The following is a 57,671-nucleotide window of genomic DNA, read 5'->3' on the forward strand; positions in this document are numbered from 1 at the left end:
TGACGGGCTGAAAGTAAACACACAGAGAGCTATTGATTATATTATTAATTACAAAACGTAGTTTTTTTAAAATATAAAAATATTTATTGTCGTCTGATAAATGCCTTTGGCTGTTGGCTATTGGCTATTAGCCGTTGGCTTGTTTAGGGTACGTGTTGCGTGGTACGTGTTAGTTCTGAGTTCTGTCCCAAAGTTTCGGAGAGTTCTGAGTCTCTAAACTCCTGACTCCTAACTCAAAACTCGAAACTAGCCCATACACCATACACCTTTCACCATACACCTTTCACCATACACCTTTCACCATACACCATACACCATACACCATACACCATTCACCGTAAAACAACATTCTTTTTCAAGGTTTTATAGGATTGTAATGAAAAATAATTTACCTTTGCATGAAATAAATATAAATGATTTATTATGAATAGTTTTACAAAGTTTTTACTTAGTGCTCTTGCCGTTTCACTTCTTATTTTAAGCATCAGTTGCAACAGAGACAAGACTGTTTACCCCAGAATTAAACAAATTTCTGCAAACCCCGATACTATCAACATATATGAAACCTCAACAATTGTCGTTGATATTTTTGATAAGGAAAAATTTGAAGAAGACGATTTAGTATTTTATTATTCTTGCAAGTCGGGCTACATAAGCAATAGAGATGACACTGCTTTTTGGACTGCTCCCGAAAATTACGGAAACTATAAGATAACCGTGTTAATATCTGATTATAAAGGCAATAGTGATATAGATTCGGTGATTGTTCATGTAAAGAAACCCGAAGCTACTTTTGCCATCAACGGGATTGCTGCCTTTGTTTCCGACACTCTATTAGACTTAAGAAACTCTAATGCAATGCTTTACAATAGTATTGAAAATTTTAGAAGAAACATACCTCAATACATGGTACCTTGTCAGGGCATTGGTCCTATTGCTTATTTCCATTTTCCGCTTGTAGCTGCCGGAAAGTATTATTTGGCAGTATGGAAAGACGTTGACGCAAATTCCATAATAAACTTCGGCGATTATTACGGTTGGTACGGCACAGGTGAAATTAACGGTGAAGAACCGCCAAATCCGTACTTAATTAATTTGACCAATGGCAATGCTTACAATAAGAATGTGAGAATGTGGGTTAAGTAATTTTATTTATCCTTTGCAGTATTTTTTAGCATTGGCACAAACCTAAAATAGCCAAACTCTTCTTTATTAATTGTTTTTTCGTCAACACGTATAAGTCGTGTCATTACTTGCTTTTTGTTATCGCCTAAAGGCAAAACCATAATTCCACCAATAGAAAGTTGTTGCAATAATGTTTGCGGGATATCAGGTGCAGCAGCTGTGATAAGAATTCTGTCGAATGGTGCATATTGCGGTAAACCTTGATACCCATCGCCAAAAAACAATTTAATTCTATAACTAAGTGGTTCTCTTAAGTTACGTACTCTTTCGTACAGCAACTCCTGACGCTCGATTGTATACACATCGGCTCCCATTTGTGCCAAAATACTTGCCTGATATCCCGAGCCTGTACCAATTTCCAAAACTTTAATGTTTTCGGTTATGTTGAGCAATTGTGTTTGAAATGCAACTGTGTAGGGCTGCGATATGGTTTGCCCCGAACCTATAGGAAAAGCCTTGTCCATATAGGCATGCTCCAAAAAAGCAGAATCGAAGAAAAAATGACGCGGAACTTCAAGCATTGCTTTAAGAACTTTCTCATCTTTTATGCCTTTTTTTCTGATAGTATCGATGAGTTGTTGTCTTAACCCCTTATGCCTGTACGAATCTTCATATGATATAGCTCCCGACATTGTTCTTATTTGTTATGAATCGTATTCGCTTAAAAATCGTCTTAATTTAGCTACTTCTTTCCATTTAAGTCGGGCTTCAATAGCCGGAGAACCGTAATAAGTTTTTCCTCCTTCTAAAGACTTATCAACTCCGGAAGTGGCAAGAATGACAGCTCCCGAACCTATTACAACATCTTTATTTATGGAAACTCTAGCCCAAATAACAACATCATCTTCAATGGTAGCAACGCCTGCAATAGCCGAATGCGCACCTATCAAGCAGTTTTTACCAATAACGGTATCGTGCCCTATTTGAATATGATTGTCAAGTTTGGTACCGCTTCCAATACGTGTAGTACTGGAAACTCCTCTATCAATGCTGCACAAAGCTCCTATTTCTACATTGTCTTCGATAACAACATTGCCACCCGATAACATTTTTCTGTATTTACCGTCTTTTTTTTGAAAATAATAGGCATCGGCTCCTATAACACTGTTTGCGTGTATTATCACATTGTCGCCAATAACGCAACCATCGTATATAGAAACATTTGAATTAATAAAGCAATTGTCCCCTATTTTTACATTGGCTCCCACAAATACTCCGGGCTGTATAATAGTGTTTTCGCCTATTACGGCTGACTGATGTATCAAATCATCAGATTTTGAAATAATCCTATGCAACGATATAATCTTATTATAAGCCGCAAACGGATCATCACAAACTAAAAGATATTTGTTTTGGGGATTATCGACTTTGTCGGTATTAATAATAACAGCTGATGCGTTGGAGTTTAAGACTTTAGAATAGTATTTATGATGATCTACAAAGGTTACATCACCTTCCTGTACAGAATGGATTTCATTAATTCCTAAAACATCAAAATTGCAATCGCCATCGTACTTAGCATCAATAATTATAGCTAATTCGCATATATTAATAGGATTTGCAAATTTCATGATTGATACTAAGCAATAATTATTTTACTCTTTCGACGTACGAATTATTACGAGTATCAATTTTTATTCTCTCGCCGGTATCAACAAACAGTGGAACGTTGATGGTAGCACCGGTCTCGACAGTAGCAGGTTTAAGGGTATTTGTAGCAGTATCGCCTCTTACTCCGGGCTCGGTATATGTAATTTCCAACTCAACGAAAGGTGGTAACTCACAAGTTAGTGGAGATGCAGTGTCAGCGTGAATAGTTATTTCAACCTCCTGTCCTTCTTTCATTAGTTCGTGTCCTTCAACCATATCTTCGGGTAGAGTTAGTTGGTCGAATGTTTCGGTATTCATGAAATGATATCCTAAATCATCGTTGTACAAATACTGAAACTGACGTCTTTCAACTCGTGCTATTTCAATTCTCTCACCTGCCGGAAATGTATTAGCAAGGACTTTTCCTGTTTTTATACTTTTTAGTTTGGTACGAACAAAGGCTGCTCCTTTGCCAGGTTTAACGTGTTGGAACTCAACTATTTTATACAAATCGTTGTTATATTCTATACATAGTCCGTTCCTAAAATCAGCTGTTGTTGCCATCGGTAAATATTTATTTGATAGTTAATTTATAGTTTGCAAATTTAGTTAATTTTACTGAGAACAGGTATAAAGTCGGTCAATTTTATTAAAAATACAATATAAGATTCATCGAAAGAGTAACCCCAACCATGACTATAGATACCATTGTCATCAGTTTTATAAGAATATTCAAACTTGGACCAGATGCGTCTTTAAATGGATCACCTACCGTATCACCTGTTACTGCGGCTTTGTGAGCCGGACTTTCTTTGCCACCGACATGCCCTTCTTCTATGTATTTTTTAGCGTTATCCCAGGCTCCGCCTGAATTTGCCATAAATACAGCAACAACAAAACCTGTAACAATGCTACCCAAAAGCAATCCCAATACTCCGGGAATGCCAAAAATTACACCAACAATAACCGGAAACAAAATAGCCATAAGCGATGGCAAAATCATTTCGCGTTGTGCAGCTTTAGTCGAAATATGTACGCACTTAGCATATTCGGGAGTTGCCTCACCTGTTAGTATTCCTTTAATCTCTCTAAATTGACGTCTAACTTCTTCAACCATTTTTCCGGCTGCTCTTGCAACCGCATTCATAGTCAGTCCGCTAAACAAAAATGCTGCTACAGCTCCTAAAAACACTCCGCCCAAAAAGCGCGGATTCATAAGTGAAACATCAAAGTAATGAAGCACATCTATAAGCGTACCCGATTTGAGTTGTGCCGTTATTTCATGATTTGGATAAAAGTGTATCATACCTAATCTTGCTTCTTCCAAAAACGATGCAAGCAAAGCCATCGCCGTGAGCGCAGCCGACCCAATTGCAAAACCTTTACCAGTTGCTGCGGTAGTATTTCCTAATGAATCTAAAGCATCTGTTCTTTTTCTGACTTCGGGTGGCAAGTTGCTCATTTGTGCGTTTCCTCCGGCATTGTCGGCAATAGGTCCGTAAGCATCTGTAGATAGTGTAATTCCTAATGTTGACAACATTCCGACAGCCGAAATGGCAACTCCGTACAATCCCATACTAAAGTTTCCTAAATCCCAGGAAGCTGCAAATCCAAACGATAAGATGATAGCTGCAACAACTATTAATACCGGTACCGCTGTTGAAATCATTCCTGTGCCAAGTCCCGAAATAATTACGGTTGCATGACCCGTTTGTGCTGAACTTGCTATTTTTTGAGTGGGTTTAAAAGACGACGAAGTATAATATTCGGTAGAACGACCAATACCTATGCCTGCCAATAAACCTGAAAGCATTGATAGCCAAATACCAACATAATTAGGCAATTTAAGCAGCATTAAAACAAAGAAAGAAAGTATTGCTATTCCTACTGCTGAAACGTTTACTCCAATCGATAATGAATTTAGTAGTTGTTTTTGTGTGGCATTTTCCTTAGTCCTTACCAAAAAGATACCGAAAATCGATAAAAGTATTCCAACTGCAGCGATAACCATAGGTGCAATAACTGCGTTGAATTGTGTTTTTCCGGCTCCCATAAACCCTGCTGCTCCGAGTGCTGCCGTTGAAAGTATGGCTCCGCAGTACGATTCGTACAAATCGGCTCCCATACCTGCAACATCGCCTACGTTGTCGCCTACGTTATCGGCTATAGTAGCCGGATTTCTAGGATCATCTTCGGGAATGTTTTCTTCAACCTTACCAACCAAATCGGCTCCAACATCGGCTGCTTTGGTAAAAATACCGCCACCAACACGTGCAAACAATGCCTGAGTTGAAGCTCCCATTCCGAATGTAAGTGCAGTTGTGGTTATTATGTTAAGGTTTGTTCCGTCGGGTGTGGCTCCTGCCGGATATACCGCATTTAAGATAACAAACCAAATTGCTATATCTAAAAGTCCTAGCCCAACAACCACAAGCCCCATAACTGCACCTGAACGAAAAGCTACTTTTAAACCTTTATCTAACGATTCGCTAGCAGCTTGTGCTGCTCTGTTTGATGCATGAGTTGCAGTTTTCATTCCAAAATAACCTGCTAAAGCAGAAAAAAAACCTCCGGTTATAAAAGCAAAAGGTACAAATGGATTTTGAATTTTTAACCCATACGACAAGAAAGCAAATATTAATGCCATAATGAGAAATACAATTATTACGACTTTATACTGCTGACGCAAGTACGCCATTGCTCCTTCTCTGACGTATGAAGCTATCCTTTTCATCAAATCGTTTCCTTCGCTGTACGAAAGCATATTTTTATAAAAATAATATGCAAATACAAGCGCTATAGTTCCGGCGATTGGAACTAACCAAAATATCAATGGAAATTCAGAAATCATCTTATAATATTTTTAATTTATATATTCTACTTTGTTGCCTCTATAAAAATATCGAAAGCCTTATCGGTATATTCATCGAGATAAAAACTATTTACAGTAATGTTATTAACACTGTTTGTTTCGTTTTTCAACAATTTTCTTCTGTTTAGCCTGTTCAGTATATCGTAAGGCTTTTGCAATAATTTTGCTGGCAGTCTATTTTCCAAATCGAAAATATCAATTTTCTTAATCTTCCTTACAGCTTCCTTGTTTTTCAAATAATACTGATTAACATCATCATTGCCATAAACTCCTTTTATTGAAACAGAACTAAAGTTTTTTTCAAATAACAATTTAAGCTCATCTCCTAAATACTCTCTAACATGCCATGGATTGCGGGTAAGCGACATTTTTTTGTTAGGAGTTGTGATGTATGCTTTCCCTTGCGGCTTTAGTATTCTGTTAATCTGGCTGATAAACATTTTATCATCTTTGATATGTTCAATGACCTGAAAAGATATTGCTATATCAAAAGTATTATCAGGTATAGCCTCAAGGTTTGGAAAAACAATTTGCTTAAAATCGACTTTATCCAACAGTTCTGGATTTAAAGGATATTTATCTAATGCTAAATAGTAGTCGGCATTGGGAGCAAGCAAATTTATTCCGTAACCTTCTCCGCTTCCGAGTTCAACAACCTTGCCCTTAATGCTATCAGCAACACTGTGGTAGGCAAACAAACAGCGATTATATATAACGCTTTCGGAAAGGTCGGTGTGTGAACTACGCTCTGCTGTCTGCATACATCATATTTTAGGTTTCAAATTTTTTGCAAAAATAGTGTAAAAAACATAAAGGGCATTATATTTTTTTATTGTTGTCCGATAAAACCTTGAAGTTGATGTTGCGAGTTGCGAGTTGCGTGGTGCGGGTTACGTGGCTTTTAGCCATTAGCTGTTAGCTTTTAGCTATTTGCTAGGTTTAGCTAACAGCCAACAGCTACTTTCAATTAAACTGTTTAGCAATAAATAAACTTTACTCTTTTCGCATAAATAATCTGCCGTGATAAAAAATTACAATAGCCAAAAGTTTTACTTTAACAAGGACGGCATACATTTCTTCTGAATGAAGTTCGAAATGAATCCTTAGTTAGAACGGGAAGTTCCGAGCTTGCTCGGAAATCACCCGCTCGAACTTAGGATTTATGAGAACGCAATTCAGAAAAGAAATGTCAGCCTTGACTTTTTGGTTCTTTTGTGTCAAGACAAAAGAACGTAAAGAAAAATAGAAACTTTAAAGCTAAATTTTGTTTTAATTGCGTAACTTGGGGACAACCCGTAACTCAGACCACGTAACCCGTAGCCTAACAGCAACTTTGTGATTAAAGATATTCATCGTACGATAATGATATTTTTTACGTAGAAACAATGTTTACAAATTCTTTCTAACACAAATATAATTTTGCCATATTTTCTAAGAGTTTCAAAACAAAATAAAAATACTATATGTTAATATTTTATTAATCTGAACAAAATTTGTTCGGTGAAAAGTATTTTGTGTAAATTTGCAGATAATTATAGAAACAAAATTAAAACAATATAAAATTATGGCAGTATTAGTTGGCAAAAAAGCCCCTTATTTTGAAGCCGATGCCGTTGTTAACGGTGGCGAATTTGTTGAAAAGTTTTCGTTGGCACAATACATAGGAAAAAAGCACGTAGTATTTTTCTTTTATCCAATGGATTTTACATTTGTTTGCCCTACAGAACTTATAGCTTTTCAGGATAAACTAGAAGAATTTGAAAAACGCAATGCAGTTGTTATAGGTTGCTCAACCGACAGTAAATACTCGCATTGGGCATGGTTGAATACCGAAAGAAATCAGGGTGGAATTAAAGGCGTTACCTATCCGTTGGTGTCTGACTTGGCAAAAACGATTTCCGAAAATTTTGATGTTTTGGCAGGCGAATGGGAATACGACGAAGAAGAAGATTACGTCGATTTTGACGGCGAACCTGTTGCATACAGGGGTTTGTTTTTGATAGACAAACAAGGCGTTGTTCGACACCAAGTTGTTAACGATATGCCTTTAGGTCGCAGCGTTGACGAAGCTTTGAGAATGATTGACGCTTTGCAATTTTTTGAAGAGTACGGAGAAGTTTGTCCGGCAAACTGGCACAAGGGCGAAGAAGCTGTTAAGCCTACATCGGAAGGTATAAGCGAGTACTTGTCGAAGAAGTAGGCTCGGCTGCGCGAGCGGTGATTGGTGGCTGGTGATGAGTGATGAGTGATCGGTGGTGGGTGAATTTTAGGTTTTTTCCCAAAGTTTCGGAATGTTGCGTAGTGAAACACTTCGGTCGCTGAGTGCCGTAGGCGTATCGAAGTGCCGAAGTGTTGAAGACAACGAGTCCCAATAATGTCGAACCACGAACCACGCAACACACAACACGCAACAGCCCCGAAATTTCGGGACTAAAAGCTAAAAGCTAAAATTGTTAATTGCACATTGATAATTGTTAATTGGTTTCTTAAAAATCTATACCTATCTTAACATTAAACTGTCGCTGTGTTAATCTGTTGGGTACGGCATATCTTCTGTTATTTACGCGTATCCAGTTGTAAGATGCAATGTTTTTGTTATCAGCTACATTAAGCACTTCTATTCCTACCCACAAGCTTTTTATGTGGCTTAGCCAGCCTTTTTGGGGTTTGTAGCTTTCAAAACCTATGATTTGTTTGGTCAATCCTGCATCTATACGGAAGTACGATGGGATTTTAAATACATGCGTATGAAAAGGTGTATTTGGAGCACCCGTCGGGAAACCAGACCCGAAAGACACAGCAATATTGAATTTTAGCGACGGATCCATGGGCAAATAATCTTGGAAGAAGATGCTGGCAGTAACTCTTTGGTCGCGTGGGCGTCTGAGATAGCCCGGATAAACTATTGTAGAATCAACTATTAACGACTGTTCGGTTGTGTGCGGATTTACCAATTCGCCTTCAGCGTTGAAATATTTGTAATAAAAATCGCCTTGTATGTCTTCTTTTGTGTTCAAAAACGAAACACTTATCCAAGAATCGACTCCTTTGACAAACTCGCCTGTAAGTTTCATATCTAATCCGTAGGCATATCCTTTCGACTGTAGTTCAGGATGATATTTTATACGCACATTGTCGACTTCGTAAGGCGTAAGTTTTGATAATTTCTTGTAAAAAACATCTACCGTGTAAATAAAAGGTCTGTTGGCTGCATTAAAATGCCAATTGGAGCCAAGTATAAAGTGTATAGCCTCCTGAGCCATAACATCTTTCATAAGCAAACCATCTGTTGTAATTAATTCCTTAAAAAATGGCGGTTGATGGTACAAACCTGTGGCAAACCTGAAAACTATATCTTTTTCCCAATTTGGTTTTAAAGAGAATGAAATTCGCGGACTGACAGTTATTTGTTTATTAACCGAAAAATAACTCGAACGAACTCCTACATTGAGAGTCGATTTAGCTTCGGCTATATTAAATTCCCATGTGTTTTGAGCAAAAGCCGTTATTCTTATTGCATTATTATCGTATTTACCTGAATAATAATAGTCTGACTCTAACGGGGTTAAATTTCCGGAACTTCCGGGAATACCAAAATGATTAGGCATTGTATAGCCTGCCGAATCTATCATTTTCCATTCTTTAAGTCTATATTCTACTTGTTCGTTCTGAATTTTTACAGAGAAAAGAGTTCTACTATTATCTCTCAAATACAAAACTCTGTTTTCAAAATTAGCAACAAAAACATCTAACATGTTGCGTGCATGCGACCTGTAAGCTCCTATTCCTTTGGCAAGCGCAATCTCGATAGAGTCGTTTTTGTCGGGTCGGTCTTCTAAAAACGCCATTATATATTCGCCTAAAATATCGTGGCTTTCCATTTCGTTAGACTTATACGCCGAAGCTATCCATTTTACCAATAAGTTTTCATTAGGTTTGTAGGAAAAAGTCAGACCTCCCAATCCGCTGCTATATTTATCAAGCTCTTGTCCTTCGTAGTAAATTTTCAACCTAAGCGGATTTTGAAAAGTACCAAATTGGGCGTCGTCGCTTATGGGTATCATTTTGAACAAATTATCGGAATAGTAACCCAAAAATGACACATCTAATTTTGGCGATATCTGGTATTGGACAAAGCTTTGGATGTCGAAAAAAGTCGGTTGATAACTAACTTTCTTTGACGCATCTCTGAGCAAACGAGCATTGGTTTTATATCTTGCTCCAAAAATGTACGAGAGTTTTTGGTTTTTCGACCTGTTTTCAAAATGCAAATTGGCTCCCAAAAGACTGAAATCGGCTGATGCCTGAAAAGAAACAGGTTTTTTGTAATTGATATCTAAAACGCTGGACATTTTATCTCCGTACTTGGCTTCAAAACCTCCCGCCGAAAAAGATAAACTCGAAACCAAACTGCTATTCAAAAAACTTAGCCCTTCTTGACTTCCGGAACTAATTAAAAAAGGACGATAAATTTCGATATCGTTTACATATACCAAATTTTCGTCGAAACTACCGCCACGAACAGAATATTGGCTACTCAACTCGTTGCTGGATGCAACACCCTGCAAAGTTTTTATTATACTTTCTACTCCGCCCGAAGCTGTTGGGACTTTGTTTATCACGTTGGGGTCAATGACATTCATTCCCGAAACACGAGAATAAGTATCTTTAACAGTAACGCCTGACAGCTCGGTTGTTTGCGGATGTAACATTACATTTAACCTTACCTTCGAACCTTTTTTCACAAAAACTGAAACGGTGTCGCTAGTGTAACCTATGTACGAAAACGCCAACAAATAATGCTTGTCGGCAACAACATTTATTGAAAATTCACCATTAAAATCTGTAGAAGCACCCAAATCGGTATTGACAACTGTTACGTTGACACCTTGCAAGTACATATTGTTTTCGTCTACAACTCTACCATTGACAATACCAACGCTTTGCGAATAAACCGGGTTGGGTTTGTAAACAATTAGTACAACACTAATCGCAAAAATGAGATATAACAAACGATGCTTCAAAACTAATTTATCTTTTGCTGATGCCACCCAAAATACCTCTGACTATTGAACGTCCTATTCTGCTTCCAATTTGGTTTGTAACGGAACGTCTAACCGATTTGGTTATGTCGGTAACAATACTTTTTTCAAGCGATTTTGAACTTGACCTTCTTGACGCAGCACTTCTTTCCTTTTCTTCTTGCTTTTTGAGTTTCTCTTCTTCCTTTCTGAGTTCCTCTTGCTCTCTGAGTTCGACAGCCTTTTCCATGGTTTGCGTTAAAATTTCGTAAGCCGATTCGCGGTCGATTGCTTTATCGTACATTCCAAACAACATCGATCTTTTTATGATTTCATCTCTTTGGCTATCGGAAATCGGACCGATTTGACCTTGCGGTGGCAATATTTTAGCTTGCTCAACCATGTTTGGCACACCTTTTTCGTCTAAAAATGAGACTAACGCCTCGCCTACTCCAAGCTGCGTAATGACTTCAAAAATATCGTATTTAGGGTTTTGTCTGAATGTTTCGGCTGCAACCTTTACGGCTTTTTGGTCTCTTGGAGTGTACGCTCTTAAAGCGTGCTGAATTTTATTACCCAACTGACCTAGCACCGTATCGGGAATATCGATAGGATTTTGTGTAACAAAATATACACCAACGCCTTTACTACGAATGAGTCTGACTACCTGCTCAATTTTTTCCAACAACACTTTAGGTGCTTCATCGAATAAGATGTGAGCTTCGTCGAAGAAAAACACAAGTCGTGGCTTGTCCATATCGCCGACTTCGGGAAGTTGTTCAAACAATTCGGAAAGCAAGTACAACAGCATTGTTGCGTATATGCGTGGCGACATCATTAATCGCTGAGCATCAAGTATATTTAGCATTCCGTAGCCGTTGTGGTCAGTTTTTATAAAGTCGAATATGTTTATTGCAGGTTCGCCAAAAAACAAATTACCACCGTGTTCGCCTAAAGTTATAAGCTCTCTGACAATTGCACCAATGCTTGAAGGTGAAATATTGCCGTACTGTTGCGAATAGTCTTTACGATTTACGCTTATGTATTCGCATAGTTTTTGTAAATCTTTTAGGTCAAGAAGTAATAAACCCTCGTCATCGGCAATTTTAAATACTATCGTGAGCAAACTCGACTGTATATCGTTAAGGTTAAGCAAACGACTCAATAGTACCGGTCCCATTTCGGAAATAGTTGTACGTAGCGGATGACCTTTTTCTCCATAAACATCCCAAAAAGTAACCGGAAAACCTCTATGCTCGAAGTTTTCAAGTCCCATTTTTTCTACACGCTTTGCAACATTGGCATTGCCTTCGCCACTGACCGCCACACCCGACAAATCGCCTTTAATGTCGGTCATAAATACCGGCACACCAATTGAACTAAATGATTCGGCTAATACCTGCAACGAAACAGTTTTACCCGTTCCCGTTGCACCCGTAATCAAACCGTGTCGGTTTGCCATTTTGGGGTTTATACATATTTCAATATCCGATTTGGCTATAAGTAACTGACCGTCTGATTTTTTCATTTTACAAATTATTTATTAAGGTTTATAAATTAACGAAATTTAGGCTAAAATATTTTATCGTTTTACAAAATGCAAATATAGTTAACAATTAGCAATTATCAATGAACTATTTTCAATGGTGGTTTGTGAATGGTGAATGGCGAATGGTGATTGGTGATGAGTGGTGGGTGGTGGGTGATGAGTGATTAATTAGTTCCGAGTTTGGAGTTTGGAGTTTGGAGACTCAGAACTCAGAACTAACCCGAACCACGCAACACGCAACCCGTAACACAATTTATAACTTTATATTACCAACTTAATACTTATAATTTGTAATTTTGTACTTTTGTCGATTACTAAATAGTATTAAATGTCAGTAATAACTTTGTTAAGCGATTGGGGTTTAACCGACCATTATACAGCATCTGTAAAAGGTGTTATACTTTCGCGTTGCAGTAATGCTACAATAGTAGATATTAGTCATAACATAAGTTCGTTCAACGTAAAACAGGCTGCATTTATACTAAAAAACAGTTGGAAAAACTTCCCTTCGGGGACAATTCATATTGTTTGTATTAATTCTATTGAAAACAAAGACGTCTCGCATATATTGGTAAAAGCAGAAGGGCATTATTTTATTTGTGCCGACAACGGATTGCTGTCATTAGTGCTTGAACAAGAGCCTGAATTAATAAAACAAATAACTACAATGCAGAGTTCGCCTTATTTTACTTTCCCTGAACGAGACCGATTGGCTGTTGTTGCGGCAGAAATTGCCAATGGTACCGATATTGATAAAATTGGCGATACAATTGATAAAATTAGAAAATTTACTATCTCCGAACCACACAAAGATAAAAACAACACGGTAACGGCTATTGTTGAGTACATTGACAGTTACGAAAATGTTTTTCTAAACATTACAAAAGAGCAGGTTAATAAGTTTTTTGATAGGCAGGATTTTGTGATTTCATTTCGCAATTTGACTATTAACCGTCTTGTTAAAACTTACGACGAGGTTCAGGAAGGTGAAGCTTGTATGCTTTTTGCTTCAAACGGAAACTTGCAAATTGCCGTATGCAACGGAAAAGCCGCATCTTTGTTGGGTATTAGGATTGACGATAGAATTAGAATTACTCCAAAATCAAAACCTCAATTAAAACAAAATTCATTATTTAATTCAATTTAATATGCTTTATATACTGATAAGTACAATTATAGTTACAGCAGGAGCAATATATATTGCAAGACTGATAATAAACTACAAAAAAGATAACAACCGCCTAAACGAACAAAAAGAATATGCCAAAATGGTTTACCCGCTGAGAGTGTCGGCTTATGAAAGGTTGGTGCTTATGCTAAGTCGTATAGAGATTGGGAATTTGCTCGCCGAATGTAACGACGGAAACCTTACTGTAATAGAATTGCACAGTCGCCTTATTTCAAAAATCAGACAGGAGTTCAACTACAACACATCACAGCAAATTTTTGTTTCGCAAGTAGCTTGGGAAATGGTAAGCAATATAAAAGAAACTGTTTTGCAACAGATAAATGTTATTTCATCTGATATTTCGCCTCGCGAAGATGCAAATATACTTTCGCAAAAATTATTAACCGACGAAAGCTCTGAAAAATTACGCAATTCGTTGCTTAATACAGTTAATTTCCTTAAAAAAGAGTTAGCTGATTTGTATTGGTAGTGGCTGTTGGCTGTTAGCTATTAGCTATTAGCTGTTAGCCGTTGGCTATTGGCAAATTTCAGCTAATGGCTAAAAACTACAATTATTAATTGCACATTGTTCACTTTTTACAAAACTCGTACAACAAAATACCGCAAGCAACCGATACATTTAGCGATTCGGCTAATTGGGTTTTATCTAAATTTGAATAATTGGGTATTTTTATTTTGTGAGTTACAAGTTTGAGTATATTTTCGGATATTCCTTTGGCTTCATTACCTAAAATTAAAATTCCGCTATTGGTTGTAAAAGTGTTTTCGCTTATATCTTTGCCATCAAGCACTGCGGCATAAATACTTACGCCTGATGCTTCTTTGAGCATATCTTGCAGATTGCAGTAATGCACATTAACCTTAGCAAACGAACCCATTGTTGCTTGTATGGTTTTTTGATTGTAAATATCAACACAATCGTGCGAAGCTAATATATTCCTTATTCCAAACCAGTTGGCGGTTCTGACAATAGTACCGAAATTTCCCGGGTCGCGAATTGAGTCTAACATTAAGATTTTCTCTTTTTTCAGAGTCTCTTTTTTAAAGTCGGATTCTTTTATTCCGGCTACTGCAAGCACCTGATTTGGTGTTGACAAGCTACTTATAGATTTTAATTCCTTTTCCGAAACTAATGTATAAGGGACTTTCTTTTTATCAATAAGAGTTTTGTTATCGGTAATCCATTTTTCAACGGCGTATATTTGCTCGATTGGCTTTTTTGCCAAAATTAATTCCAATACGTTTTTATCGCCTTCAACCACGTATGCCGACAATTGAGTGCGGTATTTCTTTAGTTTTAAAGAATTTATTGTTTTTTTTTGTTGAATGGATATTGCCATTTTTTAATCTAAATAAAAAAAACGAAGTAAGCGTCAACGACTTACTCCGTTTCACACAATTTAAAAAACAAATAATTTACTCCGCTACAACTTCAAAAGGTATTTCAACTGAAATATCCTTATAAATTTTGGCAGTAGCAGTGTATTTTCCTAGTTCTTTAATAGCTTCGCCGTCGAGAACAATTTTCTTTCTATCGATTTCAATTTTGTATTGTTCTTTAATAGCTTCAGCTATTTGAATATTATTAACGGAGCCGTATATTTTACCCGACTCGGCAGCTTTTGCTCCAATTTTAAGCATAACATCTTTCAAAGATTCGGCAACCAATTCAGCTTCCTGTCTGGTTTTCTGTTCTTTAAAAGCTCTTTGTCTTTGAGTTTCGGCTGCAATTTTTTTATTGGTTTCGGTAGCCATAACAGCAAGTCCTTTTGGGATTAAGTAGTTATTGGCGTAGCCGTCTTTTACTACAACTATATCATTGGCATAACCTAAACCGTTAACATCTTGTTTTAGAATAATTTCCATAAATAATCTCCTTTTTCATTAATTATTTTAACAAATCAGCTACGTAAGGCATAAGTGCCAAATGGCGTGCTCTTTTAATTGCTTTTGCCACTTTACGTTGGTACTTCAAACTTGTACCTGTTAAGCGACGTGGTAATATTTTACCTTGTTCGTTTACAAATTTAAGCAAAAAGTTTGCATCTTTATAATCGATGTATTTAATGCCACTTTTTTTAAATCTGCAATATTTTTTCTTTTTAACATCAACCGCAATTGGGGTTAAGTATTTTATATCATTTCCTTGTGTTGCCATATTATACCTCCTTAATTTTCTACTTTATTAGTTTCTTTCTTAGCTTGAATATTAGCTCTGCGTTTTTCGGAGTATGCAACAGCGTGTTTATCCATTGCTACCGTTAAGAAACGCATGATTTTTTCATCACGTTTGAGCATCAATTCAAATTCCTGTATCAAGCTACCTTCAGCTTGGTATTCGATAAGGTAATAAAATCCGTTGGATTTTTTTTGTATAGGATAGGCCAATTTACGCAATCCCCAATTGTCTTCGAAGATTATTTTAGCTCCTTTTTCTTTCAGGAACTTAACAATCTTTTGTACCGCTTCCTTCATCTGGTCTTCAGATAAAACGGGAGTTAAAATGAAAACGGTTTCATAATTTCGGTTCATCTTTTTAATTATATTGGTTAAACTTAATTTTTTAGAGTTTGCAAATATACAATTTTTCTGTCATTTTCAAACTTTTACAACATTTTTATTTTTAATGCCTTGCAAAAATAATTTTCGCATCAGCTTTTACAACGATTTTAATTTGTTGTTTACTACGTCGTAAACTTGCTCTACACTTATGTTTCGCATGCACTTAAAATGTTTTTGCGGACAAGCATTATGTCCGTGTTTACCGCAAGGACGGCAACTCAATGTGTTGTCCTCAATTACTATGCTGTTATCGGAATATGGGAAAAATCCTAATTTTTCGACAGTTGGACCATAAATGCCGACAATATACACATTTTCAAAAGCCGAACCAACGTGTATCGGCGAACTGTCGTTGCTTACCAAAATATCGGATTTAGAAACAAGAGCGGCAAATTGCACTAAGTTTATTTTGCCTCTTAGGTCTAAAACGTTGGTTTTATCGTTAATTTTCAAGTCTATTTCCTTTTCTTGCTCGCTGCCTGTAATAGCAATGAGCACATCAGGATGATTGGATAATTTTTCAATAAGTTGAGCGTAATTTTCTGCAAGCCACATTTTTGTAAACCATTTGCTACCCGGAGCTACAACTATCAGTTTTTCAAAATGTTTAACAACTTTTTGTTTTTGCAAAATTTCTTCTACATGATTATTATCATCAGACGAAGGATACAGTCGTGGCATCACGGTTTTGTCCTTATTGTCGAAATCAATCAAACTGAGCAATCTATCGACTTCGTGAATTTTAGCTCCGTATCTGACTTTTTTGGTCAGCATAAAAGCTCCTGTCGATATATCAAAGCCAATGCGATTTTTTATGCCTGCAAATTTTGCAATAGAAATAGACCTTATGTAACGATGCGGAATAATTGCGTGTGTGTAATTCTCGGCTTTTACCGTTTTAACGATATTTAAAAACCATTTAAACCCTTTTTGAGTTTTGTTTTTGTCGTACGTAATTATTTTTTCAACCAATGGATTGTTTGATAATAATATCTTGCAATTTGGCTGTGTTAGGTAATGAATTTCGGCTTCGGGATACCTTATTTTAATTGCCTCAATTAAGGCAGTTGACAAAATAATATCGCCAATAAAAGCAGTATGAATTATCAGTATTTTCATAGCAAATTCTAATCTTCGTCGGCTTGGAATCTGTATCCTAAACGTTTGGCTGTGAGCATTTTTGCGTTCATAAAATCGCTGTTCATTTCGGCTACGCTAACGGTTTTAAAAACATCGTAAGGTGGGATTAGCAAGTCGAAATTAACAGTGTATCTAATCGCCGATTCGCATATTTCTCTGACTTTTTCGGGAGTGATAATACAACTCGAAAAGTTATTGTAAAGCTGTCCTAATTCTCTCTTACCTTCTATGTAGTAATGGTTCTCGCAGTTGATAAAAATACGACCAACCATGTATCCCAAGTCGTTAACACGGTCGTATTTAAACGAATCGGACAAGTAGTTGTAAATCATTATCATACCGCAGTACGAACGCTCCTTCTTTTCGCTTATATATTGTGTACGCATTACCTCATGATTTCTCGAAAACTCAAAAATATTGGTATGCATAAGCAAAATAATTGTATCGCTGCCGAAACTGACCTTTATTTTGAAGTCGTTGTATTCGGTGTAACTAAACTCAACATTAGGCATACCCACCGACCTCTCGTTAAACTCGGCTTCCATTTGCTTAAAGGTGTCTTTAAACATCTGAAAAGTCTTTTTTGTCATTTGATAAATGTCTTGTTTAAAAAGAGCCTTACGCCTCAAACCCATGTATAAATCTTCGTTTGGTAATATGTCCATAATATATTTTTTTTGTAAAATTACACATTTTTTCAATTTAAGCAATTGCGATTTTTTTGTGGTGGGTGATGGGTGGTGAGTGATGGGTGAGTTTCGAGTTATGAGTTATGAGTTATGAGTTATGAGTTATGAGTTACGAGTTACGAGTGGTTCGACATTTTCGGTTGCTGAGCTTCAAAAACTTCGGTCGCTGAGTGCCGTAGGCGTATCGAAGCGCCGAAGTGTTAATCGTTCTCCATTTTCTGCATTTCGATACACCGATATTTCGCTATGCTCAATATCGGCACTCAATGACTCCCGAAACTTCGGGAAACCCGCAACACGTTAGCCATTAGCTAAGAGCTAGAGCCAAAAGCTAACAGCCAATGGCTAATGGCTAAGATATTTACCAAACACCAACATAATCAAATAATAACTACTTTTGTTATCGTTAACTTAGAATATTATTTGTGGATTTTGCACAGTATTTGATATAAAAGTGATTATGACTATGAAAAAACATTATATAAAAATAGCGATTGCATTATTGGTGCTGATATTTGTTTTTGGACGAGCATTTTCGGACAACAATCAGATTGAAAACATGATTTATACCGACTCGGTTTATATTTCCGGAATAAAATCGGTGCAGTTAGAGAAGAATGGATTAATGCTTTCGGAACCTGTTATTACGCTTAATTCAGGCGATTATTTGAATTTAAGTTTTGATGATTTTGATTTGAATATCAACGACTTATACTACACCGTTTTGCACTGCGATTTTAATTGGAAGCAGTCGGAAATATGGCAAAACGAATATTTATATTTGGATATGGAAGACCAAATTACCGACTACGAATATTCTTTCGGGACTTTGCTTCCGTACGTGCATTACAACTTGGTTTTTCCGAACGACAGGATTGTTATCACAAAATCGGGGAATTATATTTTGCAGGTTTACACAAAAACTCCAGATGGTGGTAAACACGTGTATTTCACAAAACGCTTTTACGTTGTTGAGCCGCTGACCGATATTATCGGCTCGGCGAAACGAGCAGCTTCGGCGGAATATTTTGACACAAAGCAAGAAGTCGATTTTACCGTAAACACCGGCGATTTGTACGTTTCGTCTCCATTTCAGGAAATTAAGGTTGCAGTTTTGCAAAATTACCGTTGGGATAATGCTTTGCTTGATTTGAAACCTAAAATGGTGAGAAACAATATTATTGATTACAACTTCGACGACGACAGAAATTTATTTGACGGCGGCAACGAGTTTAGATATCTGAACTTGCGTACATTGCGAAGTGCCATTGACAAAATCGCTCATATTGAATACACCGATACAATACACAAAGTTTACACTCGACCCGAAAGTTTCAGGACTTTTAAAAATTATATTTTTGAAAAAGATGCAAACGGTAAGTATTTTTTGGAAACCGACGACGAAAGGTCTGTAAACACTATGGGAGAGTATGCAGAAGTCCATTTCAGACTTTCGGCTCCGGCTCCAAATGTTGAAGGCGATTTTTATGTTGCAGGCAGATTTAACGATTGGAAATACAATCACGAAAACATAATGACGTACGACTACAGAAATAAGGCGTACACAGCAAACATAATTCTAAAACAGGGTTATTACGATTACGTTTATATGTTTGTCGATAGAAAAAATCTGGTTGGCGATGTTACCGTTGTTGAAGGCAATCATTCCGAAACAGTTAATATTTACACGGTTTTGGTGTACTACAAAGCTATCGGTAGCAGATACGACCGTCTAATAGGATTTCTTGAAATTGAGAGCGGAAAGTAAATTTCAGTTCAAACCGGTTGTAAAATTTTTAGGATATTTTCCCGAAACATCGGTATAATACGACTTTATCTTAATCATATCATCGGTAGGATTGTTGGAAGTGTAGATTAAATCGACGATACCGCCTTTTTTCTTTTTGTAATCCAAATAACCGATTGCAATAGGAATATTAGCCGAATCGGCTATTGTGATGGCTCCCCTCTTCCATTTGGCAGTGCGTTTTCGAGTGCCTTCGGGTGTGATTGCCAAAATAAATTTTTCGTTCTGTTTTATTTCCGAAATTATATCCTTAACAAATCGAGCTGAATTGCTTCTGTCAACAGGTATAGCTCCTAATTTTTTCAATAACAAACCCAATGGAAACCAAAAAAATTCTTTTTTAATGATAATTTTCGGTTTAATACCCAAATTCATAAAGCCAAACCAACCTATAATAAAATCGAAGATGCTTGTGTGTGGAGCTATTACGACAATATATTTTTGCGGTAAATTCAGAACATCGTTGGTAATTTGCCAACCAATCATCCGTAATATTTTTTTTGAAATTTTCTCCGACATTTTATTCCAAAGTTAATTTCAAATTGTCGATTAAATCGGCGATATTGTTATTTTTTTCAATAAGCATTTCAACCTTTTTTTCAGGCGAAACGTAAATACTTTCCTTGTTTTCGTCGGGTTTTACTACGACCTGATAAGAAATTGTGGTATTTTTTAATTTCTTTCTGATATACTCCATCCAATCGTTGCTTGTAGTTTTAAGTTTATCGGCTAAGATATCGTTTTTTACCGTAAAAACAATTTCGGCACCCTCGTTAATAACAGGTTGATAGTCGAAAAAGGCAGATTGCAGCAAAAAGTCCTTTTGAGTTTCTTCGATATATTCATTCAAAGCTGCCGACAATTCGGTTTCGGTAAATGTTTCATTTTCTTGTGGTGTGTTGTCAACTTCGTCAGTATCATCTTCTTGCTTATCGCCGTCTTGGTCTGTTGCAGTGTTAATAACATCTTTCAGCGAAAACGAAAACGCAGGTTTTATAAAATCCTGACTTTTATCGCTTATTTCAGATTTTTTTTCAGCAACCTGTTCCTCTACTTTATTATCAACAATTTCATCGGCAACGGGTTCGCTTTGATAATCGTCCTCGACTTCAGTTGGTTCTAAATCGTCAGAAGTTTCAGGAATATAATTTTGTTCAGGTTCTTCAACTTCGTCAAACGCATCAACTTCATTATCAACAATATTATCGTCGTCATCAAGTTCCTCAGAAACTTCGGCTATCGGTTTGTCATTTTTTTTTTCGTTCAAATTTGAACTTTGCTGATTGGTCGTGGTTTGATTTGTAGCTGCTCCAGCTCTCTGCCTAAGTTGCATAATTTTTATAAAAGCTACTTCTATGCTCAAACGCTTGTTATTAGCGAGTTTATAATCTACATCCAACTGCGAAACAATGGCAAGAGCACGGTACAAAAACATTAAATCTATTGATGCAGATTGTTGTTTGTACTTTTCAACAACGGTTTCGCCTGTTTCTAAAAGCGAAAGTGTTTGTGCATCTTTGCACATGAGCAAGTTTCTCAAATGCTCGGCAAAGCCCGTAATAAAATGACTTCCCTCAAAACCTTTGTTTATAACGTCGTTGAACAAAATAAAAACATCTGCCAATTTGCCATTCCACAGATAATCAACAATTTTAAAATAATAGCTGTAATCTAAAATATTCAAATTGTTGATAACCAACTCCGTACTTATCTTTTTGTTGCCTAAATTCACCATTTGGTCGAACATAGACAAGGCATCTCGCAGAGCTCCGTCAGATTTTAAAGCAATGTAATTCAGTGCTTCCTTAGTAGTTTCGACGCCTTCGCTTTTAGCAACAAATTCAAGATATTTTACAATATCATTAACGCCAATCCTTTTAAAATCAAAGATTTGGCATCGAGAAAGAATTGTAGGAATTATTTTGTGTTTTTCGGTAGTAGCAAGAATAAATTTAGCGTATTTAGGCGGTTCTTCCAAGGTTTTCAAAAAAGCATTAAAAGCAGCAGTACTAAGCATGTGAACCTCGTCGATTATATACACTTTGTACTTCCCCGACTGTGGCGGTATTCTAACCTGATTAACAAGGTCGCGGATATCGTCAACGCTGTTGTTCGATGCAGCATCTAATTCAAAAATATTAAAGGCAGCCGACTCATTGAACGAAACGCAGGATTCGCACTCATTGCATGGCTCGTAGTTTTCGGTAATATTCTGACAATTTATAACCTTAGCCAAAATACGAGCACAAGTCGTTTTGCCTACTCCCCTTGGTCCACAAAACAAAAACGCCTGAGCCAACTGATTGTTTTTCAATGCATTTTTTAAAGTATCTGTAATGGTTTTCTGCCCTACAACACTTTCGAAAGTCGAAGGACGATATTTACGCGCAGATACGACAAAATCATTACTCATAACTGAAACTTGTTTCTATTATTTATTATTCTTCAAAATTACAATAATTCTTCACTTGTCAAAAAAAATTTTTGAGTGGTAAGTGGTTCTACATTTTCGGTCATTTCAACATTTTTGGTTGCTGAACTTCAAAAACTTCGGTCGCTGAGTGCCGAAGGCGTATCGAAGCGCCGAAGTTTTAATCGTTCTCCATTTTCGGCATTTCGATACACCGATATTTCGCTTAGCTCAATATCGGCACTCAATGACCGAAAATGTCGCAACTCGCACAAACCACCATTCACCACTCGAACAATAATAAAAAAATATTTTCAATTGTTACTTTTAACCCAAGTATTTTATTGTTTTAAATATTTTTTAACTTTGTACCAAATATTGTTTATGCTGATAATTACAAATAAAATAACGCACCGCATTAAGTTTATTTTTGAACTTATATTTTCGGATATGCTCAATATAGACATTGATTTTACTACCAATATCGACGATTTTAATTCTTATCAAGGTGCAAAGATAAGCTACGGAGTTGGCTCTACTAACAGCAATTGCTACTTTTACGCTTCTTCCCTTTTATTTGAAAAACATATTTCGCCTAAACTTTTAGATTTCGGCACTTACAAAAACGAACCCATAATTTTCTGCACTTCCGATGAAAATTCGCTGTTGCCTTTCGATATTTTTGCAGCAAGTTTTTATTTAGTCAGTCGGTACGAAGAGTATTTGCCTTTTGAAGCCGATGCTCACGACAGATTTCCAGCGGAAGAAAGTGTCGCCTTAAAAAACAATTTCTTACACAAACCTTTGGTAAATATTTGGGTTGAATGGCTCAGAAATATTTTAAACGAAAAATTTCAATCGCTTAAAATTCAAAAATTGCCTTTCAGATATTTGCCCACAATTGATGTTGATTCTGCCTTTAAGTACAAGCATAAGGGATTTATCAGAAATTTAGGCGGTATTTATTCAGACCTGAAAAATAATTCGTTTAGCGTATTTTTGAAAAAACTTGCCGAACGTAAAGATGTGATTTTAAACAAGTTACCCGACCCTTTCAATACTTTTGATGTTTGCATTGACTTGCACAAAGATTTTGACAAATATCCTTTTTACTTCATATTGTTAGCCGATTTCTCAAAAAACAATCCTAATATTTCCTATTCTAGTTGGAATTTCAGAAATATTATTCAGCAGTTATCCGATTACGGCAATGTGGGTATTCACCCGTCGTATCAAACTTTTGATAATAAGAATTTGATGTTGGAAGAAATAAACCGACTTCAAGACATAATTAGTACGAAAATCAACTCGTCGCGGCAACATTTTTTGCGTTTCAAATTACCCGAAACTTACCATATTTTAATCGACAATAATATCACAAACGATTATTCTATGGGTTATTCGCAACATGTGGGTTACAGAGCTTCCATAGCTTATCCGTTTTATTTCTTCGATTTGTCTCGCGACTACAAAACCAACCTGATGATACATCCGTTTGCCGTTATGGACGGTGCTTTGAAACCGTTTGTAAAAACCAACGAAAGTGTAAATGTTGTAAAACAATTGGTAGATGAGCTTTACGAAGCCGGCGGAGTTTTTACTACCGTGTGGCATAACCACGCACTGACAACAGACGAAGACGGAACCGACTGGCTTAATATTTACAAAGAGATTTTAAATTATTTGAAACAAAAACAACAATGACGGACATTGTTTTTTATAATAGAAACGAAATAGACGTGGAAAAGTGGAACGATTCACTTAAAAAAGCACGCAATTACAATGTATATGCCGATAGTTTCTATTTGGATGTGGTTTCGCCTGGTTGGTCGGCTTTGGTTTCGGAAGATTATAAGCATTTGTTTCCGTTGCCGAACAAGAAAAAGTTTGGGATTAACTACATAATTCAACCTGTTTTGTCGCAACAGTTGGGACTGTATTCGGAAAACGAAATCACGCCTGATATTTTGTTTCAGTTCATTAATAAAATTCCAAAACGCTACGGTTTTGTGAAGTTGTTTTTGAATGAAGGCAACATGTTCAACAATATGAATATGCCCATGCAACGAAATTACACTCTGCAAATTCCTGATAACAGAGACGATATTCGCAATAATTACTCTACAAATTTGAAGCGAAACTTGAAGATTGCAAATGCCGGCGAAATTGAGATAGTTTCGGACTCAAACCCTAACGAAGTTATTAGTCTGTTCAAACACAACAAACAAAAGGAGTTGGAGAATTTTAACAACAGTATTTATATTGCTTTGCAAAAATTGTGCAAGAACACCAACCCTAATTGGCAATGCAAGACGTACAAAGCCGTTAGCGACAACAAAACCGTATCAGGCATGACTGTAATAGAATACGGTTGCAAGTCTGTTTTTTTGTTTTCGGGAAATTCCGAAGCCGGAAAAGAAATAAGAGCTCTACCCTATTTAATTGATTGGTATTTGCACAATTGCGATAAAAAAATAAAAGTTTTTGATTTTGAAGGTTCCAACAACGAAGGCTTAGCTAGGTTTTATTCTTCTTTCGGAGCCGATAAAGTAGATTATGCGTACTATTTTAGGAAGAGTACGTTGTTATTTTTCTTAAAGTAAGGTTTCGTCTAATAAACTTCGCTATATAGTTTTTAAGTCCGAAGTTCTGAGTCAGGAGTTATGAGTTTTGAGTTGAGAATTCTGACACTCAGAACTCTCCCGAAACTTCGGGACAGAACTCGAAACTAAACCGTACCACAAACTTAAAGCCCAATCCAAACAAATTATGTAAAGTCGTTGTTAAGAAAAATCTCACCTCGTAAACTCCGCTCTTTCTCCACGTTTTCTTATCATTAACAATCCCATGAAAGTAAGAAATCCGTTTACTAATAATATTTCAAATCCGAAATTATAACCCCAAAGCAATTGTTCGGAAAATTCATCAAGCAAAATACTGATAATAGGACAGATAACAGCAACAACGGGTACGTATTTATCTTTTAGGTTGAACTTGGTAAACAATCCGAAGGCGTATAAACCTAACAAAGGACCGTAGGTGTATCCGGCTATGGTAAATAGTTTGTCAATAACCGCCTGGTTGTTTATGGCTCTGAACACAACAATAACTATCAGAATAACAGTTGCGAAAGCGAAATGAACTCCGTAACGGATTTTTCGTTTTTCCTTTTCGTTTAGGTCGTCGCGCTTGCTTAGTCCTAAAATATCAATTGTAAAGGAACTTGTAAGCGATGTTAAAGCTCCGTCGGCGCTGGGATAAGCTGCCGAGATAAGACCAATAAAAAACACTATTCCGGCAACAACACCAAGATGTTCAAAAGCTATATGCGGGAAAAGGTCGTCGGAACGCAAAGGCAATGTTATGCTTTTTGAACTAGCGTAAATGTACAACAAAGCACCCAAAATCAAAAACATGAAGTTAACTATGACTAGGATAAAGCTAAACGTAAACATGTTTTTTTGTGCCGATTTAATATTACGGCAACTCAAATTTTTCTGCATCATTTCTTGGTCTAAGCCGGTCATAACAATGGTTATAAACATGCCGCTAAAAAACTGCTTTAAATAATGTCGCGGACTGTGCCAGTCGGTTTCAATTACTTTTGAATATTCGCTGTTAAAAACTTGTGCAAACATTTCATTAGCACTAAAATGCAGTTCCTTACTGATGAAATAAATTGTAAGTCCCACAGCCAAAAGCATAAATGTTGTTTGCAAGGTATCAGTCCAAATTATGGTTTTTACACCGCCTTTAAAAGTGTATAAAATAATCAGTATAATAAAAATTAAAACCGTAACGCCAAAAGGTACATTCCATGCATCGAACATGAATACTTGCAACACGTTTACAACCAAAAACATACGGAATGAAGCACCAATTACTCTGGAAATTATAAAGAAAAACGAACCTGTTTTGTACGACCAAAATCCGAAACGTTTTTCCAAATAAGTGTATATTGAAGTCAGATTCAGTTTATAATAAAGTGGTAGTAAGATAGTGGCTATTACGGCGTATCCGAATAAATATCCCAACACAACCATAAGGTAGGTAAACTGTGTTTCGCCAACCCAACCCGGAACCGACATAAAGGTTACTCCCGAAAGCGATGCTCCAATCATGCCGTAGGCAACAACATACCAAGGCGAAGAACGGTTTCCTATGTAAAAGCCCTCGCTGTCGGCTCTACGAGCGGTTATCCACGTTACTACGAACAATATTGCCGTATATACTACAAAACAAATTAGAATAATATTTGGTGTCAATTTTTTATAATTTTAGTTATTGTTTTTTTATCTGCTTTGCAAAAGCCAGCAAATCCGAGAATTTATGATTGATAAATGTATCGGATTCAGTTATTTTGCTCTGATTGCCTACATACGCAGTAAGCATGCCCAAGCGGTAACCGAAAAGCATATCCGAACACATATCGCCTACCATAACGCTTTTTGTAAAAACCACATCGGGAAAATCGCTGCGAGCTTCAAGAGCCATTCCTACCGATGGCTTACGCATTACACTGTTAGATGTTTTGAGTTCGGGACAGAAATATATTTTATCTATTCTGCCGCCGTTTTTAACAATTCTGTCGGTCATAAAGTTATGAATATCGTTTAATTGCTCGATGGCCATAAGACCTTTACCTATGCCTTGTTGATTGGTAACGACAAAAATTCTGCTGAAAAGTTTAGACAAAATAGCGAAAGCATCCAATACTCCGGCTAAAAATTCAAATTCATCAACCGATTTTACGTAATCACCGACTATACGCTTGTTGATAACTCCGTCTCTATCAATAAAAATTGAATATCCTTCTGTAATTTCAATCATAAGTTCAGGTTTCTAATAAATTCATCGGCTTTGGCGTAGTCGGACGGAATTCCGATATCTAAAAACTCTCCGTCGGATTTAAAAGATTGGAAATGATATTTTTGTGTGTATTTTTTCAAGAAATCATTTTCCATAGAAAAAACTTTGTCTTTGATTTCCAAAAGCACATTTCTGTTCAAAACATAAATGCCACCGTTTATCAATCCGCTTTCGTGGCAATTTGCTTGCTTTTCGACAAATTTTTCAATTCTGCCGGTTTTGTCAGCATCAATGCTACCGTAGCGACTAATATCTTCAACCGTTTTGGTTGCAATTGTAATATCTGCTTGCGTAGTATTATGAACATCAAGCATTTGGGTAAGGTTAACATTAAAAATTGTGTCGCCGTTTAAGACAAAAACCTTATCGTTTTTAGTATGACTTAAAGCGTATTTGATTGCTCCGCCTGTCCCAAGCGGTTCAAGTTCGGAAACAAATTGTATTTGTAAATCAAAATTGTAATTCAAATTATTGATTACGTACTCTCGCAGATATCCAACCGAGATGTACGCCTTACCAACATTGTATTTTTGCAAATATTTTAAAACGAAATACAAAAAAGGCTTTTCATTGACCGGAGCCATGCATTTGGGAATATCGCTCAAAACGCTTTTAAGTCGAGTTCCTTTACCGCCAGCAAGTATAATAGCTTCGTTCATGTTATTTTCTGATATTAGCAAAAAGTTCTTCTTCAACAAGCTGACAAATAATGTGTCCTATAAGAATGTGAGCCTCCTGAATACGTGGTGTATCGCTCGAAGGCACGTTGATAAGGTGCTTGCAATGATTTTTCATTTCGCCGCCGCTTTCGCCTGTAAGAGCCACGCATGTCATTCCTAGCTTGTTGGCTTCTTTAAAAGCATTTACAACATTAGCCGAATTTCCCGAAGTGCTTATTCCTACAATTATATCACCCTTTTTGCCGACTGCTTTAACCATTCGGGAATAGACTTCGTTATACGAATAATCGTTTGCTACAGCCGTCAGATACGAAGTGTTAACGTGCAGAGCTTCGGCTTGCAATGGTGGACGATCAAAGTAAAAGCGTCCCGAAAGTTCAGCTGCCAAATGTTGTGCATCGGCTGCGCTGCCTCCATTTCCACAAAATAAAACCTTACCTCCGTTCTTATAACAATTTATTATTTCGGCAGTAACATCGCTAATGACAGTGGGTAGCTTGTCAGAGCTCAGAATAATGTTTTTAACATCTATACTGCTTTTAATTATATCTTTTACTTTTGATTTCATCTGATAAAAGTAATTATTATTTGTTTTTATAAGTCCAAGTTTCTATTCCTTTCTGAGTAAATCCGAAATTGAGTACTTTTCCACCCATCTTATTAAGAGCGCAAATAACATCGTACTTTACCACTCCCGGACAATAGAAAAAGAAGAAACCTCCACCTCCTGCTCCGCTTATTTTACCGCCTACAGCTCCCGCCTCGATAGCGGTTTGGTACACAGCATCGATAGACGGATTGGTTATCTCGTCAGCCATTTGTTTTTTGTATTGCCAACCCGAATGCAACATATGCCCTATCTTCAACAAGTTGCCGCTAAACAAAGCCGCCTTCATTTCTTTGACTTGCTCTTTTAATTTATGCATCGCTTCAATAGAATCTTTGTTACCGCTCTTAACATTTCTTTGCTGACTTTCGATAATTTTACTCGACAATCTGCTGGTTTCGGTATTGTATAACACCAAATTGTTGCTGAGCTCAAACAATACCTCATCGTCTAATCTTAACGGATTAACAATAACCTTATTGTTTTCGTAAAATTCCATATAGTTTGCTCCGCCAAATGTTGCAGCATATTGGTCTTGCTTGCCACCTGCCATTTTCAAGTCTTCTCTTTCTATTGAATATGCCAAATTTGCTAAATCGTAATCACCAAAAGGCAATTTAAACCACTCGGCAAAGGCTCCTAATATTGACACTACCACCGCCGATGAGGTTCCCAATCCGGAACCCGGAGGTGCATCAACAGCGAGAGTAATTGTGAAAGACAATGGCTTTTTAACATAATCTCTAACTACTCTGTTGTACACACCTGCAACCAAAACTCCTGCATGATCGGTCGGCAATTCCTCAACCGAATCGAAAATTATTTTACTTATTTTGTTCGTTTTAAAATCAACCAACTGTATGATTATTTTATTGGTATTGGTTGGTTCTATAGTTGTATATGCATATCGGTTGATGGTAAAATTTAATATCGCTCCGCCGTAGATATCGCTATATGGGGACACATCTGTACCGCCGCCTGCTAAACTAATTCGTAATGGTGCTTTTGCTCGAATGTACATTTTCTATTTTTTGTATTAATCAACAAAAGTACATAATTTTTGATGTTAAGGAAATATATTTTAGCCTTTAGCTTTTGGCTTTTGGCTGTTGGCTGGGTCTAGCCAATGGCTAATGGCTAAAAGCTAATAGCTAATAATAATTTAACACCACAAAACGTGATATTTCAGGCGAAATACTATTTTTACGGAATGAAAACTACATATTTTATACGTATTGTTAGCTTATTGCTAATCAATTGCATTGCATTTGGATTGTCGGCTCAAACTGCTGATACTCCAACTTTTGGTAAAAGAGAAAAGCTCTCTAGAATTAAAGATGAACATTTGGACGAAATTTCGGGAATAGTTGAGAGTATCAAAAATCCGCACTGCTACTGGGTTCACAACGATAGTGGCGACGACGCCCTTGTGTATTTGATTAACAAACTTGGCTACACGGTAGCAAGAGTGCATTTGGTTGGAGGCAAAAATAGAGACTGGGAAGATATTGCAATAGGAAAAGATTCGCTCACCAATAGTGTTTACGTTTTTGTTGGCGATATAGGCGATAACCTTGCCCGACACAATATAAAACAAATACTGCGTTTTGAAGAGCCAGTCGTTATTGCAAATGATATAGTGCAGGATATCTATGTATCGGATTTTTGCACCATACATTTCGATTATTCAGATGGCAAAAGGGATGCCGAATCGTTGATGTTCGACCCTATTTCTCAGAACTTATACGTTTTTAGCAAAAGAGAAAAGAAAATACATATGTACGAATTGCCTGCATTTGGCAATTGTGGCGACACCCTTATGGCTATAAAACAATTAACAATAGACATTACTTATGCAACTGCCGCCGATATTTCTTTGGACGGTACTGAAATATTACTGAAAAACTACAGCAAAGTGCTTTACTGGAAAAGACATCCGGCACACACTATTGCCGAAACTATGATAAGAAAGGGTGAAAAAGTTAGATATATCCCCGAGCCACAAGGCGAAGCTATTTGCTGGACAAAAGACGGAAATTATATAACCGTTAGCGAGAAAAGAAATGTGGGAGAAATGCCTTTTTTGTTCTTGTATAGGAGGAAATAGCTTTTGGTGATGAGTGGTGAGTGGTGAGTGATGAGTGATGAGTGGTGGGTGATGAGTGATGAGTGATGAGTGATGAGTGATGAGTGATGAGTGGTGAGTGATGAGTGATGAGTGATGAGTGATGAGTGATGAGTGGTGGGTGATGAGTGATGAGTGGTGAGTGATGAGTGATGAGTGATGAGTGATGAGTGAATAGCGTGTTCCACCAACCACTGACCACTACTTTTTAGTGCTGACAAATTTCTCCTTCAAACTCTTGCCGTATCTGCGTGAAGCGAATAATACTTTGCCATTTGACAATGTAACGGATAATTCTTTCGGGACAAAACGCTTTATATATTGGGGATTGAGTAATAGGCTGTTGCTCAAAATTAAAAAGTTAAAATCGGAGATGAGCATATCTTTGTAATAGCCTAAGTTTCGGTGAGCTGTAATGTATTTTTCGGGGTCGTTATTGTCGTCTATAAAAACTTTGGTAACTACGCCATCGGCTTGCAGATAAATTATTTTTTTAACTTCAACAAACTCAACGCCTCCTTGGGCTACATGAAACGCCACTTTTTCTATATTTTGCTCAAAACCTTTGTTTAACATAGATAATAAAACTCCAACTTTCTGGTTGTAGTTAGAATTCATTAAACGTTTGGTCGCTTTGTTTATAGCTTCAATAAGTTCGTCAATATCAAGTGGTTTGTATAAATAATCTATTGCCGAATACTTTATAGCTTTAAGAATGTAATCTTTATCGCCTTCGCCTGTAATAAATATGATTTCGAAATTAATAAGATTGTCGGATTTGAGTTTGTTAAGCAAATCAAAACTGTTCCCTACGGGAAAACGTATATCTAACAAAACAATATCGAAACTGTTATTTTTAATAAGTTCGTAAGCATCTTCCAAAGTCGTTGCTATTTGGGGTTTTTCAAGCAAATTTAACCTGTTTTCCAAAGAACTTTTAATGTATAAAGCTGTAGCATTTATATCTTCAACAATCAGTATTTTAATATCTTGTTCCATTAGCAGTTAATTTTTTGTCAAACCTTATTTATTATCTTTAATAGTAATTTTCAAGTTTAAATTTAATTTCAACTATTGTTCCCCCTATAGGGTTATCCGATATATTTATAGAAATATCATATCCTAATTCTCTAAGAACTTCGGCACGCTTATTAACCAACTGCATTCCCCTGGACTTGTGCGTTGCAATTCTCTTCTTTTTCCTTTCTTCCGATTTTTTTCTACCAATACCGTCGTCGGTTATTTTGCACACAATTACATCGTTTTCTTCTGAAAATTCAACACTCATATTACCATTTCCTTCTTTAGGAATTAAGCCATGCATTACGGAATTTTCAACAAAAGGTTGAATAAAAAATGGCGGTATATATTTTTCTAATATTTGCGGATTTTGAACTTTAATATCGAAGGTTATTTTTTCGTCGGGATAATCCATTTTTGCCAACTGAACGTACAATGTAAGCATACCTATTTCTTCTTGCACCGAAACATTATTGTTATAGCCGTCTCCTATTAATATTTTTGTGTTTTTTATAGATGCCTCCATACTTTTACGTATAAGACGAGAAAATTTAACCAAGTAGTTATTTGCTTGTAATTTATCGTTGGCGTTGATGAAGTTTTGAATTGATGTTAATGAGTTAAAAACAAAATGAGAGTTTAGGTTGGTCTGCAAAATAGCAACTTCCTGAAATTTTATTTTTCTTTTGTTTTCTATGTTTTTAAGTTTGTTTTTTAAATAATAATACGTTACAAAAGCAATCACCAACAGTAATACTGAAAGAATTATAAAAGCAACTTTATAAAAATAAGGTTCTTTCCAAAAAGACAGCTCGACAACAATAGGTATTTCCTGTATAATGTCCTCGTCGTCAAGCAAATTACTACCACGCTTAGCTCTGATTTTATAAACATATTTTCCCGATTTTAAATTGGAATATATTGCCCTGCCCTGTTTATCATATCTGCTCCACTTTTCGTCGTGTCCTTCTAAAATATACGAATATTGTCGCTGTGTTGTTGAAGAAAATCCTACCAATTCAAAATTTATCGAAACATTATTTACATTTTTATCAACCTTAAAGCATAAAGGTTTGTTGTTACTCGAATAACCTACGCTCTTGCCGTTAATATCAGTTATAAACAAATTTTGTTTGCCGTAATCTGATGAAATGGCGTCCAAATCGACTTTGAAGATACCATTAACACAAGGCACATACATGTTGGAGCCTTTTATAAATAATCCTCCAGCTGCAATTTCTTGTCCTTCGTAGCCATTGCGATGGTTGTACATTTTATAATAAAGCGCTTTTTCGTTGTAAAATTTTTTAAAATCAATGAAAAAAAGTTCGTGCGACGTGCCAACTATAATGTACTCGTTGTTGTAATCATTTATGCTTACAATATAGGAACTGAAAATATCACTTCCGACGCTACGAGCAGTTTGTGTAGCTTTATCAAAATGGTATAAACCTTTTGTTGTTCCAATCCACAAGTTATCATACGCATCGATGTGCAAAATAATAACTATACCCCTTAAAATGTTGTTAAAAATGGAATCCGAATTTGTTAGCTTATTTTCATTTTTATCATAATAAAGTAGGTTTTTCAGAGACCCCATCCATACGTTGCCGTTTTTTTCGATGGCAAAAGATGAAGAACGTGTAGGTATTAACTTTTTAGTGCTGTCGATAAAATAATTGACATTAAGATTTTCATCAATCATTCCGAAGCTATGTCTGGCACCCACATACACTATCTTATTTTTACTATCGTAGGCAGTAGTTACGCTAACATTATTTGTAATAAGTTTTGTTTTCCCATCTTCTAACATTACAACACCATCTTGCGAAGGAAAAAACAAGCGATTTCTGTCGTCTTTGCATGCAGAAAAATAAAACGAAGTTATTGGTACGCCATTGTTCAGCGGAGTTTGTATTTTGGTGTACTTAGCTTTATCAAGGTCAATTTTGTACAAACCGTTCATATATGCTCCGGCATAAGTATCTCCACGGTCGTCTTCAACTAAAGTCCAAATATTACTAATAAAACTTTTAGGATACGAAACTATAGGACAATTAAACAACTGAAACAAACCTTCGTCGGAACAAACCCAAATGTTTCCATCTAAATCTAAAATCGATTCGAAAGTATATTCCAAGTTTAATAGCCGTTCAATATATTTTATGTCGTTGCCGTAATCATAAACTAAAATATTACAACTAAACATACGGGGAATACTAATCAAAAGTTTTTCGACGGGAAAATTATTGACTTTTTCTACAACAACGCTACTGCCATCTTTAATGTACTTTAAATATGTTACACCCGAATAAATATCGCGTATTTCAAATTCTCTATCAGATAATCTGACATGTGAATAAAAAAGTTCGTTGCCCCAACTACCAATATCAACTATTTTGAATCCGTTTGTGCCATCCAACAATTTTAACTTATCTTGACAATACGAATATAAGCATCCATCGGAAACAAATAAAATTTCCCTTGAAACTCTGTTGTACACAATATAATCAAACTTAATAGATTGGTTTTCGGTGCTAAACTTGTTGATGATAATTCCATCTAAATTATATTCGAAAATGTATCCGCTACCATAAAGAAAAAAACTTTTATCAGCAACTAAAATATCTTCTCTAATGTTTCTGCCTAAAATTTTCTTAAGTTCAAAGTTTTTATAAGTGTAAACTCCGTCTTTTGTGTAAATAACAACTGTACCATCGTTGGTCTCGCCGATAAAATCGACGTATTCTAAATTTATAATAGTCTCAAAACTATCGCCGTTAAACTTAGCCAATCCGCCTTTTGTACCAACCCAAATATAACCTTTCGAGTCTTGAAATACTCTTTGAACTTGTACGTGCGGCAAACCGTGATTTGTTGTATATTGCTTATAGGGGATATTAGCAAACAAGGCATAGTCAAAACGGCATAAAATTAAAATAGCAATTAATGTAATCCGAAAATATAAGCTCATTTTAACATACATTTTATGCAAAATTAACAAAATTATTATAACAAATATAACCATTTATTAAAAAAAATGACCATTTTTTTTTTTTATAAACCACTTATTACTTAATATACCAACAATTGCTATTAGTGTCGTAAATTTGTGCTGGAAAATTAGCTACTAAATTTTATTGCTATGAAAACAAAATTACATGAAAAAATGTTGAAATATGCGGTTATTGTATTACCGTTAGTATTGTTGTTTTACTTAAGTTCTTGTATTGATGACGGTGGAGGAAATCAACCTCAGGGAACAGTGTCGGAAGAGATAAGCAACGACCAGGGTGGTTCGGTATCACATGGTGGTTACACAGTTTCGATGTTACCGAACTCATTAATGCAAACAGAAGCCAATCAAAATCCGAGTGTTACACTTTCGATTGAAGTTGGGGCAGAAACACCTACTTATATTCCGTCTGCTTACCAATTAGTTGGACAAGTTGTAAAATACGGACCCGAAGGCTTTGTTTTTAACTATCCTATGCTACTGTATTTCCCTGCCGAAAACGTAAATGATTACGAAAATCTAGTAGTGCTTTATTTTGACGAATCAGAGGAAGATTGGGTTGAAATTCAAATTTGCGAAATGTTAACCGAACCTAACAGAGTGGGAATATCAACACTTAAATTAGGTGTTTTTGCCTTAGCAAAAAAAACAAATTTGCGAAGCAACTTAAATTTAAACTATGGCGGAGTTAAAATTGGAAGATTTAGTCATGGGCATGTTCATTACTCATTAACAGTCAAAGAATTTATTCCTAAGTATCAAATGAGTCCCAGCGAAATTGCTAGAGTTATAGGCACTAATGTTATGTCGGGTTGGGGTCCCACCTCATACTTCCCTGCACGTAATCCTGTAACTATGACTTTACCTCTAGGGCAGTATTATATTTGGGTAAGTAAATTAGAAGTAAATACAGGAAAATGGATAACATATTCAAATCCGTGTTATGTAAACGTTGACAACCCTCTTGTAAGAGTTTTTCAAGGCTGGACAGATAACAGATCTACGGCTTTTGATGGCTGGTACGACCTAGAAGGTTGTCAATCAGGCGGCTCATGGGTAGAATATCGTCCCGGCGAATTACCGGCTGCTTCCGAAACCGTTGGTACCGGAAAGTTCCAAGCTACATTGACTTGGGTGAACTCTGAAAACTCAAGAGCAGACATCGATTTGCACATGTACGGACCAAATGATGTTCATATATACTGGGCTAACAAAAGCGAAACCGGATTCGCATTTGAATTGGACTACGACTGGTTGCAAGAATTAGGAAATGCTGTAGAAAATATATACTCTATTTCAGACAATTTTGCATCAGGACATTATAAAATTTCTGTATTACATTACTCAGGAGATCTCCCAAAGAGATATAATGTTAGAATTATAAACAACGGAGTGGTTAAAAACTTTTCGGGAACATTAAATGAAGCAAAAGAAGAAATAATTTTATACGAGTTTAATTATTAATTATTTATATATTGTTTTTTTGTAATTAACTTTTATTCATAGCCCTTAAGACTGCCTTAGATACTAAGGCAGTCTTTTTTGTGCATAGCACCAATGTTATACAGAATAAAAGTCATAAAAAAACAAATTCATTTCATATAAATGTAAAAAGGGGCGAATTTAGTTCGCCCCTTTTGTCATTTATTATACTTGGTAAGGATTAGTACCAGCCTCTTAGCTTCATAACTTCAGCAATTTTTTTAACTGAAATCATGTAAGCGGCTTCTCTAATTGTTACTTTGTATTCTTGAGCAAGATCCCAAATAGCGTTAAATGCTCTAATCATACCGGCTTCTTGTTTTTCTTCTACTTCTTTTTCTGTCCAGTAGAATCCTTGTAGGTTTTGTACCCATTCGTAGTACGAAACAAGAACACCGCCAGCATTGGTAACGATATCGGGAGTAACGATAATATTACGTTGTTTTAGAACTTCGTCTCCACCAGGTGTGGTAGGTCCGTTAGCAGCTTCGCAAACAAGTTTTGTGTTAACTATTTTCGCAACATCTTCGTTAATTGCATTTTCAAGAGCTGCAGGAATTAAAATATCTAATTGCAATCTCCAGAACTCGTCTGTTGTGATTGTTTTGGAACCTGGGAAGCCTAATAGGTTTTTATGTTCGCTGACATAATCAACCATTTCGTTGTAATCTAAGCCGTCTTCCTTATATATTGCATAAGGTCCGTTTTTGGGTTCCCATTCTGCAATAGCGATAGGTTTACAACCTTGTTGGCAAAGATTTTTAACTGTGAAACGTCCTGCATTACCAAAACCTTGAACTGCCACTCTAGCTTTTTTAATATCGATGTTCAATTTTTTTGCAGCTTCGCGAGCAACAATGTAAATTCCGTAGCCTGTTGCAGCGTTTCTACCTTCGGAACCACCAAAAGGAACAGGTTTTCCTGTCAATACTCCAAGAGTGTGTTGGTCGCCGTTAAGTTTAATGTACTCGTCGGTCATCCAAGCCATAATTTGAGCATTGGTGTTAACGTCAGGTGCAGGTATATCTAATTTTTCGCCAATATACTTGTGAACTCCTCTAACATAACCTCTTGCAAGTTGCTCTAATTCTCTTTTCGACAATTCTAACGGGTTACATATAACTCCTCCTTTACCACCACCGTAAGGAACTCCGATGATGCCGCATTTGAAAGTCATCCATACGGATAAAGCTTTTACCTCATCAGCATTTACATCCGGATGAAAACGGATGCCTCCTTTTGCAGGTCCTATTGCAGTGTTGTGTGAAGCCCTAAAGCCTTTAAAAACTTTTATTGAGCCGTCATCCATCTTAACAGGAATACTTACTTCAATAAGTCTTTCTGGTTCTTTCAAAATTTCATAGACACTGGGATCTAAGTTTAATTGGTCACACGCTCTTTTTACTTTCTGTTGCGCTCCAATTAGAGGATTCAAATTTTCTTTTGACATAATAGCCTCCTTTTATTTTAAATTGATTTATAAATAATTGTATTATATTTTAACATTACAAATGTAATATCTTTTTGTTAATTACAAGTCATTAATCATTATTTATTTTTTCTGTACAAAGATAAGAAAAAAAATAAAACTTGTTTGAAGGTTTTTGTACTTTTGTTTTGATATTCACTTTAACACAAAATAACGACTCAATTATGAATTATAAACTTTGGCTTACAATTATTTTTATTACTGCATTTTATTTCGATTTGTCGTCGTGTACAACTGCCGTAATATCAGGAAAACACACTGCTGATGGCAGACCAATTCTTTGGAAAGTTCGCGATACCGATTATCTTGACAACTGTGTAAAATATTTCGACGACGGCGAATTTAAATATGTAGGTTTGCTAAACTCTTCCGACACTAATTGTACTCAAATTTGGGCAGGATCTAATAATTTCGGATTTGCGATAATGAATAGTGCATCTTTTAATGTAAACATTGGAGATACCAGCGACAGCAACGACTACGAAGGTGTGTTTATGAAAAAGGCTTTGATGCGTTGCAAAAATCTATCCGATTTTGAAGCTCTGCTTGAATCTGAAAAACGACCTATGGGTTTGGCTGCTCACTTTGGCGTTATTGATGCAGAAGGTGGAGCTGCTTTTTATGAAGTAAATAATTACACATTCACAAAATTTGACGCCAATGATATTAATACTGCTCCGAATGGTTATATAATTAGGACTAATTATTCATTTACCGGCAAAGAAAACGTTGGCTACGGATACGTTAGATACAAAATTGCAAGTATTAATTTTGACGCAGTAAACTCGACCGCAGAACTGACTCCGAAATATTTAATTCAAACAGCTACAAGGAGTTTTATTAATCCCATGTTAGACGTTGACTACCGTAAAGAGTTCTCAAACCGTCCTTACACCGAAACGTTTGTCAGCTCCGATGATTTAACATCAAGAATTGGTACGGCATCGAATGTTGTTATAAAAGGTGTAAAGCCTTCGGACGATAAAGAAATGTCTGTTATGTGGACTAATGTAGGGTTTCCAAACACTTGCGTGTCTTTTCCGGTCATTGTAAAACATGGTGAATCGCTCCCTGATATCCTATTATGTAAAAATAATAAAAATTCTGCTCTTAACGAGTGGTCTAAGGAACTGAAAAAAAAATGCTACCCTATTGTTACTGTTGAAAAACCAAAATATCTGAAAATATCCGAACTCTTTAATAGTGAAAACACAGGCATTATACAAAAAATTGAAGTTATTGAAGAAGGTATTTTTGCTGAAACAAACTCGTTGATGGACAAATGGTACAACGCTCCGCCAAATAAAGGCGAAATGGAAAAACTATACAGTAATATTGAAAATAAAATTGTGGAGTTTTACAAAAATTAAAACCGAATTACATTTCGATTACGCCAAAATAGAATCAGGTTTTTGTTTTATGAAACCTTTTTCAAAAGCCAAATCAAACATGGTTTCAACAGCGTGCAGACCTTTATCGGGAATGTAATTACTATACTCGTTTACGTATAGATTTATGTGGTTTTGCATTACTTCATCGCTAATTTCTTGCGCGTGATTTCTCACAAAATCGCTAATTCCGCCATGTTTATAGGCAACATCTATGCTTTTTTGAATGGCATCTTCAATAATAGGCACATATTTACGATCGACTTTATTGCTTATAGCTATTGTTCCTAAAGGCACAGGAGCCGAAGTTTGCAATTCCCAAGCATTTCCTAAGTCGTGGATTAAGTTCAATCCTTTGCTTGCATAAGTAAACCTACTCTCGTGGATAATCACTCCGGCATCAACTTCACCTTTTATAATTGCATCTTCTATTTCGGAGAAAATCATTTCAACAGGAATAAAATCAATATCGGCACATAATTTTAATAATAAATATGCTGTCGTTTTTTTGCCGGGGATTGCAATTCTTTTGCCTTCCAAACTTTTAAGAAATGTTTTGTGTTTGCCAATCAAAAGCGGTCCTGTACCAAAACCCATTGCAGAGCCTACTCTAAGCATTTTGTATCTATCAGTTAAATTAAAAAAAGCTCCGAAACTCAATTTGCTAATGTCGTAAGTACTGTTTTCGGCAAGCGTATTTAGTTTTTCAATATCGTGAAAATAACATTCAATTTCTATATCATCAATTTTGATTTGCTTATTGACTAATGCATCAAAGATGAAAGTATCATTAGGACACGGTGATATGCCAAGTGTGAGTTTCATAGTTATAACAAATTATATCTAAAAGGCAAATGTACGAATTTATGGTGAATGGTGATTTGTGATGGGTGATGAGTGATGAGTGATGAGTGATGGGTGATGAGTGATGGGTGGTGGCAATTAGCCCCGAAACTTCGGGGTGCAATGAACAATAATGATAAGTAATTGATAATTACTAATTGTTAATTGAAAATTGACCCCGCACCTCGCAACACGTAACTCGCACCCCGCAACCCGCAACACGTAACACTAATCACCGATGATTAATTCAAGTATTTCACTCAAATTGCCAATAGCAAGTTCCATATTCCATTTGTCTTTATCGCGTTTTTCAGCGTAATTTGATACGGCTCTAATTTCAACAAAAGGCACATTGGCATATTTGCAAGCATACATAAAACTTGCACCTTCCATGGTTTCAATATCAGCTTTGGTGTCGGCACGATAGCTAAGCGCCTTTTGAGTATCGGCGTGCATTAAACTTACAGTGTTTGATGTAACCTGCTTGAAATTGATTAGTGCAGGAATTGTTTTGTAAATATCTGCATCTAACCTGATTGCCGAATTAACAAAAGGAAATTCGTTTTGTTTTACAATTTTGAGTTCGGTGACTGAACTAAAAATTCCGTTTTCGGTGTAACCTAATTCGGGAATGTAGTTTTCGGCAACTACAACGACTTCACCTAAGGGCAACTCTCTATTATATGCACCGCAAACACCAACATTTATAGCTAACGAATAAGTGTCTGTCAGCAATTTTTGCGTTATCTTAACCGCCATAGGAATTGCACCAACACCTGTGATAAGAATATCTACATCAACATTATTGAAACTACAAGAAAAAAAATCGTTATCTGAATTAGCAAGGCATTTACATTTCTTCAAAAATGTATTTATCTCCGATTTATCTGCAACAGCAATTAATACCTTCATGAATCAATATTTTTAAGTGAATAATGATTGGTGGTGAGTGACGGGTGGTCAGTGATGGGACTTCGCTGGCTGAGCGTAGTCGAAGCACGAAGTCCTGCAAATTGAACGCATTCAACATTTTCGGCACTTCGACTTCGCTCAGTGTGCGAAAATATTGAACCCGCACCACTATTTCAAATTAAGCAAAAACATACATTTTTCAAAAAGTTCGGTATTATCCTGAACTCCTGTAAAGATTTCAGCTCCGGGACCAAAAGCAAATACGGGAACCATAACAGCCGAGTGGTCATTGGTGGTAAAAGCTCCTTTTACTGTTGCTCCTTCAAAAGAGCCGTCGTTTATTGCATAACCGCCTGTTTCGTGGTCGGCTGTGATTAAAATAAGTGTCTCTTTATTTTCTTTGGCAAATTCTAATGCTTTACCTACGGCTTTGTCGAAATCGACTGTTTCACTTACAACAAAGTCGGAGTTATTGGCATGAGCACCCCAATCTATTTGCGAGCCTTCAATCATGATAAAAAAGCCTTTTTTGTTACGTTGCAATATTTCTAACGCTATTTCGGTTGCATCGGGTAACATATCTCCCCTGCCGTTAATAATAGAAGGTAAATGCTTGTCTGCCAAAAACACAGCTAACTTATTGTCTTTTTTGGTATTAACGTCATTCAAATTTCTATAAACGGCGTATTTTTTTTGTTTAAGTTCGTCTATTAAATTTCTTCCATCTTCACGTACAGCAAAGTTAAGGTAGCCACCACCGATGAATAGGTCTATATCGGTTTTTAAAAAATCCGCTGCAATAGCTTCGTAATCGTTTCTGTTAGAATTGTGGGCAATAAAACTTGCAGGTGTAGCGTGTGTAATCGATGAAGTAGAAATTAATCCGGTTGATAGACCTTTATCCGATGCGTATTCCAATATTGTTTTAAGGGGTTTACCTTCGGGGTCGACGGCAATATAGCCGTTGTTGGTTTTCTTGCCGGTTGCAATTGCAGTTCCGCCAGCTCCCGAATCGGTTATATATTTATCTGCCGAATGAGTTACACTAAATCCTGTAACAGGCATAGAAGTCATATTCATATTTTTGTTTAAAACCGTATATGCAGAGTAAACTTGCGATACTCCCATTCCATCTCCTATCATTAAAATTATGTTTTTAGGCTTTTTTACATCCTTGTAATTTTGGCTGTCAAAATTTTGAGCACTAACGGTAACAGATACAAGTATTAGTGTTAGTAGTATTGATATTATCTTGTTCATAGTTTGTTGTTTTAAAATTTTCAGCAAAGTTAGTAATTTAAAAAAATTGCATTGCAATAATTGTATTGTTGTTGCAAATTTAATACTTAGTTAATATTTACGCTGTCAATCCAAAAAAAGAGTTCCAAATTCGCAAAACAATAATCATTAACAAGCACACAACGACGAATACTTCAAAAGCTAATGTTTTCTTTTTGAAAGAAAGTGCCATATTCGTCAAGTATACAACCGAATGTAATAATACAAAAATAACTTCGGCGACAGGAATATTGCATAAAAAGGAAAAAATCAACGATGTTATAAAAAGTGTAATTATTATTCTCGACTTAATTTTAGTCCTGATAACTTTATCGTACATATTATTCAGCACAACAAACAGCGATACTAAAGCAAGTAAAACCACTACAATTCCTGCAATATTGGTTGTGTAAGTATCGGAGATATTAATACCGAAATTAAAGATTAACGACAGATATTCAAGTAAAATAGTGGTATCGCCAACCAAAAATAAAAAGGTAAAATAATATAAATAAGGTAATACAAAACCAATTGAAACTATAATATACTCACGCCACGTACTAACTCTATGCTCTACAAGTATTATAAAACAAGCAAAGTAAAAATAAATATAAGGCAAATAAATTAGCGAAGCTATACTCATAAGGAAGGCTCCTATTAATGTGGTTTGCAAACTGTCTTTTTTGGAAGAAATATTTAAAAAGTAGTATGTGCCGAACATCAAAAAAAAGTTTGCAAGCAACACAGGATGAACGGTTAAAAACTTTACGTTCCAACTGTAAAGTACAACTATTAGTAGCGAAGGGAAAAAGCTATTGTTTTGAATTAAACGCGATTTAATGTAAAACAAGTTGATAATAAAAGCCTGAAGCAATACTAATACCAAAGCAGTTATTACAGAAAATAAAGGTGCTGAAAATAATTTGACAATATCGGAATACAAAGGACCTTGTAAATTTGAGCTTAAGGCTGCTTCGGGACAAAGAAAAGAAGTATACCATAAGGCACAAAAGACAATTATTGTGATAAATATTTGTAGTACAAACGACTTTTGGGTTAATTGTTTAATCATTTACAAATATCAAGTGTTTTACAAATTCAACAAGTCTTTTCCGATATCCGAACGATAGTACATTTTATCAAAACTAATAGTTGACATAAGTTTATACGATTTATCAACTGCCTTGCTGATAGTACTATCAAGAGCAGTGCAAACTAAAACTCTTCCGCCGTTGGTTAGTAATTCGCCGTTATTGACTACTGTTCCTGCGTGGAAAACAATATTATCGTCATTATTTGTATTGGTATTTCCAACTATTTTGATTCCTTTTTTGTATGCATCGGGGTAACCGCCTGAAGCTGCGACAATTCCGACTGCAACTCTGTTGTCAATTTCAACTTCTGCCTCGTTAAGTCGGCTTAAGCCGACATATTCCAATAACTCCAACAAATCGGTTTTAATTCTTGGTAATACAACTTGAGCTTCGGGGTCTCCCATTCTTACGTTGTATTCAATGACGTATGGTTCATTATCGACATTGATAAGTCCGAAGAAAACAAAGCCTTTGTAGTTAAAGTTTTCTTGTCTGATGCCGTTAATTGTAGGCTCAACAATTTTATTTATGACCTTGTTTTTAAATTCTTTATCGAAGAATGGCACGGGCGAGACTGCTCCCATACCGCCGGTATTAGCTCCGGTATCATTATCGCCAATTTTCTTGTAATCTTTTGCTTCGGGTAACAAAACGTAGTTTTTTCCGTCGGTTAGGGCAAAAACCGAAAGTTCAATTCCCGACAAAAACTCTTCTATAAGTATTGTAGATGAAGCCTTAGCAAATTTTTCTTCAATCAGCATTTGATTAACGGTTGTAACGGCTTCGTCAAAATTTTGGGTAATAATAACCCCTTTTCCGGCAGCTAAACCGTCGGCTTTGAGTACGTACGGCGGTTTTAGGGTCTTTAAAAAGGCTATGGCGTCATTTACTTCATTTTTGTTAAACGATTTGTATTTGGCTGTCGGAATATTGTACTTTTTCATAAAACGCTTGGCAAAATCCTTACTCCCCTCCAATTGGGCAGCAGTTTTATCGGGTCCTATTATCAACAGGTCGGACAACTTATCAACACCTTGCAAATAATCAACAATACCGGCTACAAGCGGAGCTTCGGGACCAACAATAAGCATATCAATATTATTAGCGATAATAAAATCCTCTACCTGCTTGAAGTCGGAAATATCAATATTTACATTGCTTGCTATTTGGTTGGTTCCGCCATTTCCAGGAGCTACATATAGATTATTTAATTTTTCACTTTTGCTTACCATGTACGCAAACGCGTGTTCTCTGCCTCCGCTTCCCAAAATAAGTACGTTAAGTTTTTTGTTCATAATTTCTAACAAATTAATCCGCCAATTATTTCGTTTATATCTTTAATATTGTTGTTTATGCAGTATTCTTTCAATCCTTCAATAATTTTCACACTCGCCAACGGGTCAATAAAGTTATAAGTCCCAACCTGAACAGCAGTTGCACCAGCAAGCATAAACTCAACTGCATCAGTGGCATTGGTAATACCTCCCAAACCAATAATCGGGATTTTAACGGCATTATAAACTTGCCAAACCATTCTGAGAGCCACAGGTTTAACGGCAGGTCCCGACAATCCGCCTGTAATTGTGGAAAGTACGGGTTTTCGAGTGTTGGCATCTATAGCCATACCCATAATAGTATTGATAAGCGATACCGAATCGGCTCCTTCTGCCTCTACTGCTTTGGCAATATCGGCAATATTAGTAACATTTGGCGATAGCTTGACTATCAATGTTTTACCATACACTTTTCGGATACTTTTGGTTACTTTTGCAGCCATTTCAGGCGAAGTGCCAAAAGCCATACCGCCTTGCTTAACGTTGGGACAAGAAATGTTTAGCTCTATACCAACAATATTGCTTAAGTCGTTGATTTTTTCGGCTACTTCTATATAACCTTCAATTGTAGAACCCGACACATTTACAATAACATTAGTCGTGTATTTTTTCAGTTTTTCGTTAATCTCCGATACAAAATAATCGACTCCCTTGTTTTGCAATCCGACTGAATTAAGCATACCCGACGGCGTTTCAGCCATTCGCGGATACATATTACCCTCTCTGTTTTCAGATGTACAGGCTTTTGTAATAAAACCTCCCAAAAGGTTTACGTCGAAAAAATCATCAAATTCTAAACCGTTGCCAAAAGTTCCCGAAGCCGTTAACACCGGATTTTTTAACGTAATATTGTGAATGCGTGTTGTTAAGTTTGGTTGCATAATTTTATTTGTTAAAATTGGTCAATATGGAAGCATCAAAAACGGGTCCGTCTGTGCAAGTATTTTTGTTGCCGTTAACGGTTTCAGCCACACAGCAAAGGCAAGCTCCAAAACCGCAAGCCATAGTGTTTTCAAGTGAAACCTGACAATGAATATTTTTATCCAAAGCTATTTTTGCCACTTTTTTCATCATAATATCAGGTCCGCAAACGTAAATACTATCATATTTATCGATGTTTTGCTTCAAGATCGGATTTTCGGTAACAAAACCTTTAAAACCTTCGCTGCCATCATCGGTGCAAACGTGTAGTTTTGAGTATTTTGAAAGAAAATATTTTTCAACTATTTCAGAACTATTGACAGCTCCGTACAAAACATCTACGTTGCGGTTTTGTTCATGTAGTTTTTTTGCCAACATAAGCATAGGGGCAATACCCACACCACCGCCGACAAGCAGAACATTATCGCCCTTTGGCTCCGAAAATGAATTGCCCAAAGGAAATATTACATTTATTATTTGGTTAGGTTTCAAATTTTTGAGTTCAGTAGTTCCTTTACCCTTTTCTTTTATCAAAAAACTTATGGTATTGTTGTCGTAATTGATGTAGAATATGGAAAATGGTCGTCTTAAAAAAACCGAGTTTGAATTGGGGACTAATACCTGTGCAAACTGTCCGGGGTTAATTGTCGGTAACGGAACAGGACATTTTAAGACAAGCGAAAACAATGTATCGGAATACAGATTAATATCAACGACAGTAAAGTCTTCAATTAATTTAGCCATAAATATTTTTCTGTAAAAATAATATTTATGGCTAAACTTTTAATCAATAAACGGTAAAAATTAGCAATTAAATTACAAATTGCTATTTTTCTCTTTTTATATTAGTCTTTTTTGTTGCCGGTGCCACTTTTGACGTTGGTTTTGCTACGGTTTTCTTAGCCGCTGCCGCCGAAGTTGCAGTTTTGGTTTTCTTCGCAGTAGCAGTTTCTTTAGTCTTAGAAGTCGTTTGCTTCTTTTCTGGAGCTTTCGTAGTTTCAGCCTTTTCAGCAGCTTTTTTGTCCTCAGCTTCTACCTTTGCTGTTTCTGTTTCGGCATCTTTCTCTGTTTCAGCAACTTTGCTTTCTTCTTCACTTTTTTCTTCAACGATAAATTCGGTAAAGCCGGCTGCGACAAGCAAATTGTACCATGATATTATTTTTTTCATGTGCGAAACATAAACCCTTTCAGGATCGTAGTCGGGCTCCACCGTAGCAAAAAATTCTTTTAATTTATCATTATCAGATTTTGGGTCAATTGCTTGTTTGCCTTTGCAAACTTCATACATTTGTGTAAAAACGTCAGCTAATAATTTTTCTTCCGAATGTGTGTAAACACTAATTTCTCCCAACGAACTCATTTTATCGGTATCAAAAGATTGAAATCTCTTACCATCGCTGATCGATTCGACAATTATTCCCGACTTAGTTTGAGATATAGACTTATACAAACCCGGTTTTCCGGATATTGAAATAATTTTTCTTAGTTCCATTGACATAACTAAATTGTTTTTTTAATATAATTTTCGTTTATCAAAGTGCAGACTACATAACCATACCACCGCAAACGGTAAGTACTTGCCCGGTAACGTATGACGATAAATCGGATGCAAAGAACAAACAAACATTTGCAATATCTTCGGGTGTACCTCCTCTACGCAAGGGTATTTTTTTCATCCAATCTTCGCGAATTTCGGGCGGAAGAGCTGTCGTCATTTCAGTATCAATAAAACCTGGAGCAATGGCATTGCATCTGATATTACGCGAACCCAACTCTTGTGCAATAGATTTTGTAAAACCAATCATACCTGCTTTGGAAGCCGAATAATTTGCCTGTCCGGCATTGCCGGCAACACCAACAACAGAGCTCATATTGATTATGCTACCCGATCTTTGTTTTAACATAACTCTCTGAACGCATTTGGTTAAATTGAAAACCGATTTTAAATTGATTTTCAAAACCAAATCCCAATCTGCTTCAGACATTCGCATAAGCAAGTTATCGCGAGTAATACCGGCATTATTGACGAGAATATCTATTGTGTTAAAATCTTTTACAACATCTTGTACCAACGCCTCAGAATCTTGAAAAGAACTAGCATCGGAAACATAAGAAATACATTTTACACCTAATTTTTCGATTTCGGCAACGGTATTGTCCATTGCTTCGTCGCGACGGATATCGGTAAATGCAATATTAGCTCCATGTTGTGCTAATTTAAGAGCTATTGATTTTCCAATACCTCTTGAAGCTCCGGTTATAAGAGCAGTTTTGTTTTGTAATAGGTTCATATTTATTATTTTTTTGTTTTAAGCTACATAATTAAGGTAACATTTTTGTGAAAATTAGCAGTTATAAAACGACTAAATTACACTACATGTTTATTTAGTTAACAAAATTAGAAAAAAAAAGTCAATAGCATGCTAGTGACTTTCTTATTTATTTGTTTGGGTGGAAGATGGGATTCGAACCCACGACCTACGGAACCACAATCCGCCGCTCTAACCAACTGAGCTACATCCACCATTTTTTCTCTGACGGACTGCAAAAGTACATATTTTTTTACATATCAACTAAATGTTTAAAAAATATTTTTACAAACCCGAATTAAAGATTCAGCAAAAAATAAGAATCTTTAGTCATAAACCAGAAAAAAAATAAATTATCTCTTGTCATTACATAATTTACTTGAATTTCTAGTATTAAACACTTTAATTATTTTAAAATAATTAAATGAAATTAATTTCGTATAAGTGTTGATAAATACGGCTTACATGTAACTTTTGTTAATTATTGTTAATAAAATTATTAAATAATTGTTAAAAAAATTGCTTTTATTCAAATAATTGTTAGTACCTTTACACTCAATTTTGTAACCAAAAACATAACTATCAAAAAGACAATAAATTCCCCAGCAAATATTAAAATTCAAAATTAAATTATTATTAACTAAAAGTAAATACTATGTAGAAAAACAACCTCAAAAAAAATTAAAAAAATTAAAAAAAGAAAAAAAACAATTAAAATTAACATTAACTAAATTTACACATGCTATGAGAAAATTAATACTACTGTTCGTACTTGTGCTATTTACAGCATTTCAAGTACTGGCACAAAGAACCATTACCGGTACAGTATCGGATACTGAGGGCGGAACGGTACCCGGAGTTACGGTAATTGTAAAAGGTACGCAAATCGGTACTACTACTGACAACGACGGATATTATAGTATAGAAGTTCCGAGCAAGAACTCTGTACTAGTATTTTCGTTCGTTGGAATGCAAACTGTTGAAGTGGAACAAACAGACTCTCCTATTATTAATGTTGTTATGGAACAGACCTCAACAGAAATTGAGGGTGTTGTTGTAACAGCACTCGGTATTTCTCGCGAGAAAAAATCGCTGGGATATGCCGTGCAAGAAGTAAAAGGAGATGAACTTACCAAAGCATCTAACCCTAACTTGGAAACTACAATTTCCGGTAAATTTGCCGGTATTCAGGTACGCCAATCGTCGGGTATGCCTGGTTCGCCATCACAAATATTAATTAGAGGCGCTAGAGCGTTTAGTGGCAACAACTCGCCCTTGTACGTTGTTGACGGTATGCCTATTACTAGTGAATCTGACTACACATCAAACGTTACCGGATCTGCTTTTGCCAACAGGGCAATGGACTTAGACCCCAACGACATTGAATCGATGACGGTTCTAAAAGGGCAATCGGCTTCTGCTCTTTACGGTATGAGAGCTTCAAACGGTGTAATTTTAATAACTACTAAAAAAGGTAAAGAAGCTGCCGGACTTGGTCGTCCACAGGTTTCGTTTTCAAGTAGTGTTACTACCGATGTTATTTCTCGTTTGCCCGAAGTTCAACAAATTTATGCACAAGGAACCGAAGGCGAATTTGAAGCTGCCAGCTCATTTGCCTGGGGTCCTAAAATTACTGATTTACCCAACGACCCGGTTTACGGCGGAAACAATTATCCCGGACACGAAGGACAATTTTTCGACCCGTACAAAAACCAATGGGTAACTCCTATGGCTTATAACAACCCGCTTAATTTTTACGATAACGATGCTATTTCGTATAATAACGGTATAAATATTTCAAATGCTACAAATATAGGTACTTATGCCTTAGGATTTGGTTCAACTAACCAAACCGGTATTATAAAAGGTACAGGCATGGATCGTTATAATGCAAAAATGGCTGGTGATTTTAAAATGAGCAGACACTGGAACATGGGATTTTCGGGTAATTATTCCGATTCTAAAATCAACAAAATTCCTTCGGGAAATAGTAGCTGGTTATTTACCGTTTACGGTGCTCCTCCATCATTCGATTTGGCAGGAACTCCTTACCACCAAGAAGGCACATTCGGCAAATACCGTCAAATTAGTTTCCGTAGAGGTTCTGTTGGAAAAAATCCTTATTGGGTTATTGAAAACAACAAATATACCGAAGCAACCAAACGTTTCTTTGGGAACGGATATTTAGAATACAAACCGGTATCGTGGATGGCGGCTAAATATCAAATAGGTGTCGACCAATACACCACACATAACTCCATATATACCGAAATGGGTGAAGGAAACTTGCCAAGCGGATCACAGTACCCAACACCTAACAATCCTGAATATGCTTTTGTTATGCCAACAGGCGGACAAATTGTTAAAGACGGTGTTTCAAGAAGAACAATAAACTCCTTAGCAACATTAGCATTTAATCATAATTTTACCGACGATATAAAAGGAGATTTATTACTTGGTAACGAAATAGACCATACCGAAAGCGAATACTACACCGCCAGAGGTTCGTCATTTACCACACCGGGCTGGGATAATTTGGAAAACACCAATATTAAAAACTCGGCACACTACAAATATTCGCGTCGTACGGCAGGTTTCTTTGCAAATATGAACTTGAGCTATCAAAGTATGCTGTTCTTGAACTTGACGACACGTACCGACGTTGTATCATCAATGCCTCGCGGAAACCGCACATTTACTTACCCATCGGCATCATTGTCATGGGCATTTACCGAATTAGATCAATTGAAAGACAATTATTATCTATCGTTTGGTAAACTAAGAGTATCGTACGCACAAGTTGGACAAGCTGCCGATGCCTTCTACGAACTACCTTACTATGTTACAGGAGGTGCAAATAGCGGTTTCCTCACATTCGGAGTTGAATATCCTTGGCAAGGCGTAACAGGTTACAAACTTGTAAGTCGCTTATACGACCCGAACTTGAAACCTCAAAATACCGGAACATTTGAAATAGGAACTGAACTCAGATTCTTCTTCGACAGAATTGCCATCGACTACACTTACTTTAACTCTATAGCCGAAGGACAAATATTTGCAGTACCTATTGCCGGTTCAACAGGTTATGCCGAAGTAGTTAAAAATGCCGGTAAAATGAAAAACGTTGGGCACGAAATTATGTTAAAAACTCGTCCGGTTGAATCGCCTAACTTTATTTGGGATGCAAACATCAACTTTACCAAACTTGAAAATAAAGTTATTGAACTTGCTCCGGGAGTTGAAAGCATTTTCTTGGGCGGATACGTTACACCTAATATTCGTGCTTCTGCAGGCGACAGCTACCCTGCTATTTACGGAGAACAATTTTTAAGAGACGACCAAGGCAGAATTTTGGTTGAGGAAGACCCGAACAATGAAAATTACGGATTACCTAAAATGGGAGAATTTGGTAAAATAGGTGAAGTTTCGCCAAAATTCTTTATAACTTTCTTAACTAATTTCAACCTATACAAATATGTTAATATTCATGCTCAGTTAGACTGGAAAAACGGCGGACAAACTTATAGCGGTTCTAACAGATTGATGGATTTATACGGTGTTTCGAAGAGAACTGAAGACAGAGATAAACCATTTATATATCCGGGTTACAAAGCAAACGGAGAGCCTAACGATATTGAAAGAGGAGGTACCGGCGATGAACTTGCTTATCAACAATTACATAGCAAAACCTTAGATGACCTGTCGGAAGCACATATTTATGGAACATCGTATGTGAAGTTACGCGAAGTAGGTATTTCGTTTAATTTACCAAAAAAATGGATATCTCCTTTACTAATGAAAAATGCCTCTATAGGTTTTGTTGCCAGAAACATATTACTATGGACAGAATTACCAAATTTCGACCCGGAAATGGCTCAAGGCCAAGGTAATATGACTGGAGGTCTAGACTATATGTCGCTACCTCAAACGACCTCTTATGGTATTAATCTAAATATTACTTTTTAACCTTTAAATCTTAGAAAAAATGAAAAAAGATATTTTAAGAAAGTTACTTGTCATATCGATGTTATTTAACATCTATGTTGTGGCGGTGTCCCAAACTGCGACTTACGCACCTCCCCCTGTTCCTCCTTACCCTCCAACTTATTATATATCAGGACCTGCAACAATATGCTCACAAGCTTCATATACAATAGCAAATTTACCATACGGTACAACTGTAACTTGGTCAGTTGGTAGTAACAACCTTCAATTAGTATCAGGTCAAGGGACTTCAACAGCCACTTATGCAAAAACAGGAAACGGAGCTAGTAAAATAAGAGCTTATGTCAATTATGGTACAGTAAGGGACAAAGGAGTTTGGGTTGGTGTACCAAGTGGTTTAAGCATCGTGACAAATAATCCTAATCACTTACAAGTTGGAGAGATAAGAACTTATTTTTTATCACCAAATCCTGGCTCACCTACTTCTTATCAGTGGTGGGTAACTGGTGTAAATGGCTTGCCAGATAATGGGTTGAATATACTACCCGGGTCAGGATCAAGTAGCATGGTTGAAGCCATGGAAAATGGTTTTTATTTTATTAACGCAAAATCTGAAAATAGCTGTGGCTGGAGTAATGCTACTTCTAAAGCGGTCATGGTACGTGATAATGATGGTGACATCCCTGCATTGTCAATTGCTCCAAATCCGGCAAATAACTACATCGGAATTGAACTTGATATTACTGACGGATGTGACAAAGGTAGTAACAAAAAAGAGTTTTTTGTTGAAATTTTTAATAACGACGGCTTGTGCGTTTTTAGTGAAAGTTTTATCAATAATAAGTTCAAAATAAATACGAGTAATTTACCTTCAGGATTGTACCAAATGCGTCTATTATACAACAAGAACGTTTATAAAGAGCAAATTATGATAAAACATTAATTTAATTAAGTTATTATTAAAAACTTTAAATTTGAAACAACATGAAAAAAATATTTTTAATACTACTTCTTCCATTTCTTTTGTTTTCGTGTTCGCAAGACATTATGGACGAAGTAAACAAGAATCAAAATAATGCCGAGTATATGGATGCTAAAAACCTATTGCCGGACTTATTACTTAAGTCAGGTTTTGAAACCACCGGTACCGATATAGCTTGGTACGCATCCGTTTACATTGAACACAATGCCGGAACTTGGAATCAATCATACCAAGCCGACCACAGAATTGCTCAAAACAGCAGTTCTCTTATGAATAATAGCTGGAATAGCCTTTATGATGTTATGAATATAGCACAAACCATCATCAACAAAACCGATCCGGAAAACGGTGATGAAAAGGATAATTACTATGCAAGAGCTGTTGCTCAAATAATGATGGCTTATAACTTGGCAGTTGCTACCGACTGCTGGGGCGAAGTTCCTTATACCGAAGCCTTTAAAGGTTTGGACAACCTAAAACCTGTTTATGATAAGCAATCGGTTTTATATCCAAAAATTCAACAATTGCTTACGGAAGGCATAGAAAATATGGAAAGGGCTACTACAACGTACACCGATAAAGACTATATTTACAAGAATGCCGCCGACAACAAAGCTGCTTGGATAAAAGCCGCTTATTCGCTAAAAGCTCGTTACGCAATGCGTCTGACTAATGTTGACAATAATGCAGCAGCTGAGGCTCTTACCTACATAGCAAATGGTCTGGCAAGCAGCGCCGACAATATGCAATTGGACGGATTTGTTATTGATCTACCTGGTGGAAACCCATGGGGCGAGTTCTGGTATATGCGCGACCACTTATCGGTATCTACAACTATATTCAACCTTATGACCGAACGTAGCGATACCAATAGAATGGCTCGTTACTTTTCATCAACAGATCCGACTATGATTGCTCCCATTGGTGAAGCTAAACAAACACAAGACCCGAAGGTATATGCTCGTTCTCAGTTTACATGTAGTTGGATGGCTTTCCAATATCCAATTTTAATGTGCACATATCATGAACTTAAATTTATTGAAGCTGAAGCATTGTTCCGTACCGGAGGAGACTATAAACCCGCACTTCAGGAAGCTATTAGAGCCGCATTTGCATTGGTTGGTGCCGATGGTGCAGACGACTACTACACCAATCAGGTAGAACCTCGCTTAACAGCCGGCAATGAACTCAAAGAGATTATTACTCAAAAGTATATTGCTTTCTACGACAGAGAAGCTACCGAAACCTACAACGATTACAGAAGAACAGGATTCCCGGAAATGAAGAATCCTCACAATGCAACCATTGGTTTCGTACACAGATTCCCATGGGCGTTGGGCGAAATGACTACAAATTCGCAAAACGTTCCGACAGAAAAAGGTATTTTCGACAAAGTCTGGTGGGCAGGCGGAACCGAATAAATATCTTTTACTTCTAAAAAAAAGGGGACAGATTTTGTCCCCTTTTTTGTTTTTATGGTTAATTGGCTGTTGGCTGTTAGCCATTAGCCGTTAGCCGTTAGCCGTTAGCCGTTAGCCGTTGGCTGTTAGCCAAAGGCTACCCCCCGCTCGCTCGATTTTACAAATCGAGTGGGAGCACAAAATTTACACACAGCACTTCGACACTTCGATACGCCTTCGGCACTCAGTGACCGAAGTGCTGAAACCCGAACCACGCAACACGCAACCCGCAACACGTAAAACCACAAATTTTGTTGCACTAATAAACTATTGGTGAAAATATTTGTATCTTTGCATAAATAATTAACTATTAATAAAAACTTTAAAAAAAATGAGAAAAATATTATTACTGCTAACAATATCAACTTTAATGATTATGAGTTGTACAACAAAAAATGATAAGACAAACCCGTTTCTAAGCGAGTTTAACACTCCGTATTTTGTCCCCGATTTTGATAATATTAAAATCGAGCATTACATGCCAGCCTTTACCGAAGGTATGAAACAACAAAAAGCCGAAATTGAAGCAATTACTTCAAATACCGAAGCTCCAACATTTGAAAATACAATTTTGGCTTTGGATAATTCGGGCGAAGTATTAAATAGAGTTTCAAGAGTGTTTTTTAACATAAAAGAAGCCAACACAAATGACGAAATGCAGAAAATAGCCAGAGAAGTTTCGCCTTTGCTATCAAGTCATTCCGATGAAATTTCGATGAATAAAGAATTGTTTGAGCGTATAAAAGTTATTTACGAAAACAGAAACAATTCAAACTTAGACGACCAACAAATACGCGTTGTTGAGAAATATTACAGCGACTTTGTTAGAGGTGGCGCAAATTTGAACGCTGAAGATCAAGAAAAACTTACAAAAATCAATAAAGAGCTTTCTACCTTGACCATCAATTTTGGCGAAAACCAACTTGCCGAAACTAATAATTTCAAACTTATTATTGATAATGAAGCCGACTTAGCCGGATTGCCCGAAAATGTCATTGCTACCGCAGCTAAAACAGCCACAGATTTAGGAGAAGACGGCAAATGGATTTTTACAACATCAAAACCAAGCATGATACCTTTCTTACAGTATGCCGAAAACAGAGATTTACGTCAAAAGTTATACACTGCATACTATATGAGAGGCGATAATAACAATGAATTTGACAATAAAGAAATTGTCAGTAAAATTGTAAAACTGAGAGCCGAAAAAGCTAAAATAATGGGCTACAAAAACTTTGCAGAATATCGTTTGGAAATAAATATGGCTCAAAATCCTGATAATGTTGATAAGTTTTTGGAAAACATTTGGACAGCTGCATTGCCTGTTGCAAAGAAAGAACTAAAAGAAATGCAAGCAATTGCCGATAGAGAAGGCAATAACATTAAAATTGAAAGTTGGGACTGGTGGTACTACGCCGAAAAACTTAGAAATGAAAAATACAATTTCGACGAAAAAGAAATTATTCCCTACCTTAGCATAGATAATGTTAAAAACGGTATTTTTATATTGTCGAACAAACTATACGGTATTACTTTTGAGCAACGCACCGACCTACCTAAATATCATCCAGATGTTGAAGTGTTCGAAATTAAAAATGCAGATAGCACACACGCCGGAATAATTTACTTCGATTATTTTCCTCGTAGCTCTAAGAGTACCGGTGCTTGGTGTACTTCTTTTGCTCCCCAACAATGGAAAGACGGTAAAAGAGTTGAACCTGTTATTTCAATTGTTTGCAACTTTACGCCACCGGTTGGTGACACTCCTGCTCTTTTAACTTGGGACGAAACAGCAACTTTATTCCATGAGTTCGGACATGCTTTGCACGGACTTTTCACAGAAGGCAAATACAAACGTACAGCCGGAAAAGTATCACGCGACTACGTTGAATTGCCATCGCAAATATTGGAAAACTGGGCTGGAACAGCTGAACTGCTTAAACAATATGCTGTACATTACCAAACAGGCGAAATTATTCCTGATGAAATTATTGAAAAATTACACAATAGCAGTCTTTTCAATCAAGGATTTAACACTGTAGAAAATATTGCAGCTTGTATTCTTGATATGAGTTATCACAAAGTTGAAGATGCTACACAAGACATTAATGTTACAGAGTTTGAAAATCAAGTTATGCAAAAAATAGGATTAATACCCGAAATATTGCCTCGCTACCGTAGCACTTATTTCTCGCATATATTTGATGGTGGCTACGCATCTGGATATTATGTTTATATGTGGGCAGCCGTCCTCGACGCCGATGCTTTCGATTATTTTGTTCAGTCGGGTGATGTTTTCAATCCCGAATTGGCAGCAAGTTTCAAAAAGCATTGTCTAGCCGAGTGCGGTAACGACGAAGGAATGGTTCAATATGTTAAGTTTAGAGGTCAAGAGCCATCAATTGATCCTTTGCTAAAACGCAACGGACTTAAATAACACACATGAGCAATAAAAAAAACAGGCAAGCCTCGTATGTACTGTCAAAATCGACGTATATACGGGGCTTGCAATGTGTAAAGTCGTTATATCTTAATAAGCATCGCTCATTTTTACGCGACCCCTTATCGGAAGAACAGAAAGAAAAGTTTAAAAGAGGGCACTCGATAGGCATGGTCGCTCAAGAACTTTTCCCAAACGGAGTTACATTGGGTCGCCCAAGTAAAAAAGCTCAGGAACAAACTCTCAAGCTAATAGCCGAAGAAACGCCGGTTATATATGAGGCATGTTTTATTTACAACGAAGTTATTGTTGCATTAGATATTCTCGTCAGAAACAACGACAAATGGGATGCATACGAGGTGAAAAGCAGCACTGCACTGAGTACTACATACTATAACGACGCAGCACTGCAGCACTATGTTATTTCAAACAGCGGTATTGATATAGGAAAATTTTATCTTGTCTATAGAGATGAAGAATATGAGATGATTGATAATACCGTTGAGCTCGATGCATTTATCAAAGAAGATGTTACGGATTATTGTAAATCAAATATAGACTTTATTGAACAAAACATTAACCGTTTCAAAGATGTGTTGTTATTACCGAACTCTCCGAAAATTGAACCTGATGTTCAGTGCCTTACTCCCTACCCATGCGATTTCATCGGTTTTTGTTGGAAAAATCTTTCCGAAGAACGGAAAAATGAGATTTTGGATAATGCGGGGAAGTAGCGTGATGTCCCGAAGTTTCGGGATGTTGCGGGTTGCGGGGTGCGTGGTGCGAGTTAGTTTTGAGTTACGAGTTCTGAGTTTTGAGTTTTGAGTTTTGAGTCAGGAGTCTTGAGTCAACTCGGAACTCGGAACTCGGAACTCGAAACTCAATACTAAAAGCTATTTTAGCTTTTTATCTTGAGCTGAAATCCAAATAGTGAAAATTATTGGTAACAAAACTATTACGATAATTGCTATACTTACTATAATCCATTTGGTATTGGCATTAGTGTTGAAAGTCGAATAAATTAGTATAACCTGAATTACCAACAAGAATAAGCACACAAACAAGTTTATGAACCTTATCAGCACAGCCATTTTGTCCATAACTTTTTCGACGTTATCTGTAGTCATTTTCCAAGGAATGTTAAGATTCCTTGTGTTTTGCGAAAGAATAATGATTATAGCTGAAATAAGAATATTAACTATGGGAATTATAAAAAAATTAAATGCCGATAATTGCTCTAAACCACTTAGTTTACACTTTTGATTGGCAAAAATTGTAATACCCCAAATAGTAACCAATGAGAGATATATCAGAATGTCAAATATGCGTAGTTTTTTATCTTTGCTCATAAGTCTTAAAAACAAATTTATATCAACAAATGTAATAAATTAGCAATAATGTTACTTTTGTACGAAACATAGTCAAATGGGAATAATAATTAAGCAAAGCATAAAAGGAACTTT

The 57,671-nt window shown here is 36.4% G+C and carries 48 protein-coding genes, 1 tRNA gene and 1 pseudogene (1 of these 50 running past the window's edge); 16 read left to right on the top strand and 34 right to left on the bottom strand.

Annotated elements, in window-relative coordinates; genetic code table 11:
- Positions 1–423: 423 nt before the first annotated feature.
- Positions 424–1,146: a hypothetical protein gene (locus tag PHP31_01295; protein ID MDD3737916.1), complete on the top strand. Its 723-nt coding sequence runs from the start codon at positions 424–426 to the stop codon at positions 1,144–1,146.
- Between the two features lie 2 nt (positions 1,147–1,148).
- Here the strand turns inward: PHP31_01295 and PHP31_01300 are convergent, their stop codons facing one another.
- From PHP31_01300 to PHP31_01320, 5 genes are all read right to left on the bottom strand, one after another.
- On the bottom strand, positions 1,149–1,817 hold the full coding sequence (locus PHP31_01300; protein MDD3737917.1) for a protein-L-isoaspartate(D-aspartate) O-methyltransferase: 669 nt from the start codon (positions 1,815–1,817) through the stop codon (positions 1,149–1,151).
- Between the two features lie 12 nt (positions 1,818–1,829).
- Positions 1,830–2,756, bottom strand: coding sequence for a UDP-3-O-(3-hydroxymyristoyl)glucosamine N-acyltransferase (locus PHP31_01305; protein MDD3737918.1), 927 nt, complete (start codon positions 2,754–2,756; stop codon positions 1,830–1,832).
- Positions 2,757–2,775: 19 nt separating this feature from the next.
- Entirely contained in the window at positions 2,776–3,339 is a 564-nt protein-coding gene (efp, locus tag PHP31_01310; GenBank protein MDD3737919.1) for an elongation factor P, read from the bottom strand.
- A gap of 85 nt (positions 3,340–3,424) precedes the next feature.
- Entirely contained in the window at positions 3,425–5,626 is a 2,202-nt protein-coding gene (locus PHP31_01315) for a sodium-translocating pyrophosphatase (GenBank protein ID MDD3737920.1), read from the bottom strand.
- A 26-nt stretch (positions 5,627–5,652) separates the two neighbouring features.
- Positions 5,653–6,408, bottom strand: coding sequence for a class I SAM-dependent methyltransferase (locus tag PHP31_01320; GenBank protein ID MDD3737921.1), 756 nt, complete (start codon positions 6,406–6,408; stop codon positions 5,653–5,655).
- An 803-nt stretch (positions 6,409–7,211) separates the two neighbouring features.
- Here PHP31_01320 and PHP31_01325 point away from each other — a divergent pair.
- Positions 7,212–7,847: a peroxiredoxin gene (locus PHP31_01325; GenBank protein ID MDD3737922.1), complete on the top strand. Its 636-nt coding sequence runs from the start codon at positions 7,212–7,214 to the stop codon at positions 7,845–7,847.
- 286 nt (positions 7,848–8,133) lie between these two features.
- Here the strand turns inward: PHP31_01325 and PHP31_01330 are convergent, their stop codons facing one another.
- Together PHP31_01330 and PHP31_01335 are read right to left on the bottom strand one after the other, a co-directional pair.
- Positions 8,134–10,671: a carboxypeptidase-like regulatory domain-containing protein gene (locus tag PHP31_01330; protein MDD3737923.1), complete on the bottom strand. Its 2,538-nt coding sequence runs from the start codon at positions 10,669–10,671 to the stop codon at positions 8,134–8,136.
- Positions 10,672–10,678: 7 nt separating this feature from the next.
- A complete protein-coding gene (locus PHP31_01335) occupies positions 10,679–12,196 on the bottom strand; it encodes a DUF853 family protein (GenBank protein ID MDD3737924.1) in 1,518 nt (505 codons plus the stop codon).
- 349 nt (positions 12,197–12,545) lie between these two features.
- Between PHP31_01335 and PHP31_01340 the strand changes: the two genes are divergently transcribed.
- Together PHP31_01340 and PHP31_01345 are read left to right on the top strand one after the other, a co-directional pair.
- Positions 12,546–13,364, top strand: a complete 819-nt coding sequence (locus PHP31_01340) for an SAM-dependent chlorinase/fluorinase (protein ID MDD3737925.1) — start codon at positions 12,546–12,548, stop codon at positions 13,362–13,364.
- Between the two features lies 1 nt (position 13,365).
- Positions 13,366–13,875, top strand: a complete 510-nt coding sequence (locus PHP31_01345; GenBank protein ID MDD3737926.1) for a hypothetical protein — start codon at positions 13,366–13,368, stop codon at positions 13,873–13,875.
- A 100-nt stretch (positions 13,876–13,975) separates the two neighbouring features.
- On the opposite strand, the gene PHP31_01350 is transcribed toward PHP31_01345, so the two are convergent.
- From PHP31_01350 to PHP31_01375, 6 genes are all read right to left on the bottom strand, one after another.
- Positions 13,976–14,746 carry an RNA methyltransferase gene (locus tag PHP31_01350; protein ID MDD3737927.1) on the bottom strand — a complete coding sequence of 257 codons (771 nt, stop codon included), beginning with the start codon at positions 14,744–14,746 and terminating at the stop codon, positions 13,976–13,978.
- A gap of 76 nt (positions 14,747–14,822) precedes the next feature.
- Positions 14,823–15,272 carry a 50S ribosomal protein L9 gene (rplI, locus tag PHP31_01355; GenBank protein MDD3737928.1) on the bottom strand — a complete coding sequence of 150 codons (450 nt, stop codon included), beginning with the start codon at positions 15,270–15,272 and terminating at the stop codon, positions 14,823–14,825.
- Positions 15,273–15,294: 22 nt separating this feature from the next.
- Positions 15,295–15,564 (bottom strand): 30S ribosomal protein S18, encoded by a 270-nt coding sequence (gene rpsR / locus PHP31_01360; GenBank protein MDD3737929.1) that lies wholly within the window; start codon positions 15,562–15,564, stop codon positions 15,295–15,297.
- 11 nt (positions 15,565–15,575) lie between these two features.
- Complete coding sequence (gene rpsF / locus PHP31_01365) at positions 15,576–15,938, bottom strand: 30S ribosomal protein S6 (GenBank protein ID MDD3737930.1); 363 nt, start codon at positions 15,936–15,938, stop codon at positions 15,576–15,578.
- A gap of 126 nt (positions 15,939–16,064) precedes the next feature.
- A complete protein-coding gene (locus tag PHP31_01370; protein ID MDD3737931.1) occupies positions 16,065–17,087 on the bottom strand; it encodes a glycosyltransferase family 9 protein in 1,023 nt (340 codons plus the stop codon).
- Between the two features lie 8 nt (positions 17,088–17,095).
- Positions 17,096–17,773 (bottom strand): hypothetical protein, encoded by a 678-nt coding sequence (locus PHP31_01375; protein MDD3737932.1) that lies wholly within the window; start codon positions 17,771–17,773, stop codon positions 17,096–17,098.
- 490 nt (positions 17,774–18,263) lie between these two features.
- Between PHP31_01375 and PHP31_01380 the strand changes: the two genes are divergently transcribed.
- Complete coding sequence (locus tag PHP31_01380) at positions 18,264–19,565, top strand: DUF5103 domain-containing protein (protein MDD3737933.1); 1,302 nt, start codon at positions 18,264–18,266, stop codon at positions 19,563–19,565.
- Between the two features lie 3 nt (positions 19,566–19,568).
- Here the strand turns inward: PHP31_01380 and PHP31_01385 are convergent, their stop codons facing one another.
- Together PHP31_01385 and PHP31_01390 are read right to left on the bottom strand one after the other, a co-directional pair.
- Positions 19,569–20,090, bottom strand: a complete 522-nt coding sequence (locus PHP31_01385; GenBank protein MDD3737934.1) for a 1-acyl-sn-glycerol-3-phosphate acyltransferase — start codon at positions 20,088–20,090, stop codon at positions 19,569–19,571.
- Positions 20,091–20,124: 34 nt separating this feature from the next.
- A complete protein-coding gene (locus tag PHP31_01390) occupies positions 20,125–22,017 on the bottom strand; it encodes a DNA polymerase III subunit gamma/tau (GenBank protein ID MDD3737935.1) in 1,893 nt (630 codons plus the stop codon).
- Positions 22,018–22,398: 381 nt separating this feature from the next.
- Here PHP31_01390 and PHP31_01395 point away from each other — a divergent pair, with 381 nt between their 5' ends.
- Both PHP31_01395 and PHP31_01400 read left to right on the top strand, forming a co-directional pair.
- Positions 22,399–23,718, top strand: a complete 1,320-nt coding sequence (locus PHP31_01395) for a polysaccharide deacetylase family protein (GenBank protein ID MDD3737936.1) — start codon at positions 22,399–22,401, stop codon at positions 23,716–23,718.
- Positions 23,715–24,617 (top strand): hypothetical protein, encoded by a 903-nt coding sequence (locus PHP31_01400; protein ID MDD3737937.1) that lies wholly within the window; start codon positions 23,715–23,717, stop codon positions 24,615–24,617. Before PHP31_01395 ends, PHP31_01400 begins: the two co-directional genes overlap by 4 nt.
- Before the next feature lie 192 nt (positions 24,618–24,809).
- Here the strand turns inward: PHP31_01400 and PHP31_01405 are convergent, their stop codons facing one another.
- Genes PHP31_01405 through PHP31_01425 form a run of 5 tightly spaced genes read right to left on the bottom strand, consistent with a single transcriptional unit; the run spans position 24,810 to position 29,191 of the window.
- On the bottom strand, positions 24,810–26,279 hold the full coding sequence (locus PHP31_01405) for a sodium:solute symporter (protein ID MDD3737938.1): 1,470 nt from the start codon (positions 26,277–26,279) through the stop codon (positions 24,810–24,812).
- 16 nt (positions 26,280–26,295) lie between these two features.
- The gene (locus PHP31_01410) at positions 26,296–26,844 is read right to left on the bottom strand and encodes an HAD-IIIA family hydrolase (GenBank protein MDD3737939.1); all 549 of its coding nucleotides are present in this window, start codon (positions 26,842–26,844) and stop codon (positions 26,296–26,298) included.
- The gene (locus PHP31_01415) at positions 26,841–27,542 is read right to left on the bottom strand and encodes a nucleotidyltransferase family protein (protein ID MDD3737940.1); all 702 of its coding nucleotides are present in this window, start codon (positions 27,540–27,542) and stop codon (positions 26,841–26,843) included. Before PHP31_01415 ends, PHP31_01410 begins: the two co-directional genes overlap by 4 nt.
- Before the next feature lies 1 nt (position 27,543).
- Positions 27,544–28,131 carry a D-sedoheptulose 7-phosphate isomerase gene (locus PHP31_01420; GenBank protein ID MDD3737941.1) on the bottom strand — a complete coding sequence of 196 codons (588 nt, stop codon included), beginning with the start codon at positions 28,129–28,131 and terminating at the stop codon, positions 27,544–27,546.
- Positions 28,132–28,147: 16 nt separating this feature from the next.
- Complete coding sequence (locus PHP31_01425; protein ID MDD3737942.1) at positions 28,148–29,191, bottom strand: dehydrogenase; 1,044 nt, start codon at positions 29,189–29,191, stop codon at positions 28,148–28,150.
- A 189-nt stretch (positions 29,192–29,380) separates the two neighbouring features.
- On the opposite strand from PHP31_01425, the gene PHP31_01430 reads away from it, so the two are divergent.
- Positions 29,381–30,277 carry a hypothetical protein gene (locus PHP31_01430; protein MDD3737943.1) on the top strand — a complete coding sequence of 299 codons (897 nt, stop codon included), beginning with the start codon at positions 29,381–29,383 and terminating at the stop codon, positions 30,275–30,277.
- 219 nt (positions 30,278–30,496) lie between these two features.
- On the opposite strand, the gene PHP31_01435 is transcribed toward PHP31_01430, so the two are convergent.
- A complete protein-coding gene (locus PHP31_01435; GenBank protein MDD3737944.1) occupies positions 30,497–31,294 on the bottom strand; it encodes a response regulator in 798 nt (265 codons plus the stop codon).
- Positions 31,295–31,331: 37 nt separating this feature from the next.
- On the bottom strand, positions 31,332–34,289 hold the full coding sequence (locus PHP31_01440; GenBank protein MDD3737945.1) for a histidine kinase: 2,958 nt from the start codon (positions 34,287–34,289) through the stop codon (positions 31,332–31,334).
- A 171-nt stretch (positions 34,290–34,460) separates the two neighbouring features.
- Between PHP31_01440 and PHP31_01445 the strand changes: the two genes are divergently transcribed.
- Entirely contained in the window at positions 34,461–35,795 is a 1,335-nt protein-coding gene (locus PHP31_01445) for a hypothetical protein (GenBank protein ID MDD3737946.1), read from the top strand.
- Between the two features lie 199 nt (positions 35,796–35,994).
- Here the strand turns inward: PHP31_01445 and PHP31_01450 are convergent, their stop codons facing one another.
- Positions 35,995–37,167 carry a Glu/Leu/Phe/Val dehydrogenase gene (locus PHP31_01450; protein MDD3737947.1) on the bottom strand — a complete coding sequence of 391 codons (1,173 nt, stop codon included), beginning with the start codon at positions 37,165–37,167 and terminating at the stop codon, positions 35,995–35,997.
- A 299-nt stretch (positions 37,168–37,466) separates the two neighbouring features.
- On the opposite strand from PHP31_01450, the gene PHP31_01455 reads away from it, so the two are divergent.
- On the top strand, positions 37,467–38,672 hold the full coding sequence (locus PHP31_01455) for a hypothetical protein (GenBank protein MDD3737948.1): 1,206 nt from the start codon (positions 37,467–37,469) through the stop codon (positions 38,670–38,672).
- An 18-nt stretch (positions 38,673–38,690) separates the two neighbouring features.
- On the opposite strand, the gene PHP31_01460 is transcribed toward PHP31_01455, so the two are convergent.
- The 10 genes and pseudogenes from PHP31_01460 to PHP31_01505 all read right to left on the bottom strand — a co-directional run bounded on the left by PHP31_01460 (position 38,691) and on the right by PHP31_01505 (position 47,597).
- Positions 38,691–39,515 (bottom strand): 1,4-dihydroxy-6-naphthoate synthase, encoded by an 825-nt coding sequence (locus tag PHP31_01460; GenBank protein ID MDD3737949.1) that lies wholly within the window; start codon positions 39,513–39,515, stop codon positions 38,691–38,693.
- 246 nt (positions 39,516–39,761) lie between these two features.
- Positions 39,762–40,445: a futalosine hydrolase gene (mqnB, locus tag PHP31_01465; protein ID MDD3737950.1), complete on the bottom strand. Its 684-nt coding sequence runs from the start codon at positions 40,443–40,445 to the stop codon at positions 39,762–39,764.
- 168 nt (positions 40,446–40,613) lie between these two features.
- On the bottom strand, positions 40,614–41,705 hold the full coding sequence (locus tag PHP31_01470; protein ID MDD3737951.1) for an alkaline phosphatase: 1,092 nt from the start codon (positions 41,703–41,705) through the stop codon (positions 40,614–40,616).
- A gap of 97 nt (positions 41,706–41,802) precedes the next feature.
- Complete coding sequence (locus PHP31_01475) at positions 41,803–42,795, bottom strand: hypothetical protein (protein MDD3737952.1); 993 nt, start codon at positions 42,793–42,795, stop codon at positions 41,803–41,805.
- 18 nt (positions 42,796–42,813) lie between these two features.
- Complete coding sequence (purD, locus tag PHP31_01480; protein MDD3737953.1) at positions 42,814–44,112, bottom strand: phosphoribosylamine--glycine ligase; 1,299 nt, start codon at positions 44,110–44,112, stop codon at positions 42,814–42,816.
- A gap of 5 nt (positions 44,113–44,117) precedes the next feature.
- A complete protein-coding gene (locus PHP31_01485) occupies positions 44,118–45,032 on the bottom strand; it encodes a dihydroorotate dehydrogenase (GenBank protein MDD3737954.1) in 915 nt (304 codons plus the stop codon).
- Positions 45,033–45,036: 4 nt separating this feature from the next.
- A complete protein-coding gene (locus PHP31_01490) occupies positions 45,037–45,816 on the bottom strand; it encodes a dihydroorotate dehydrogenase electron transfer subunit (protein MDD3737955.1) in 780 nt (259 codons plus the stop codon).
- Positions 45,817–46,162: 346 nt separating this feature from the next.
- Positions 46,163–46,564, bottom strand: a pseudogene (locus PHP31_01495) (DUF5606 domain-containing protein).
- A 52-nt stretch (positions 46,565–46,616) separates the two neighbouring features.
- Complete coding sequence (gene fabG / locus PHP31_01500; protein ID MDD3737956.1) at positions 46,617–47,363, bottom strand: 3-oxoacyl-[acyl-carrier-protein] reductase; 747 nt, start codon at positions 47,361–47,363, stop codon at positions 46,617–46,619.
- Positions 47,364–47,521: 158 nt separating this feature from the next.
- A tRNA-His gene (locus PHP31_01505) sits at positions 47,522–47,597 on the bottom strand.
- A 528-nt stretch (positions 47,598–48,125) separates the two neighbouring features.
- On the opposite strand from PHP31_01505, the gene PHP31_01510 reads away from it, so the two are divergent.
- The 5 genes from PHP31_01510 to PHP31_01530 all read left to right on the top strand — a co-directional run bounded on the left by PHP31_01510 (position 48,126) and on the right by PHP31_01530 (position 56,942).
- Positions 48,126–51,347, top strand: coding sequence for a SusC/RagA family TonB-linked outer membrane protein (locus PHP31_01510; protein ID MDD3737957.1), 3,222 nt, complete (start codon positions 48,126–48,128; stop codon positions 51,345–51,347).
- 19 nt (positions 51,348–51,366) lie between these two features.
- Positions 51,367–52,269: a T9SS type A sorting domain-containing protein gene (locus PHP31_01515; protein ID MDD3737958.1), complete on the top strand. Its 903-nt coding sequence runs from the start codon at positions 51,367–51,369 to the stop codon at positions 52,267–52,269.
- Positions 52,270–52,310: 41 nt separating this feature from the next.
- On the top strand, positions 52,311–53,729 hold the full coding sequence (locus PHP31_01520; GenBank protein MDD3737959.1) for a SusD/RagB family nutrient-binding outer membrane lipoprotein: 1,419 nt from the start codon (positions 52,311–52,313) through the stop codon (positions 53,727–53,729).
- A 370-nt stretch (positions 53,730–54,099) separates the two neighbouring features.
- Positions 54,100–56,205, top strand: a complete 2,106-nt coding sequence (locus PHP31_01525; GenBank protein ID MDD3737960.1) for a M3 family metallopeptidase — start codon at positions 54,100–54,102, stop codon at positions 56,203–56,205.
- A 5-nt stretch (positions 56,206–56,210) separates the two neighbouring features.
- Positions 56,211–56,942: a hypothetical protein gene (locus PHP31_01530; protein ID MDD3737961.1), complete on the top strand. Its 732-nt coding sequence runs from the start codon at positions 56,211–56,213 to the stop codon at positions 56,940–56,942.
- Positions 56,943–57,101: 159 nt separating this feature from the next.
- Here the strand turns inward: PHP31_01530 and PHP31_01535 are convergent, their stop codons facing one another.
- On the bottom strand, positions 57,102–57,557 hold the full coding sequence (locus PHP31_01535; protein ID MDD3737962.1) for a hypothetical protein: 456 nt from the start codon (positions 57,555–57,557) through the stop codon (positions 57,102–57,104).
- Positions 57,558–57,633: 76 nt separating this feature from the next.
- Between PHP31_01535 and PHP31_01540 the strand changes: the two genes are divergently transcribed.
- A protein-coding gene (locus PHP31_01540) for an oligosaccharide flippase family protein (GenBank protein MDD3737963.1) crosses the window boundary here: on the top strand, positions 57,634–57,671 show its 5' end (the start). It continues 1,453 nt past the right edge of the window; only the first 38 of its 1,491 coding nucleotides appear in the window; the start codon lies at positions 57,634–57,636; its stop codon lies beyond the right edge, outside the window.

It is taken from the genome of Lentimicrobiaceae bacterium (assembly GCA_028697555.1).
GTDB lineage: Bacteria > Bacteroidota > Bacteroidia > Bacteroidales > UBA4417 > UBA4417.

Excerpts from the sequence above, each read along its gene's own strand:
- PHP31_01295 (MDD3737916.1), top strand. The coding sequence starts at position 424 with ATGAATAGTTTTACAAAGTTTTTACTTAGTGCTCTTGCCGTTTCACTT.
- PHP31_01300 (MDD3737917.1), bottom strand. The coding sequence starts at position 1,817 with ATGTCGGGAGCTATATCATATGAAGATTCGTACAGGCATAAGGGGTTA.
- PHP31_01305 (MDD3737918.1), bottom strand. The coding sequence starts at position 2,756 with ATGAAATTTGCAAATCCTATTAATATATGCGAATTAGCTATAATTATT.
- efp (MDD3737919.1), bottom strand. The coding sequence starts at position 3,339 with ATGGCAACAACAGCTGATTTTAGGAACGGACTATGTATAGAATATAAC.
- PHP31_01315 (MDD3737920.1), bottom strand. The coding sequence starts at position 5,626 with ATGATTTCTGAATTTCCATTGATATTTTGGTTAGTTCCAATCGCCGGA.
- PHP31_01320 (MDD3737921.1), bottom strand. The coding sequence starts at position 6,408 with ATGCAGACAGCAGAGCGTAGTTCACACACCGACCTTTCCGAAAGCGTT.
- PHP31_01325 (MDD3737922.1), top strand. The coding sequence starts at position 7,212 with ATGGCAGTATTAGTTGGCAAAAAAGCCCCTTATTTTGAAGCCGATGCC.
- PHP31_01335 (MDD3737924.1), bottom strand. The coding sequence starts at position 12,196 with ATGAAAAAATCAGACGGTCAGTTACTTATAGCCAAATCGGATATTGAA.
- PHP31_01340 (MDD3737925.1), top strand. The coding sequence starts at position 12,546 with ATGTCAGTAATAACTTTGTTAAGCGATTGGGGTTTAACCGACCATTAT.
- PHP31_01345 (MDD3737926.1), top strand. The coding sequence starts at position 13,366 with ATGCTTTATATACTGATAAGTACAATTATAGTTACAGCAGGAGCAATA.
- PHP31_01350 (MDD3737927.1), bottom strand. The coding sequence starts at position 14,746 with ATGGCAATATCCATTCAACAAAAAAAAACAATAAATTCTTTAAAACTA.
- rplI (MDD3737928.1), bottom strand. The coding sequence starts at position 15,272 with ATGGAAATTATTCTAAAACAAGATGTTAACGGTTTAGGTTATGCCAAT.
- rpsR (MDD3737929.1), bottom strand. The coding sequence starts at position 15,564 with ATGGCAACACAAGGAAATGATATAAAATACTTAACCCCAATTGCGGTT.
- rpsF (MDD3737930.1), bottom strand. The coding sequence starts at position 15,938 with ATGAACCGAAATTATGAAACCGTTTTCATTTTAACTCCCGTTTTATCT.
- PHP31_01370 (MDD3737931.1), bottom strand. The coding sequence starts at position 17,087 with ATGAAAATACTGATAATTCATACTGCTTTTATTGGCGATATTATTTTG.
- PHP31_01375 (MDD3737932.1), bottom strand. The coding sequence starts at position 17,773 with ATGGACATATTACCAAACGAAGATTTATACATGGGTTTGAGGCGTAAG.
- PHP31_01380 (MDD3737933.1), top strand. The coding sequence starts at position 18,264 with ATGAAAAAACATTATATAAAAATAGCGATTGCATTATTGGTGCTGATA.
- PHP31_01385 (MDD3737934.1), bottom strand. The coding sequence starts at position 20,090 with ATGATTGGTTGGCAAATTACCAACGATGTTCTGAATTTACCGCAAAAA.
- PHP31_01390 (MDD3737935.1), bottom strand. The coding sequence starts at position 22,017 with ATGAGTAATGATTTTGTCGTATCTGCGCGTAAATATCGTCCTTCGACT.
- PHP31_01395 (MDD3737936.1), top strand. The coding sequence starts at position 22,399 with ATGCTGATAATTACAAATAAAATAACGCACCGCATTAAGTTTATTTTT.
- PHP31_01400 (MDD3737937.1), top strand. The coding sequence starts at position 23,715 with ATGACGGACATTGTTTTTTATAATAGAAACGAAATAGACGTGGAAAAG.
- PHP31_01410 (MDD3737939.1), bottom strand. The coding sequence starts at position 26,844 with ATGATTGAAATTACAGAAGGATATTCAATTTTTATTGATAGAGACGGA.
- PHP31_01415 (MDD3737940.1), bottom strand. The coding sequence starts at position 27,542 with ATGAACGAAGCTATTATACTTGCTGGCGGTAAAGGAACTCGACTTAAA.
- PHP31_01420 (MDD3737941.1), bottom strand. The coding sequence starts at position 28,131 with ATGAAATCAAAAGTAAAAGATATAATTAAAAGCAGTATAGATGTTAAA.
- PHP31_01425 (MDD3737942.1), bottom strand. The coding sequence starts at position 29,191 with ATGTACATTCGAGCAAAAGCACCATTACGAATTAGTTTAGCAGGCGGC.
- PHP31_01430 (MDD3737943.1), top strand. The coding sequence starts at position 29,381 with ATGAAAACTACATATTTTATACGTATTGTTAGCTTATTGCTAATCAAT.
- PHP31_01435 (MDD3737944.1), bottom strand. The coding sequence starts at position 31,294 with ATGGAACAAGATATTAAAATACTGATTGTTGAAGATATAAATGCTACA.
- PHP31_01440 (MDD3737945.1), bottom strand. The coding sequence starts at position 34,289 with ATGAGCTTATATTTTCGGATTACATTAATTGCTATTTTAATTTTATGC.
- PHP31_01445 (MDD3737946.1), top strand. The coding sequence starts at position 34,461 with ATGAAAACAAAATTACATGAAAAAATGTTGAAATATGCGGTTATTGTA.
- PHP31_01455 (MDD3737948.1), top strand. The coding sequence starts at position 37,467 with ATGAATTATAAACTTTGGCTTACAATTATTTTTATTACTGCATTTTAT.
- PHP31_01460 (MDD3737949.1), bottom strand. The coding sequence starts at position 39,515 with ATGAAACTCACACTTGGCATATCACCGTGTCCTAATGATACTTTCATC.
- mqnB (MDD3737950.1), bottom strand. The coding sequence starts at position 40,445 with ATGAAGGTATTAATTGCTGTTGCAGATAAATCGGAGATAAATACATTT.
- PHP31_01470 (MDD3737951.1), bottom strand. The coding sequence starts at position 41,705 with ATGAACAAGATAATATCAATACTACTAACACTAATACTTGTATCTGTT.
- PHP31_01475 (MDD3737952.1), bottom strand. The coding sequence starts at position 42,795 with ATGATTAAACAATTAACCCAAAAGTCGTTTGTACTACAAATATTTATC.
- purD (MDD3737953.1), bottom strand. The coding sequence starts at position 44,112 with ATGAACAAAAAACTTAACGTACTTATTTTGGGAAGCGGAGGCAGAGAA.
- PHP31_01485 (MDD3737954.1), bottom strand. The coding sequence starts at position 45,032 with ATGCAACCAAACTTAACAACACGCATTCACAATATTACGTTAAAAAAT.
- PHP31_01490 (MDD3737955.1), bottom strand. The coding sequence starts at position 45,816 with ATGGCTAAATTAATTGAAGACTTTACTGTCGTTGATATTAATCTGTAT.
- fabG (MDD3737956.1), bottom strand. The coding sequence starts at position 47,363 with ATGAACCTATTACAAAACAAAACTGCTCTTATAACCGGAGCTTCAAGA.
- PHP31_01510 (MDD3737957.1), top strand. The coding sequence starts at position 48,126 with ATGAGAAAATTAATACTACTGTTCGTACTTGTGCTATTTACAGCATTT.
- PHP31_01515 (MDD3737958.1), top strand. The coding sequence starts at position 51,367 with ATGAAAAAAGATATTTTAAGAAAGTTACTTGTCATATCGATGTTATTT.
- PHP31_01520 (MDD3737959.1), top strand. The coding sequence starts at position 52,311 with ATGAAAAAAATATTTTTAATACTACTTCTTCCATTTCTTTTGTTTTCG.
- PHP31_01525 (MDD3737960.1), top strand. The coding sequence starts at position 54,100 with ATGAGAAAAATATTATTACTGCTAACAATATCAACTTTAATGATTATG.
- PHP31_01530 (MDD3737961.1), top strand. The coding sequence starts at position 56,211 with ATGAGCAATAAAAAAAACAGGCAAGCCTCGTATGTACTGTCAAAATCG.
- PHP31_01535 (MDD3737962.1), bottom strand. The coding sequence starts at position 57,557 with ATGAGCAAAGATAAAAAACTACGCATATTTGACATTCTGATATATCTC.